This window comes from Pinirhizobacter sp., from assembly GCF_036499745.1.
Classification (GTDB): Bacteria; Pseudomonadota; Gammaproteobacteria; order Xanthomonadales; family Rhodanobacteraceae; genus Pinirhizobacter.
The window spans coordinates 1-57,671 of sequence record NZ_DASYDG010000056.1 but is presented as its reverse complement, the minus strand read 5'-3'; the positions used below and the strand labels follow the sequence as shown (position 1 = coordinate 57,671).

At 64.2% G+C, this 57,671-nt stretch carries 44 protein-coding genes (1 of these 44 running past the window's edge); 20 read left to right on the top strand and 24 right to left on the bottom strand.

The genetic code is table 11. The features are described from left to right. From VGM61_RS18215 to VGM61_RS18200, 4 genes are all read right to left on the bottom strand, one after another. Window positions 1-116, bottom strand: partial view of a glycosyltransferase family 2 protein gene (locus tag VGM61_RS18215; RefSeq protein ID WP_331524330.1) — the 5' portion only. Its footprint begins 1,015 nt before the window's first position; 116 of the gene's 1,131 nt are visible here — the first part of the coding sequence; its start codon is at window positions 114-116; the stop codon falls past the left edge of the window. A 30-nt stretch (window positions 117-146) separates the two neighbouring features. Continuing rightward, window positions 147-6,212 carry an amino acid adenylation domain-containing protein gene (locus VGM61_RS18210; RefSeq protein WP_331524329.1) on the bottom strand — a complete coding sequence of 2,022 codons (6,066 nt, stop codon included), beginning with the start codon at window positions 6,210-6,212 and terminating at the stop codon, window positions 147-149. After that, entirely contained in the window at window positions 6,209-13,342 is a 7,134-nt protein-coding gene (locus VGM61_RS18205) for an amino acid adenylation domain-containing protein (RefSeq protein ID WP_331524328.1), read from the bottom strand. Before VGM61_RS18205 ends, VGM61_RS18210 begins: the two co-directional genes overlap by 4 nt. 164 nt (window positions 13,343-13,506) lie before the next feature. Further along, complete coding sequence (locus VGM61_RS18200) at window positions 13,507-14,217, bottom strand: hypothetical protein (protein WP_331524327.1); 711 nt, start codon at window positions 14,215-14,217, stop codon at window positions 13,507-13,509. Between the two features lie 16 nt (window positions 14,218-14,233). Here VGM61_RS18200 and VGM61_RS18195 point away from each other — a divergent pair, with 16 nt between their 5' ends. Next, on the top strand, window positions 14,234-15,022 hold the full coding sequence (locus tag VGM61_RS18195) for a DnaJ domain-containing protein (protein ID WP_331524326.1): 789 nt from the start codon (window positions 14,234-14,236) through the stop codon (window positions 15,020-15,022). 7 nt (window positions 15,023-15,029) lie between these two features. Here the strand turns inward: VGM61_RS18195 and VGM61_RS18190 are convergent, their stop codons facing one another. From VGM61_RS18190 to VGM61_RS18160, 7 genes are all read right to left on the bottom strand, one after another. Next, window positions 15,030-16,430, bottom strand: coding sequence for a TIGR03013 family XrtA/PEP-CTERM system glycosyltransferase (locus VGM61_RS18190; protein WP_331524324.1), 1,401 nt, complete (start codon window positions 16,428-16,430; stop codon window positions 15,030-15,032). 63 nt (window positions 16,431-16,493) lie between these two features. Next, window positions 16,494-17,270: a 4'-phosphopantetheinyl transferase family protein gene (locus VGM61_RS18185; RefSeq protein ID WP_331524322.1), complete on the bottom strand. Its 777-nt coding sequence runs from the start codon at window positions 17,268-17,270 to the stop codon at window positions 16,494-16,496. A gap of 4 nt (window positions 17,271-17,274) precedes the next feature. Beyond that, a complete protein-coding gene (locus VGM61_RS18180; protein ID WP_331524321.1) occupies window positions 17,275-18,954 on the bottom strand; it encodes a GMC oxidoreductase in 1,680 nt (559 codons plus the stop codon). Window positions 18,955-18,973: 19 nt separating this feature from the next. After that, entirely contained in the window at window positions 18,974-19,984 is a 1,011-nt protein-coding gene (locus VGM61_RS18175) for an NAD-dependent epimerase (protein ID WP_331524320.1), read from the bottom strand. Window positions 19,985-20,006: 22 nt separating this feature from the next. Continuing rightward, on the bottom strand, window positions 20,007-21,284 hold the full coding sequence (tviB, locus tag VGM61_RS18170) for a Vi polysaccharide biosynthesis UDP-N-acetylglucosamine C-6 dehydrogenase TviB (RefSeq protein WP_331524319.1): 1,278 nt from the start codon (window positions 21,282-21,284) through the stop codon (window positions 20,007-20,009). 134 nt (window positions 21,285-21,418) lie between these two features. Further along, window positions 21,419-23,335 (bottom strand): M61 family peptidase, encoded by a 1,917-nt coding sequence (locus VGM61_RS18165; protein WP_331524318.1) that lies wholly within the window; start codon window positions 23,333-23,335, stop codon window positions 21,419-21,421. 216 nt (window positions 23,336-23,551) lie between these two features. Then, window positions 23,552-24,259 (bottom strand): hypothetical protein, encoded by a 708-nt coding sequence (locus VGM61_RS18160; protein WP_331524317.1) that lies wholly within the window; start codon window positions 24,257-24,259, stop codon window positions 23,552-23,554. A gap of 472 nt (window positions 24,260-24,731) precedes the next feature. Between VGM61_RS18160 and VGM61_RS18155 the strand changes: the two genes are divergently transcribed. After that, complete coding sequence (locus VGM61_RS18155) at window positions 24,732-26,213, top strand: FAD-dependent monooxygenase (RefSeq protein WP_331524316.1); 1,482 nt, start codon at window positions 24,732-24,734, stop codon at window positions 26,211-26,213. A gap of 49 nt (window positions 26,214-26,262) precedes the next feature. Next, a complete protein-coding gene (locus VGM61_RS18150; protein WP_331524315.1) occupies window positions 26,263-27,219 on the top strand; it encodes an AraC family transcriptional regulator in 957 nt (318 codons plus the stop codon). A 70-nt stretch (window positions 27,220-27,289) separates the two neighbouring features. Here VGM61_RS18150 and VGM61_RS18145 read toward each other — a convergent pair whose 3' ends face one another. Both VGM61_RS18145 and VGM61_RS18140 read right to left on the bottom strand, forming a co-directional pair. After that, window positions 27,290-27,826: a carboxymuconolactone decarboxylase family protein gene (locus VGM61_RS18145; RefSeq protein WP_331524314.1), complete on the bottom strand. Its 537-nt coding sequence runs from the start codon at window positions 27,824-27,826 to the stop codon at window positions 27,290-27,292. Window positions 27,827-27,985: 159 nt separating this feature from the next. Further along, on the bottom strand, window positions 27,986-28,486 hold the full coding sequence (locus VGM61_RS18140) for a lipocalin-like domain-containing protein (RefSeq protein WP_331524313.1): 501 nt from the start codon (window positions 28,484-28,486) through the stop codon (window positions 27,986-27,988). Between the two features lie 112 nt (window positions 28,487-28,598). Between VGM61_RS18140 and VGM61_RS18135 the strand changes: the two genes are divergently transcribed. Then, entirely contained in the window at window positions 28,599-29,456 is an 858-nt protein-coding gene (locus tag VGM61_RS18135) for a LysR family transcriptional regulator (protein WP_331524312.1), read from the top strand. Window positions 29,457-29,460: 4 nt separating this feature from the next. Here the strand turns inward: VGM61_RS18135 and VGM61_RS18130 are convergent, their stop codons facing one another. After that, the gene (locus tag VGM61_RS18130) at window positions 29,461-30,408 is read right to left on the bottom strand and encodes an alpha/beta hydrolase (protein WP_331524311.1); all 948 of its coding nucleotides are present in this window, start codon (window positions 30,406-30,408) and stop codon (window positions 29,461-29,463) included. Between the two features lie 137 nt (window positions 30,409-30,545). After that, entirely contained in the window at window positions 30,546-30,776 is a 231-nt protein-coding gene (locus VGM61_RS18125) for a 4-oxalocrotonate tautomerase (protein ID WP_331524310.1), read from the bottom strand. 812 nt (window positions 30,777-31,588) lie between these two features. Here VGM61_RS18125 and VGM61_RS18120 point away from each other — a divergent pair. After that, window positions 31,589-31,879, top strand: a complete 291-nt coding sequence (locus tag VGM61_RS18120) for a hypothetical protein (RefSeq protein WP_331524309.1) — start codon at window positions 31,589-31,591, stop codon at window positions 31,877-31,879. 99 nt (window positions 31,880-31,978) lie between these two features. Here VGM61_RS18120 and VGM61_RS18115 read toward each other — a convergent pair whose 3' ends face one another. The 5 genes from VGM61_RS18115 to cyoA form a co-directional block, all read right to left on the bottom strand. After that, window positions 31,979-32,749: an SURF1 family protein gene (locus tag VGM61_RS18115; protein WP_331524307.1), complete on the bottom strand. Its 771-nt coding sequence runs from the start codon at window positions 32,747-32,749 to the stop codon at window positions 31,979-31,981. A gap of 2 nt (window positions 32,750-32,751) precedes the next feature. Beyond that, complete coding sequence (cyoD, locus tag VGM61_RS18110) at window positions 32,752-33,141, bottom strand: cytochrome o ubiquinol oxidase subunit IV (RefSeq protein ID WP_331524306.1); 390 nt, start codon at window positions 33,139-33,141, stop codon at window positions 32,752-32,754. Continuing rightward, window positions 33,138-33,758 (bottom strand): cytochrome o ubiquinol oxidase subunit III, encoded by a 621-nt coding sequence (gene cyoC, locus VGM61_RS18105; protein ID WP_414694913.1) that lies wholly within the window; start codon window positions 33,756-33,758, stop codon window positions 33,138-33,140. Before cyoC ends, cyoD begins: the two co-directional genes overlap by 4 nt. A 10-nt stretch (window positions 33,759-33,768) precedes the next feature. Continuing rightward, a complete protein-coding gene (gene cyoB / locus VGM61_RS18100) occupies window positions 33,769-35,742 on the bottom strand; it encodes a cytochrome o ubiquinol oxidase subunit I (RefSeq protein ID WP_331524339.1) in 1,974 nt (657 codons plus the stop codon). Between the two features lie 66 nt (window positions 35,743-35,808). Further along, window positions 35,809-36,771: a ubiquinol oxidase subunit II gene (cyoA, locus tag VGM61_RS18095; protein ID WP_331524304.1), complete on the bottom strand. Its 963-nt coding sequence runs from the start codon at window positions 36,769-36,771 to the stop codon at window positions 35,809-35,811. A gap of 160 nt (window positions 36,772-36,931) precedes the next feature. Here cyoA and VGM61_RS18090 point away from each other — a divergent pair, with 160 nt between their 5' ends. Beyond that, entirely contained in the window at window positions 36,932-38,275 is a 1,344-nt protein-coding gene (locus VGM61_RS18090; RefSeq protein WP_331524303.1) for an MFS transporter, read from the top strand. A gap of 13 nt (window positions 38,276-38,288) precedes the next feature. Here the strand turns inward: VGM61_RS18090 and VGM61_RS18085 are convergent, their stop codons facing one another. Beyond that, window positions 38,289-38,747: a DUF4442 domain-containing protein gene (locus tag VGM61_RS18085; RefSeq protein WP_331524302.1), complete on the bottom strand. Its 459-nt coding sequence runs from the start codon at window positions 38,745-38,747 to the stop codon at window positions 38,289-38,291. After that, window positions 38,747-39,622 (bottom strand): thioredoxin, encoded by an 876-nt coding sequence (trxA, locus tag VGM61_RS18080; protein ID WP_331524301.1) that lies wholly within the window; start codon window positions 39,620-39,622, stop codon window positions 38,747-38,749. Before trxA ends, VGM61_RS18085 begins: the two co-directional genes overlap by 1 nt. 179 nt (window positions 39,623-39,801) lie before the next feature. On the opposite strand from trxA, the gene VGM61_RS18075 reads away from it, so the two are divergent. The 11 genes from VGM61_RS18075 to VGM61_RS18025 all read left to right on the top strand — a co-directional run bounded on the left by VGM61_RS18075 (window position 39,802) and on the right by VGM61_RS18025 (window position 49,736). Continuing rightward, window positions 39,802-40,413: a paraquat-inducible protein A gene (locus VGM61_RS18075; protein ID WP_331524300.1), complete on the top strand. Its 612-nt coding sequence runs from the start codon at window positions 39,802-39,804 to the stop codon at window positions 40,411-40,413. Beyond that, window positions 40,410-41,036 (top strand): paraquat-inducible protein A, encoded by a 627-nt coding sequence (locus VGM61_RS18070; RefSeq protein WP_331524299.1) that lies wholly within the window; start codon window positions 40,410-40,412, stop codon window positions 41,034-41,036. Before VGM61_RS18075 ends, VGM61_RS18070 begins: the two co-directional genes overlap by 4 nt. Further along, a complete protein-coding gene (locus VGM61_RS18065; RefSeq protein WP_331524298.1) occupies window positions 41,029-42,705 on the top strand; it encodes an intermembrane transport protein PqiB in 1,677 nt (558 codons plus the stop codon). Before VGM61_RS18070 ends, VGM61_RS18065 begins: the two co-directional genes overlap by 8 nt. Then, window positions 42,702-43,307, top strand: a complete 606-nt coding sequence (locus VGM61_RS18060; RefSeq protein ID WP_331524297.1) for a PqiC family protein — start codon at window positions 42,702-42,704, stop codon at window positions 43,305-43,307. The genes VGM61_RS18065 and VGM61_RS18060 overlap by 4 nt, the downstream gene beginning before the upstream one ends. An 84-nt stretch (window positions 43,308-43,391) precedes the next feature. Continuing rightward, window positions 43,392-46,025 carry a leucine--tRNA ligase gene (gene leuS / locus VGM61_RS18055; RefSeq protein ID WP_331524296.1) on the top strand — a complete coding sequence of 878 codons (2,634 nt, stop codon included), beginning with the start codon at window positions 43,392-43,394 and terminating at the stop codon, window positions 46,023-46,025. 5 nt (window positions 46,026-46,030) lie between these two features. Next, window positions 46,031-46,573: an LPS assembly lipoprotein LptE gene (gene lptE / locus VGM61_RS18050; protein WP_331524295.1), complete on the top strand. Its 543-nt coding sequence runs from the start codon at window positions 46,031-46,033 to the stop codon at window positions 46,571-46,573. Window positions 46,574-46,580: 7 nt separating this feature from the next. Further along, window positions 46,581-47,591, top strand: a complete 1,011-nt coding sequence (gene holA, locus VGM61_RS18045) for a DNA polymerase III subunit delta (RefSeq protein WP_331524294.1) — start codon at window positions 46,581-46,583, stop codon at window positions 47,589-47,591. 8 nt (window positions 47,592-47,599) lie between these two features. Beyond that, window positions 47,600-48,220: a nicotinate-nucleotide adenylyltransferase gene (gene nadD, locus VGM61_RS18040; RefSeq protein WP_331524292.1), complete on the top strand. Its 621-nt coding sequence runs from the start codon at window positions 47,600-47,602 to the stop codon at window positions 48,218-48,220. A gap of 114 nt (window positions 48,221-48,334) precedes the next feature. After that, window positions 48,335-48,682, top strand: coding sequence for a ribosome silencing factor (rsfS, locus tag VGM61_RS18035; RefSeq protein WP_250625906.1), 348 nt, complete (start codon window positions 48,335-48,337; stop codon window positions 48,680-48,682). A gap of 12 nt (window positions 48,683-48,694) precedes the next feature. Then, window positions 48,695-49,165, top strand: a complete 471-nt coding sequence (gene rlmH / locus VGM61_RS18030) for a 23S rRNA (pseudouridine(1915)-N(3))-methyltransferase RlmH (protein WP_331524291.1) — start codon at window positions 48,695-48,697, stop codon at window positions 49,163-49,165. A 1-nt stretch (window position 49,166) separates the two neighbouring features. Next, window positions 49,167-49,736: a Maf family protein gene (locus tag VGM61_RS18025; RefSeq protein ID WP_331524290.1), complete on the top strand. Its 570-nt coding sequence runs from the start codon at window positions 49,167-49,169 to the stop codon at window positions 49,734-49,736. On the opposite strand, the gene VGM61_RS18020 is transcribed toward VGM61_RS18025, so the two are convergent. After that, on the bottom strand, window positions 49,737-51,119 hold the full coding sequence (locus tag VGM61_RS18020; RefSeq protein WP_331524289.1) for a sensor histidine kinase: 1,383 nt from the start codon (window positions 51,117-51,119) through the stop codon (window positions 49,737-49,739). Further along, window positions 51,116-51,781 (bottom strand): response regulator transcription factor, encoded by a 666-nt coding sequence (locus VGM61_RS18015; RefSeq protein ID WP_331524287.1) that lies wholly within the window; start codon window positions 51,779-51,781, stop codon window positions 51,116-51,118. The genes VGM61_RS18020 and VGM61_RS18015 overlap by 4 nt, the downstream gene beginning before the upstream one ends. A gap of 109 nt (window positions 51,782-51,890) precedes the next feature. Here VGM61_RS18015 and rng point away from each other — a divergent pair, with 109 nt between their 5' ends. The 3 genes from rng to VGM61_RS18000 form a co-directional block, all read left to right on the top strand. After that, complete coding sequence (rng, locus tag VGM61_RS18010; RefSeq protein WP_331524286.1) at window positions 51,891-53,375, top strand: ribonuclease G; 1,485 nt, start codon at window positions 51,891-51,893, stop codon at window positions 53,373-53,375. A gap of 27 nt (window positions 53,376-53,402) precedes the next feature. Then, window positions 53,403-57,245 carry a YhdP family protein gene (locus VGM61_RS18005; protein ID WP_331524285.1) on the top strand — a complete coding sequence of 1,281 codons (3,843 nt, stop codon included), beginning with the start codon at window positions 53,403-53,405 and terminating at the stop codon, window positions 57,243-57,245. Between the two features lie 108 nt (window positions 57,246-57,353). After that, window positions 57,354-57,671, top strand: a 318-nt coding sequence (locus VGM61_RS18000; RefSeq protein ID WP_331524284.1) for a hypothetical protein, incomplete at its 3' end; no start/stop codon positions are given.

Below are 57,671 nucleotides of genomic sequence, written 5' to 3'. Positions count from 1 at the left end.
CGAACAGGTTGTGGATGCACACGGGCCTGCATCCATACCAGTAGCGGATAGCCGACGAAAATATGCGCCAGCAGGAAGAGGCTGCCCCAGCAGGCGAGCCAGGCAAGCGTTGTCATATGGGCGTCCCCCCGACGCGCGTTGTCATGTCAGCGAAGGCCAAGCAGGCCAAGCAGCCCGCCGCGCGACGATTTCGCGGGCTTCGCCGTCGGTGGCGGCGCCGCCGCGATCTCCGCGGCAAGCGTCCCCAACGTGCCATTGGCGATGTCCAGCAGGTTCAGCCGGACACCGGTTTCCTGCTGCACGCGCGTGGCCATGTCCACCGCGAGAAGCGAGTGGCCGCCAACATCGAAGAAGTTGTCGCCCGTACGCACGCTATCGAGCGATAGCAGGGACTTCCAGATTGCCGCCAGCTTTTCTTCGGCCGGGTTCATTGGCGCGCCCGGCGCCGCTGTGTTGATCGGTGCCCGCCACGCCTGTTCCTGCATCGGCCCGGTTACCTGAAGCTGACCGCCAGGCAGGCGCCGACCGCGGAAGCCGGTACGTACCAGCCCAGGCGGCGCCGGATGCGCGCTGCCGCGCTGGCCAAATGGCGTGCTGCGCAAGGTGCCACCGATGGCGACCTCACCCAGTGCTCCGGTGGGGCGTGGCAGATCGTCCGGACCGAGTACCTGGATGTTGGCATGGGCCAGTGGAAGGCCAGCGTGAGCACCATCGACCGGGTTCTCCACCTTGCCCGCGGCAGCCACAGGCGCGATGGCGGTGATACCGAAGAGCGTCCACAAGGCCTGGCAGCGCTCGCCTATCTGGCGCGCGATTTCCGGCGCCAGGCTGCCGCCGGTGCACACCGCGTTGAGATCGCCCTGGCCTTTCCAGCCTCCCGCCTGAAGCGCGGCCCAGGCCTGGGCCGGGGCGAAGAGGTAATCCGGACGCCGGCTGACGACCAATTGACGAAGGTCTTCGTTGTCCGTGGTGAGGATCAGCTCCGCGCCACTGGCCAACGGCAGCAGGTGCTGGGCGATGGCCTTCGGCGAAGAGGGCCGGGCCGTGACCAGGGCCCGGCTGGCCGGTGGCATGGCGAAGGTGGCGGCAAGGTCGCCCAGCATCTGGCCCAGCGCCCGCTGACTGATGCCCACCGCCTCTGGATAGGCATCGTGTCCATGAGGATAGCCCGCGATCGCGATGTCATCGGCCGCAGGTGCCGCGGCAGGCGCGTCGGCGCTGGCGGCCACCAGTTCAAGGTTGTCCACGTCGAACCACAGCGCGCGCTCGCGCGACCACTGCAGGGGCGCCTGGAGCGTACTGTCACCCACCAGTACCGTGACACCACTGTCAGCGATGCGGTCAGCCAGGGCGGCCAGGCCATCGGCCGGGTCCAGCAGCACGCAGGTGATGCCGGTCTTCAGGCAGGCGATCAACGCAGCGACGCGGTTGATCCCCGGTTCTACCGCCAGGCCCACCACCGTACGCGCGGTGCCGGCCCGCTTGCGCAGGCAATGGGCGATGCGGTTGGCGCGGCCATCGAGTTCGGCGTAGCCGATCGACCAGCTTTGGGAAGTGAGCGCGGTGGCATCGGGCGTCCGGTCCACGCGCGCCTGGAACATGGCGGCGAAGGTCGCCGCGGTGTCCTGCGTGCTGTCATTGGACGCAATGGCTTGCACGGCCGCATCGGCACCATTGAGCTGGGACAGCGTTTGCGTCGGGTCGTGGTCGACCCGCGACATCAGCTCAAGGTAGCGGTCGCGCAACATGCGCGCGGTGTCCCCCTGCAGGATGTCCGCGTTGTACGTGACGCCGCCTACCATGCCGCCGGCGCCTTCCAGGAACCAAAGCCCGAGATCCTCGGTGGCTCCGCTTTGGAACAGGAGGATCTGCTCGTGGGCCAGGCCGCCCCAGTCGATGTTGCGTCCACGGGCGTCCTGGAAGGAGAACAGTGCCTGGTAGAGCACGGCGGCCTGGCCGTTGCCCACTTTCAGTTCCCGCTGCAGGTATTCCAGTGGGACGTCGGGGTAGCCGAAACTATCGATCGCCACTTCACGTACATGGCGAACGAACTCCACGAAAGAGAGGTCCTCATCCACGTTCACGTGCAGGGGAAGCAGGTTGTTGAAATAACCCATCACCGATTCAACTTCAGTGTGGTTGCGGCCGCGCACCGGCGTGCCGATCACCAGTTCCCGCTGGCCCGTCATGCCCGACAGCAGCACGTAGTACAGCGCCAGCAGCGTCATGTTCAGCGTGGCATCGGCCTTGCGTGCCACTTCGTGCATGGCGTCGGTGGTCTGGCGCGTGATGCGGATCCACTCGGTACGGCCCAGGCCCGACATGCCTGGGCGGCGCGGGTAGTCGGTAGGCAGCGCAGTGATGCCCTGCATATTTGCAAGGCGATCTTTCCAGTAGGCAAGCTGCAACTTGAACTGCGGACCTTCCAGCCAGCGCGCATGCCACTGGGCGAAGTCGCCGTAGCTGATGGTGAGCGCCGGCAGTACCGGCTCGGTACCTTCGGCGAACGAGCGGTACAGGTGGGAAAGCTCGTTGTACATGATGTCGAACGACCAGCCGTCCCAGATAATGTGGTGCGGCATGAAGAAGAACACGTGTTCATCATTGGCCAGGCGGAACATGCTGGCGCTGAACAGCGGGCCCTGGCGCAGGTCGAAGGGGGTGTCGGTGAATTTCTGCAGGCGCTGCATCAGCACCTCTTCGCGCTCGTCGTCGGGTAGCCCGGAGAGATCCTCGGCGGGGAACAGTTTTATCTGCACCGTCCTTGCCACCACCTGCTCGACGGTATCGTCGATGCGGTGGAAAGACGTGCGCATCGACGACTGGCGTGCGATGAGCGCGGCAAAGGCGCGTTCGAAGGCTGCTTCGTCCAGCTTTCCGCGCAGACGGTGGGCGGAGGGCGCGTTGTAGGTCACCCGCCCCGGCTGCAGTTCCTCCAGTGCGTACAGGCGCTGCTGCATCAGCGATAGCGGCGCGCGATCTTGCTGGAGTTGGGCTACCAGCGGCTCGGCCGCCAGGGCCTGGCCACCGTCGCGCTGTTTGGCCACGGCCAGCGCCAGTTCGGCGATGGTCGGTGCATCGAACAGCGTACGGAACGACAGCGCCACGCTGAATTCGCGATTGAGGCGAGCCGTCAGCTGTGCGGCCAGCAGGGAATGGCCGCCCAACGCAAAGAAATTGTCGCGCACATCCAGCGAGGGAAGGGCAAGGATCGCCTCCATCGCCGCCGCCACGCGGCGTTCGTCCTCGTTGCGAGGCGCCAGCCGCTCGGTATCGGCGGCCACTGAGCGTACGGTGGGTGCCGGCAGGGCCTTGCGGTCGATCTTGCCGTTGGGCAGCAGGGGGATCGACGGCATGTCGATGATGTGCTGCGGCACCATGTAGTCGGGAAGGCGGGATTTCATCCGCGCCACCAGCGCTTCTTCATCGAAGGCGGCGCCGTCGCGGGTAACCACGTACGCTACCAGCCGCACGTCGCCCGGGCGGTCTTCGCGGGCGATCACCACCGCACGCGCCACGGCCGGCGCATCGGCCAGCACGTTCTCGATCTCGCCAGGCTCAATGCGATAACCGCGTACCTTCACCTGGAAATCCAGGCGGCCGAGGTGTTCGAGTTGCCCGTTGGCCAGCCACCGGCCACGGTCGCCCGTGCGGTACATCGTGGCGCCGGAATCGACACTGGAGGAATCGGGAATAAACCGATCGGCGGTGAGTTCGGGGCGATCGAGGTATCCCAGGGTGACACCGGCGCCGCCGATCACGATCTCACCTGGCACGCCCAGGGGACACGGCACGCCATGCGCATCGAGCACGTGCACCTGGGTGTTGGCGATTGGGGTGCCAATCCAGATGCCTTCGCGGGGCGCGGCAACCTTCCACCAGGTCGACCACACGGTGGTCTCGGTGGGGCCGTAGGCGTTGAACACCTGCCCGCAACGCGAAAGCAGCGCTTCGGCCAGGTCCAGTGCAAGCGGCTCACCGCCGGTGATGGCACGGAAGTCGAGGCTGCCGTGCCATCCGGCTTCGATCAGCACGCGCCAGCCCGCCGGCGTGGCCTGCATCAGGGTGGCCTGGGTATCTTCCACCAGTGCGCGCAACGCTGCGCCATCACGCACGTCCTCGGCACCGGCCAGCACCACCGTGGCGCCGACGCACAGCGGAAGCATCAGCTCCAGGAAAGCAATGTCGAAGGAAAGCGTGGTCACCGCCACCAGGCGGTCATCCGCCCCAATGCCGGTGAGTTCCTGCATCGAGGCCAGGAAATTCGACGTGGGCCGGTGTGGTACGCGCACGCCCTTGGGCCTGCCGGTGGAGCCGGAGGTGAAGATCACATACGCGATCGAATCCGGTGTCGCGGCAGACTGGTCGCGTGGCAGGCGCGTGCCATCGAGTGCTTCCAGGAGGGCAGCGTCGCGGGCGAGGGACAACACCCGGGCCTCCTCCAGGGCGATGCCCGCGGGGGGCGTGTCGTCGGCAATCAGTGCGGCAAGTTTTGCATCCTCGGCCATGAAACCCAGCCGCTCGGCGGGGAACAGCGGATCCATCGGCACGTAGCCGGCTCCGGATTTCATCACGCCAAGGAGGGCGGCAAGCATGTCCGGCCCGCGGCCAAGGCAGATACCTACCAGGTCGCCGCGGCCCACGCCGCGCTGGCGCAGCGCGCGCGCGATTCGGTTGGAGCGGGCTTCCAGTTCACCGTAGCGAAGCATCGTCTTGCCATGGCGCACGGCAACGCGATCAGGTGACTGGTCGACGGAAAGCTCGAAGTGCTCGTGGGCAAGGCGCTGGCGCGGGAACGGCGTGGCCGGAGGTTGCAGGGCGGCAATCGATTCGCGTGCGGCGGCGGAAAGCAGGTCCAGTGCGCCGGCAGGCGTAGTGGCATCGGCCACGGCGCTTCGCAGCAAGGTCTCGTACGCATCCAGCCAGCCACGGATGGTTTCCCCGCGAAACAGCTGGCTGTTGTACTGGCATTCCAGGCGCAGGCCGCCGTCAACCTGCACGGCGTTGATGAACAGCTCGAAATTCTCGAACGCGCGGGGAACGCCGGCAAATTCGAACGACAGGCCCGGGAAGGTCACCGTGGACTCATCCAGTGCCTGGTCCAGGTTGAACAGCACGCTCACCAGCGGCAGGCGCGAAGGATCGCGCGGCAGGGCCAGGTGGGCGAGCAGGCTACCCAGGGTGTATTGCTGGTGTTCGAAGGCATCGAGCAGGTCGCCGCGTACCTGCGCCAGGACACCCTCGAACGGCGTGGCCGGATCAGGCGAGCAGCTCAGTGGCAGCACGTTCACACAGTGACCCACCAGCGCATGGTGGCCACCCGCCGCCTGTCCGGCAGTTGGGATGCCGATCACTACGTCGTCCTGTCCGGCCAGCCGCTGCAGCAGGATGCCGAAACTGGCGAGCAGCGTGGCATAGAGGCTGGCACCGCGCTTCGCACCGAGCGCACGGATGGCCGATACAAGTTCGCGGTCGATGGCGTGGTCTTCCCGCAGCGAGGAAAAACCGCGCTGGCGCGGCCGCGCGCGGTCGGTGGGGAGGTCCAGCGAAGGCGCCCCGCTGGCGAACCGCTCCACCCAATAACGTTCATCGGCCGGATCGCCGCCCGATGCCTGGGCGCGGGCAAAATCGCTGAAGGCCTCGGCATCGCCGGGCGACGGCGCCTGGCCGGTGGCTTCGGCGTACAACGCGGCCAGGTCGTTCACCACCACGCCGAACGACCACCCATCGCAGATCACGTGATGGGCGGTAAGCACCAGCACATGCTCCTCGGTAGCCAGCCGCAGCAACTGCGCGCGCAGCAGAGGCCCATGTTCGAGGTCGAAGGGGACGGTGACCACGCGGGCCAGTACGGCCGTGACCTCCGCTTCCCGGGCGGCTTCGTCCAGATTCGAAAAATCATCGAGCGGACACGCCAGGCCAAGCGCATCGACGATGAGCATCTCCTGGCCGTCGGCGCTGATGGTGGCGCGGAACGACTCGTGGCGATCGACCAGGCGTTGCAGGGCAGCCTGCAGTGCGGCGACGTTCAGCGCGCCGCGCAGGCGCAATGATATCGCCTCGTTGTAGGCCAGCGATGCCTCAGGTTCCAGCGAGGCGGCCAGCCAGATCTCACGCTGTGGCGCAGTGGTGGGGGCAACCTTCGAAAGCGCTGCCTGGGCGAACGGGTCGTACTCGACCGCCGTGGTGGCGATGATGTCCTGCGCACTCATGCACTCACCCTCATGTACTTGCCCGGTGCCTCGGGGTTAGGCACGAACCAAGCGGGATTGCCCTTCTCATCCTTGCCCAGGCGGGCACCGGCGACGGGCGGGTTGTCAGCATCGAGCGAACGCACGTCGATGCGCCGCGGCAGGAATTCAGCCTCCTGCAGTTCCAGCACCGATTCGCGGAAGGCCGTGGCGATGGTGGCGAAGTCGCTGGCCGAATGCGCCGTGGTGAAAAAGCACGGGAAGTTGTCCAGCACGTGGATGCCACGGCTGCGCATCATGGCGAAGAGCAGATCCTGCAGCGGGTGCTCCTCCATGAAGTTCACCTTCCACACCGAGGCGAAATGGGTGAGCTTGATCGGCGCGCCAACCGCGGTGCAGAAGGCGTTGAGTTCGTCGATCATCGCCGTGGTGCGGCCGTTCAGGCCCTTTTGCAGCTCGCCACCTTCTTCGGCCAGGTGGGTGAGTACCGCGTGGGCGGCAGCCAGGGCCAGCGGGTGGCGGACGAAGGTGCCGGCGAAGTAGGTCACGCCGACCGTCGGAATCGAGGCATCGCCAAACTGCCAGCCACCGCCGTCCAGTGCGTCCATGAACTTGCGCTTGCCGGCAATCACGCCGATCGGGAAGCCGCCACCGACAACCTTGCCGTAGGATGCAAGGTCGGCATCGATACCCAACACGGATTGAGCACCACGCGGGTGCGAGCGGAAGCCCGTCACCACTTCGTCGAAGATCAACAGCGCGCCGGCATCGGCGGTGATGGCGCGCAGTTCCTGCAGGAATTCACGCGGCTGGAAATCGGGACGGCGGCTTTGCACCGGCTCTACCAATACCGCGGCGATGGAGGAGGCCCGTTCGCGGATGATCGCCAATGACTCGGGTGTGCCGTAGTCGAGCACCAGCACGTTTTCCGAAGTGTTCTTCAGGATGCCCGGCGCGGCCGGTACCGAGCGAAGCTTCTTGGTGCCGCGCACGATCACTTCGTCGAAGATGCCGTGGTAGGAACCGGTGAAGATCACCAGGGTGTCGCGGCCGGTGACAGTACGGGCGATGCGGACGGTGCCCATGACCGCTTCGGAACCGGTATTGCATAGTGCCGCGCGGTCGAAACCGGTGAGTTCGCACACCTGCTTGGCCACGACACCAGCCAGCGGGTGCTGCGGACCGATCTCGTAGCCTTCGTCCAGCTGCTTGCGCACCGCGTCGACCACGAAGTCCGGCTGCCAGCCGAACAGGTTCATGCCGAAGCCATTGAGGGCATCGACATATTCGTTGCCGTCCAGGTCCCATACCCGTGAGCCTTTGGATTTACCCACCACCACCTGGTAGATGATCTCCTTCAACAAGGGACGGAAGCCGTTGACCACGCGCGGGTCGGCCAGGTGATCGCGATGTTCCTGGGTGTACGCCTTGGATGCCTTGGTGCGTTCGATGTAGCGGCGGGTGAAGGCTTCCAGGCGCGCGCGCTGGCGCGCGGTGAGTTCGGTGTGGCCTGAGTGGATCCGGGCGATGGCGCCGAAGGCCTTCTTGACGTCGTAGCTTGTGTGGGCGAGCGCGGCCTCTTCGTCCTGGCCGTCGTTGGCGGCCGGGGCGGGGGTATTCAACATCGCAGCCGAAGCGGCACTCGCGGCGGGTGCCGCAGCGGCTTGTACGGGCGCGGTGGCCACCGGCGCCGCGGCTACGACCGCCGGGGCCGCCATCGGTGCACCGGCGAGCAGGGCCAATTGCTGCTGCATGATGGCCATCTGTTGGGCAATCACGTCCTGCACCAGGTTGCCGCTGGCTGCGGCTGGCATCGATGCCGCGGACATCGCCATCGCGGCGGCTGGCCCAGTGACGCTGGCGGTGGGCGCGGCGGCTGCCGCTGCGACGGCGGGCGCGGCTTCCGGTGGCAGCAGGCGGTCGATGTGCCTGGCCAGGCTGTCGAAGGTCGGGCACGACTCCATCAGTTCGCGGAAGGTGATCTTCAGCGCAAAGGTTTTCTGCAGTTGCAATGCCACCTGCGTCAGGGACAGTGAGTCCAGACCCAGTTCCATGAAGCTTGATGTCGGATCCACGTCGTCCATGTCGGCGCCGGAGACGTCCTCGAACAGGGCGGTGAGCTGGCCGATAAGGCGGCTGGCGCGACCGGGCGAGGTGTTCGGCTGCGAATTCTGGACAGACATGACGGGCTCCGGGAGGGCAATCGGGGCGGGAACGAGAATGGCGGCCGGGATGGACGCAGCCTCAAGGGAAGTGCGAAGCGCAGGGATGGCATCCACCCAGTGGCGCTTGCGTTCGAAGGGATAGGTGGGAAGACGGATGCGCTGTTTGCACGCGCGCGTATCAAGGCTGGCGATGTCCAGGAACACGCCGGCGGCCCATAGCGAGCCGGCAGCATCCAGCCACGCTGCCTGTTCGCCGGCGGGTGTGTCGCCAAGGCTGGCTACGACAACACGGCCCCGGGCAGCTTTCTGCATGCGCGTGAGTGAACCCAGGGTGCCGCGGGGACCTGCATCGACGAAGACGAGGCCCGGTTCCTCCAGCAGGCTTGCCACGGCGCTTGAGAAGCGCACCGTGCCGCGCAGGTGGCGCGTCCAGTAGTCGGCCGAGATTGCCTCCGCGTCGGTGAGGGTGTCGCCGGTCAGGGTGGAAACCATGCGGATCGATGGCGTCGCAAGGCGGATCGCCGCCACTTCGGCGGCGAAGGGACCGAGCGCCGGATCCATCATCGATGAGTGGAAAGCGTGGGAGGTATGCAGGGCGCGGCAAGCCACGCCGTCGGCCTCAAGCCGCGATTGCAGTTGGGCGATGGCATCGGCAGGTCCCGACACCACGCAAGCGGTGGGGGCATTTTCCGCTGCCAGCGACAGAGCCGGCGACAGCATCCGTTCGAGATCGGCCGCGGCCATCTTCACCGACAGCATGTTGCCGGCGGGTAGCGCTTGCATCATGCGGCCCCGGCGGGCTACCAGGCGTGCGCCGTCCTCCAGGCTCATCACCCCTGCCAGGACCGCGGCGGTGAATTCCCCGACGCTATGGCCGAGCATGGCCACAGGCTTGATGCCGCGCGCCATCCAGGCGCGGCCCAGGGCATATTCGATGGCGAAGGTTGCCGGCTGGGTCAGGCCCGTTTCCCGCAGCGCATCGACATCATCGGCGAACATGCGTTCGCGCAGGTCGAAGCCCAGTTCTTCCTGCAGCGCCTGTGCACAGGCATCGAGGGCGTCGCGGAAGGCGGCATCGGTGGCATGCAGGGCCCGGCCCATGCCCGCGTACTGCGAGCCCTGACCCGGGAACATGAGAACGATGCCTGGTTCCTGGGCCGCCGCTTTGCGGAACGTCGCCGCGGCAAGCCGCTCGACGGCTTCCGTGGCGTCGGCCGCCACCACGTGGGTACGGTGGGCGAACACTTTGCGTCCAACGGCCAGGGTATGCGCGGCATCGGCGAGATTTATCGCAGGATCCATCGCCAGATGGTCACCAAGGTTCAGCACGGCGGCCTGTAGCGCAGCCTCGCTTCGTGCTGAAAGCACCAGCAACTGCGGGCCTTCAGCCTGTGTAGAGGCCTCGCGGGCCGGCGCTTCCTCCAGGATGGCATGGGCGTTGGTACCGCCTACGCCGAAGGAACTGACACCTGCGCGGAGCACGCCATCGCAGGTCCATTCGCGCAGCGCACCGTTGACGACGAAAGGTGAGCCCTCAAGGCCCAGCCGCGGATTGTTCGCGGTAAAATGCAATGACGGCGGGAGCTGGCGCGTGGCTAGCGACAGTGCCGTCTTGATGACCCCGGCAGCACCGGCAGCCATCACCAGGTGGCCGACGTTGGATTTGAGCGATCCGATGGCGCAGAAAGCGGCGTCTTTCGTGTACCGGCGGTAAGCGCGCGACAAGCCTTCGATTTCTATCGGGTCGCCAAGCGGCGTGGCCGTGCCATGTGTCTCGACGTAGGAGATCGAGCGCGCATCGACGCCTGCGACGTCCAGCGCCCGCGTAATGACCGCGGCCTGGCCGGCGGCACTTGGTGCGGTGAAACTTGCCTTGATGCCGCCATCGTTGTTTACCGCGCCACCGCGCATCACCGCGATGATCGGATCGCCGTCACGCAGGGCGTCGGCCAGTCGCTTGAGCAGCACCACGGCCGATCCATCACTGAACACCGTGCCCTGGGCACCGATGTCGAAACTTCGCGTATGGCCGTCGGGCGAAAGCATGGAGCCTTCCTGCGCCACGTAGCCGCTGCGCGGAGGGCAGGCGATCGATGAGCCGCCGGCCAGCGCCATATCGCAATGGCCCAGGCGTAACGCATCAAACGCCTGGCAGATCGCCACCAGCGAGGTAGAGCAGGCGGTGTTCAGGCTCACCGCCGGGCCATTGAGGTTGAGCTTGTGCGCCACGCGCGTGGCGATGTAATCCTTCTCGTTGGCCAGCATCACCTGGAACGCGCCGAGCTTGTCGATGAGGTCCGGGCGATGGGCGAGGTGTTTCTGGAAATAAGTGGCATTGTGCATGCCGGCGAATACGCCGACCGTGCCGCCGGCGTTGTCGGGCACGTGGCCGGCGCGCTCCAGGCATTCCCAGCACAGCTCGAGGAAAACACGCTGCTGCGGGTCGGTGAGTTCGGCTTCGCGCGGCGACATGCCGAAGAAGCCGGCGTCGAAGTCTTCCACACCGTCAATGATGCCGCGCGCGGCCACGTAGCTCGGCTCGTTGATGTCGGCATCGCTGATGGCCGGATCCAGCTCACCGGGGCCGAAAAAGGTGATCGACTCGCGGCCTTCGCAGAGATTCTCCCAGAAGGCCTCGACATTGCGCGCGCCGGGGAAACGGCCGGCCATGGCGATGATGGCGATGGGCTCGGCAAGCGCTGCACCGGCACTGGTTACCGGTGGGATTGCTTGCGCCACCACGCCATCGATCAACGCTCCAAGGGCGGCTGGCGTGGGCTCACCGAAGAAGTCGACGATGCTCGGCCGGGTGGAAAGCTCTGCGTGGACCCGCGCCAGAGTCTTTACCGCCAGCAGGGAATTACCACCTAGGTCGAAGAAGTGGTCGTTGCGGCCAACGCTTTCGATGCCCAGGATTTCCGCGAAGATCGCGCAAAGCCTGGCTTCCGTCTGGCCATTGGCGGGCATGTAGTCGTCGGCAAGTTCCGGCCGGCCGGCATCGGGTGCGGGCAGGGCGCGGCGGTCGAGCTTGCCGTTGGCCGTGATCGGCAAGGCATCCAGCCGCATCCAGGCCGAGGGCAGCATGAAGTCGGGGAGGGTTTCGGCCAGCGAAGCGCGCAGGCTGCGCGCATCCGCGGACGGTTTCGATGCCACATAGTAGGCCACCAGGCGCTTCTGGCCGCGATCATCCATCGGCACCACGGCGCAGGCGCGAACGCCATCCAGGCGCAGCAACGCAGCTTCGATTTCGCCTACTTCGATGCGATAGCCACGGATCTTCACCTGGCCGTCGGCGCGGCCGATGAATTCGATGCTGCCATCGGCGAGCCAGCGCACCAGGTCGCCAGTCCGGTACAAGCGGCCGCTGCCCGGGCCCTGCGTATCGGGAACGAAACGCTCGGCGGTGAGCTCGGGCCTGGCCAGATAACCGCGGGCAACGCCTGCACCGCCGATATACAGTTCACCGATCGCACCCACCGGCAGCATCTGGCCACGCGCGCCAAGCACGTAGAGCGTGGTGTCGGCGATCGGCCGGCCGATGGGAATGGAGGCAACGGTATCGGCAAGATCACGCGGGATGCGCCAGGTGGTGGCGAAGGTGGTGCACTCGGTGGGGCCGTAGCCATTGATCAGCACGATCTCGTCGAGCGCGGCGTAGGCCTTGCGGATATGGTTCGGCGACAGCGCTTCGCCACCGGTCAGGAGTTGCCCCAGTCCGCGCAGGTGCGTGGGGTCTTCATCGACCACTGCGTTGAAGAGGGCTGCCGTCAGCCAGGCGATCCTGGCATCGTGATGGCGAATGGTGGCGGCCAGGCCCGCGCCGGTAGGAATCTTCTCCGGGTGCACGATCACTGTGCCTGCGTTCAGCAGTGCGCCCCAGATCTCCAGGGTCGAGGCATCGAAGCCGAGGGGCGCGGCGTGCAACATGCGCGGCGCCATGCCGAAGTCGACGTAATCCACGCCGCGTACCAGGCGGATGATCCCGCGATGGGGAATTTCCACGCCCTTGGGCGTTCCGGTGGAGCCTGAGGTGTACATCACATAAGCCAGCGCGTTGCCGAACACCACGGGTGTCGGCAGCAGTTCGCCTTCGAACAGGCCCGCCAGCGAAACCACTGGCGCGTCGGCCCCCGCCAGCGGCTCACTGCCCTCGGCACGCACGATCAACGCCGCTTTGGCATCGTTGGCGACGAAGGCAAGGCGGCCGGCGGGCTGCAGGGGGTCGAGTGGCAGGTAGGCGGCACCGGCCTTGAGTACGCCCAGCAATGCCACGATGGCATCGGCGGAGCGATCCATCAGCAGCGCCACACACTGCCCCACGCCCACACCGCGGGCGATGAGCGCGCCCGCCACGCGGTTGGCCTGGTCGTCAAGCTCGGCGTAGGTGATGGCGCGGTCGCTTTCCTCGATGGCGATGGACGCTGCGTGTTCGCGTGCTATCCGTGAGAACAGGCCGTGGACGGTATCGGTAACCTGGCGGGCCACGGTGGTCCGGTTCCACTGGCCCAGCATCAGGGCGCGCTCGGCCGGATCGACGATGTCCAACGCCTCCGGCGCAACATCGCTGGCGCTGAGTTCGCGCAAGGCGTGCACGGTGGCCCGTGCCATGATCAGTGCGGCCTCGTCGCCGAAGGGAGCGCGGTAGTCCACACGCAGCTGATCACCGTGAAGTGTCCATATGCTTGATGCATCACGGGTGGACTGGCCATCAGCTACCGACCAGGCTCCCGATGCGTCGTCGCCGGCTTCGCCCGAGGACAGGCCGTCGGCACCGGTGAGCGCGGCATCCACCGCCGCCAGGGCGCGACGGAGCTGCGTCGTGGCGGACCACCCGGGTCGGGCCGATGCGTCGTCGATGGCGGTGACCACGACCGGGTCGAGGGTGAGTTCAAGATGCGAGGGCGCTGCACCCAGGGCGGCGGGAGGCAGTACGTCGAACAGGGGCGACGTCAATTCGGTCGCTGGCGCGGTGGTTGTGGTTGGCACCTTGGTCATCCCCTCTCGCGCGTGCGGCATGCAGCCTAGTGTCGAGGGCGCGCACGCGGGCTTCCATATGCAGTTCAGTCGTCAAACGGCATGGCCGTAAGGAGTAGGTTGCGATGCCGGTAACGTTGCCGCGACGGCGCGGGACATCATCTAGGCCGTATGGGCTAGTGCGCGCGGGCTACCGAAGGCGGTGCGTCCGGCGTGCCCGGCAATGCCTGGAAGGCAATCAGCCAGAGAATGGCGCCCTGCACCGGCGCGCCGGTCCAGGTAACGCTGTAGGTGCCGGCGGTGTCCACGCTGCGCGAGGCCACGGCACACTGCACGCCGCTTTCGTCGGGAAGCTTCAGGAAACTGTCGACGATGGCGAAACCATCGCCAGGCTCGGCGGTCATGCGCTTGACCCCGCCGTCGCCCCACCAGAAGGCCACCAGCAAGGCAGGCCCGGTCGTGGTTACCTTGCCGCTGGTCAGCTGCAAGGCAGGTTCGGCGTAGGTCTGGGCGATGTCCTTCACCACGCCACCGCGGATTTCCATGAAGGGCACTGAAATTTCGCCTTTCGGTTCGCCGCGTTTGGCGAAGGTCACCTTGTGGCCCTGGCCGCCCTTGGCCCCAGTGACGATATAGCTGGACACATTGAACCGGTCGTAGCCGTTGCCGAAGGCGACGGCGCGCTGCAGTGATTTGAAACGATTTCCGTAATTGTCACTGGGTGTGTCTGCGTTGCTGGCATAGCCGCCGTTCATTACCAGCAGGGTGCTGCCCGGCTCGGTGTCGATCGGGTCGGTGGTGGTGGGGCTGGCACCCAGGCCTTCGCCGTGGGCGAGCAGGGTGTGTGCACCGAGTACGGGTGCGGCATGCAGCGGCGAGGCGATCATGGTGGAGCACCCCAGGATGAGAAAAGCCAGCAAACACCTTGCGCTGGCGTTGAGCATGCGCGACGCTAGCGCCCGCGGGCGGGGCATGGGCATGGACGCATGGACGTCGTGGCACCTGCCACCGGACCGCATGGGAGCTGGCTTGGCCGTCGAGACCGATTTCCTCGCGTTGTATCGCCAGCTTGGCTTGTCGCCGGGATGCAAGCTCGCCGACTTCAAACAGGCGTACCGCCGCCACGTTTCCGTCCTGCATCCGGATCGCAATGACGCGGCCGCACCGGAAGACCACGAACGCTTCGGTCGCCTGGTTATCCAGTACAACGCGGCCATGGATTTCCACCGCAGGCATGGCCGGCTGCCCGGCGCACCCGTTGGTGCGCGCTCGGCGTCGACCGACACCTCACCGGCAGAGCCTGTCGCACCCAGTCCGCTGCCGCCGCGCCGTGAGCGCGTCACGCATACGCCCCGCCCGATGTTGCTGGCGATCGTGGCGCTGGTGGTGATCGCACTGATCGCGTGGGGCGTGGGGCCGATCGATTCGACACCGGGGGGCGATACCAGGACGCCACCGCTAGCCGCGGCCGAGACGTCCGAGCCCGCCGTGCCGGCACCGCAGTTGGCGGTGGGCATGACACAGGAAGACGTACGCTCGATCGAGGGCGACCCCACCGCCGTACACGGTGATCGCTGGGAATATGGACCATCATGGGTGCGTTTCGAGCGGGACCAGCTGGTGGACTGGTACAGCTCGCCCTTCCATTCACTCAAGGCGGCCAGCACCCGGCCGCACGGTGAGCCCGACTGAGCCATCGTCAGCGCGCGCCGCGGCCGAACAGCACGATCTCGAACGTCTCTACCAGGATCACCAGGTCAAGGAACAAGTTGTGGTTCTTGACATAGAAAAGATCGTACTTGAGCTTTTCGGCGGCATCTTCTTCCGAGGCGCCGTACGGGTACGAAAGCTGCGCCCAACCGGCAAGTCCGGGCTTCAGCGAGTGCCGCAGACCGTAATAGCGGATCTTGATGGCGAGGTCGGCCACGAACTGCGGACGTTCCGGGCGTGGCCCGACAATGCTCATTTCACCCTTGAGCACGTTCCACAACTGCGGCAGTTCGTCGAAACGCAGCTTGCGGCAGACGCGCCCGACGCGGGTGACGCGGTCATCATTCTTGGTGGCCCAGCGCGCCACGCCGTCCATCTCGGCGTCCGTGCGCATGCTGCGGAACTTGTACAGCCAGAACGTGCGGCCGTGTTCGCCAACGCGTTCCTGCCGATAAAGAATGGGCTGTCCCTTGCCCGACTCCAGGCGGATGGCCAGGGCGGTAAGCAGCATCAACGGCCACAGTACAAGGATCATCCCGGTGGCCATCACCACATCGAAGCCGCGCTTGAGCAGCAGGTTCAGCGGCGTGGCGTTGAACCCGCCTGAAAACACCAGCCACGACGGGTCGAGCAGGTTCAGCTGCACGCGGCCGGATTCCCGTTCAACGAAGGTGGTGAGGTCGGTCACCGTCACGCCCGCCTGGCGGCAGTCAAGCAGGTCATCCATCGGCAGGTTGCCGCGGCGGTCGTCCACGCCCACCACGATCTCATCCACCTGCTGGCGTCGGCATAGCTCGCGCAGCGAACCAGTGCGATGCAGGATGTAGTCGTCGGGCACCACGCTTTCCTCATGACAGCCACGGATGTAGCCGACTACGAAAAACCCGCGGCGATCGGCGCGGCGGCGCATGCGGTTGTGGATCTGCCCGGCGCGCTGGCCGGCACCCAGGATCAGCACACGGCGCTTGAAGGCGTCCACTTCCACCAGACGCATGAACAGGGTGCGGAAAGCCGCCAGTAGTACGAAGCCGATCAGCAACGCCATGCCGAGTACACCGCGACCGAGGTAGGCCTGCGGTAGCAGGTAGAACACCACTACCAGCGCCAGGCCGCCCATGCCGAAGCCAAGTGCCTGGCGTGCGACCAGACCGATCCAGCTGCTGCGAAGGTGCGCGCGGTATTGGCCCAGCGCCGCCATGGTGACGAACACGACGCCGGCGAACAGGAGCGATCGCTGCGGCAGCGCCGTGGCGTAGGTCGCAAGATCGTCCGGGCTCAGGAAGAAGCGCAGGTAGGTGGCCAGGTTCAACGCGGCCGCCAGCAGGAGGAATTCGCTGACACCCAGGAGCAGGAGCCAACGTACGAATTGCTGTCGCAGGAAACGAAGCATGCGGAAGTCCCCAGGGGATGCCGCGGGAAGGGCTTTTCGAACCCGCCGGCAGTGTGGAGAAAACTACGCGTGCGAGCTGCCCGGCGCTATTGGCTGGACGTAAGAGCGGGATAGGCCATCCGGGGTGATAGACATGGCCAGTACCCTGGCCAAGGGCAAGGTGGTTACCGTGTCCACCTGCACGGGGGCGGCAAGCGCCCCCTTAAGACCCGGCCCTGTATCGAGCGCATGGATACGCAGCGTGGCATGGCTGGCGCGGGCGAGATCCATCTCTACATCCGCATCGATGGTGGCAGGATCCAGGCGCAAGCCCGTGCCGTAGGCTTTCAACAGCGCTTCCTTGCGCGTCCACAGGGCGAGCAGGGCGCCTTCGCGCGCATCGGCGGGTAGTGCCATCACTACTGCGTGCTCGCGCGGCGTGCAGATCGACGGAGCCAGCGCGTGCAGCTGCATTCGCGGTGGATCGCGCTCGATGTCCACGCCAACGGTATCGGCTTGGGTCAAGGCGATGGCGATGAAGCGGCCCGTATGGCTGAGGCTGGTGGCCATCCCCGTGCCCGGCAGCACCGGTTGCCCGGCCTCGGTAAAGACCAGTGGAGGGCGCTGCATGCCAAGCACCAGGCACAACGCGCTGCGCCACAGTGCATGGGCCAGGATATAAGTATCGGCATCACGGGCGAAGCGGAAACGTCCGGCGCGCGAATGCTCAGCGTCGTCAAGCGCCATGCGCGCCTGGTCGAAGTCCCCGGCAAAGTCCGTTGAGGACGCCAGCAGCACCAGGGCTTCGCCGGCCCGGGGCCTGGCGAGGCCAGCCTCGCGCAAAGTGTTGACGGCGAACATCGGACTAGACGATGGCCGTTACGCTGCAATCGGCAAGCAAGACCTGCAGCTGTGCGGCCAGGCGCAGGCTCAGGGCGACGATCGTGAACGTGGGAAAGGCCCATCCCCCGGTGGGGAATACCGAACTTCCAGCCACGTGCAGGTTGCTCATGCCGTGGACACGGCAGTCGCGGTCTACCACACCTTCTTCGGCCCGCGTTGCCATGCGCGTGGTACCCAGGTGGTGCGCCGTGCCGTGCACCGGCAGCGGCGCGTCGTCTTCGGCATGAACCCAGGGTTCGGGTTCGAAACGGCCGTTGCAGGCGCGCGCCAGTTGCTCGCCAAACAGGCGCGCTGCAGTGCGGATGGTATGTCGGTCGATGGCCGAGAGTTGCCAGTCCACGCTCACCTTGCGCAAGCCCAGGGCGTCGGTGTCGCTGCCCAGCATGATGCGGCTGTCGCTGTTGGGTGCCTGCTCGAAATAGCCGATCAGCTCCACATGGTTGCTGCGCACGGTTGGGCGATCAGCGAGCTTCTTGGCGAACGCACGCACGATGTCTCCGGTGCCCAACCCCACGCGTAACGCCAGCATGCCAAGGTTCGGTGTGCCCGCAGGCGTGGCCGTGGCCAGCATCGGACCGTTGCGCATGATTTCGCACATGCGTATCTCCAGGCGTTCGGCCTCGTCGCGCACGGGTGGTTTCAAGGCGGCACGGAATTCGCGCAAGGCACGCACGCCGAAAGGTATTTTTCCTTCGATCGGGAAGGGGTGCACGCGGCCGGCGAGCATCCGGTGGTCGCGCTGGGCCTGGGCCGACAGGGCAATCTCGGAAGATACCGGCGCCGGGTCCTTGCCTATGTGGCGCTCGTAGGGGCGGGTGAGGGCGTCGGGATCGTCGGTGGCGACCACACCCAGCTTGCCGCTGGGGTGATCCATGAAATAACGGCCAACCAGACCATGCGCATTGCCAAGCCCGTCCGGGGAAACGGAATCGGAGAGCAGCAGCAGTCGTGCATTCTCGATACCGCCGGCAGCCAGTACATACTGGCGCGCAGTGACGCGGCCACGGCGTCCGTCCATGCTGCCGATACGGGCGTGGTCCACCGAGGCACCATCGGGCGTGGCCTCGAGCGACATCAGGTTGGCATGCAGCACCACCATGATGTTTTCCGCGGCATCCAGTTGCGCGCGGTAGTGCTCGCCGAAGAACATCGGGCTGCGCGCGAACACCGGGTTCACCAACGTGTCTTCGTCGAAGCTGCAGGGCGTGCGCGCAGGGGGCGTCAGGAAGCTGCCGTCGGTGAAATCGTGCGCATCGATGCCCAGGTAGTTGCGGGCTTGCCCGTACCAGGGCTCCAGTTCATCGTAATCGAGCGGCCAGCCGGAGTCGGGAACCCAGTCGCGCGGCTCAAGGTCGTGCCGTGAGAATGTGATACATCCGCCACCCCACAACTTACAGCTGCCGCCGAACACACGCATGCGGGAACTTGAAGTATCAAAGGGTGTGGAGCCGATTGATTCACCGTTGTACAGTGACTGGCTGCGTTCCTCGCCCGCGATGCCACCACCCTCCACCAAGCATACGCGGATGGTGGTGCCGATGAAGCTACGGGCGATAGCGATCCCTGCTGCGCCTGCGCCTACGATGCACAGGTCGGCTTCGACGTCGTCGGGCGACGTCGAGTCGAGGTAATCGATGATCACGAACGCTGGCCTTTGGCGATCAAACGCCGTAGTAATCCCGGTACCAGCGTACGAAGTTAGCCACGCCTTCGGCTACGGGGACCTTAGGCGTATATCCAACGGCCTGCATCAGGTCCCGGACGTCGGCCTCGGTGTCGGGAACGTCGCCCGGCTGCAGGGGAAGCATCTGCATGGTCGCTTTCTTGCCAAGACACGTTTCGAGGACTTCGATGTAGCGCAGCAGTTCCACCGGTTCAGCATTGCCGATGTTGTAGATGCGGTAGGGCGCCACGCCGCTGGAGGCGGGATCAGGCTTCACGCCATCCCATTCAGGATTCACCCCCGGCACCGTGTCGAGCGTGCGGATCACCCCTTCGACCACGTCATCGACGTAGGTAAAGCTGCGCTTGTGCTTGCCATGGTTGAACACCGGGATGGGTTCATCGGCCAGGATCGCCTTGGTGAACATGAACAGCGCCATGTCCGGTCGGCCCCAGGGGCCATAGACGGTAAAGAAGCGCAGGCCGGTGCACGGGAAGCGGTACAGATGCGCATAGGCGTGCGCCATCTGCTCGTTGGCCTTCTTGGTGGCAGCGTAAAGGGTGAGCGGGTGCTCGGTGCCCTGGTGCTCGGAAAACGGCATGGCGAGGTCCGCGCCGTACACCGAGCTGGTGGAAGCAAACACCAGGTGTTCCACGCCATGCTGGCGGCAGCCTTCAAGGATGTGCAGGAATCCGGTGACGTTGCTGGCCACGTACACGTGGGGATTCTGCGCGGCATAACGCACGCCGGCCTGCGCGGCCAGGTTCACCACGCGCTGCGGCCTGTGTTCGGCGAAGGCGGCTTCCACCGCCGTGCGATCGGCGAGGTCGGCCTGGATGTGGGTGTAACGCGCATGGTCGATGAAGCGCGCCAGGCGCGCCTTCTTCAGCGTGACGTCGTAGTAGTCGTTCAGGTTGTCGAAGCCGATCACCTCGTCGCCGCGCTCGAGCAGGCGCATCGCGACGTGCGAACCGATGAAGCCGGCAGTGCCGGTAACCAGGACTTTCATGGGACAGCCTTATCGGGCAGTGCTACAGGCGCCCATCGACCGCGGCGCGCGGAAGCACGTATTTTACATCGTAAAGCACACTCTGGCCCTTGCCGAAGGCACGGATGCCTTCAGCGCCCATGGCGACGAATTCCTTATGGCCCACGGCCACGATCACCGCGTCGTAGCTGCCGTTTTCAGGATTTTCGATCGGCGTAAGGCCATATTCGTGCTTCGCCTCCGCGCCGTTCACCCAGGGATCGTGCACATCGACATGCGCGTTGTAGCCACGCAGCGCGCCCACGATGTCCACCACGCGGGTGTTGCGAAGGTCCGGGCAGTTTTCCTTGAAGGCCAGGCCCAGCACCAGCACGCGAGCATTCACCGGGTTGATGCCCTTGCGTACCATAAGCCGGATCACCTCCGACGCCACGTAGGGGCCCATCGAGTCGTTGGTGCGGCGCCCGGCAAGGATCACATCGGGGTGGTGGCCCACTTCCTGTGCCTTGTGGGTGAGGTAGTACGGATCCACCCCGATGCAATGCCCGCCCACCAGGCCCGGCCGGAACGGCAGGAAATTCCATTTGGTGCCGGCGGCCTGCAGTACTTCCAGGGTGTCGATGCCCAGTTTGTTGAAGAGGATGGCCAGGTCGTTCACCAGCGCGATGTTGAGGTCGCGCTGGGTGTTCTCGATCACCTTGGCGGCTTCGGCCACCTTCAGCGAGCTCGCCTTGTGGGTGCCGGCGGTGATCACCGAGCCATACAGTGCATCGACGAAATCGGCGGTCTCCGGCGTGGAGCCCGAGGTCACCTTCAGGATGCTGGTCACCCGGTGCTGCTTGTCGCCGGGGTTGATCCGCTCCGGGCTGTAACCTGCGAAGAAATCCTGGTTGAACTTCAATCCCGAGACACGCTCGAGGATCGGCACGCATACCTCCTCGGTGCAGCCGGGGTAGACGGTGCTTTCGTAGATGACGATATCGCCATGGGCCAGTACTTTGCCCAGCGTCTCGCTGGCCTTGACCAGGGGGGTCAGGTCCGGGCGCTTGGCCTGGTCGATGGGAGTGGGCACCGTCACGATGTAGACATTGCAATCGGCGATGTCAGCCAGGTCGCTGGAATAGCCAAGGCGCCCGGCATCGGCCAGTTCCGCCGCGTCGAGCTCCAGCGTATTGTCCACGCCGCGCCGCAGTTCATCGATGCGTACGCGGTTGATGTCGAACCCGGTGGTGTCGTACTTCTTGCCGAATTCCACCGCCAGCGGCAGTCCTACGTACCCCAGGCCGACAATGGCCAGCCTGGTACCCTGCAGATTCCCCATGGTCTAGCGTCCCGGTAAGTAACGAGTTCCGGACGGAAGATAGCAGGCGCGGGGAATTCCGGCTGCTAGGGCGAATGGTTGGTTGGTCGAAAGACAGAGGCAGCCGGCGTTCGCGGCCGGCTGCCCCATCGGGGCTACTTCACCGGTGCGGTGATATCGCTGATCAGGTCCTTGCCGGTGGAGCGCTCCAGATGGGCGTATTTGAGGCCCTCGTGGTAGTCCACCTTCACTGTGCTGAACTCATCGACATTCTTCACCAGCAGTTCGATCGGCGCGGAACCACCCTTGGCGTTCTTGATGGCATCCTTCAGGGCATCGGCTGAGTAGTCCTTGCCGTTCACGGCAACCAGCGTCAGGCCAGGCACCAGGCCCGCCTTCGAGGCAGCGCTGCCCCACTGCACGTCGCTGATATCGCCCTTGCCGGAAATGGCGATGCCCAGCGAATACGACAGGTTCACGCCGTGGCGGATCTTCTCCGCGCCCTTGTCGAATTCGGTGGGCTGGTCGGTGTACACCACCTTCCAGCCGCCGCCTTCGATGCCTTTCTCCGGCAGCGTGTTGCCGACGTAGTCCAGGCGGTCGCGCAGGAACTTGGCCCAGTCATAGGCTTGCACGCCGTTGAGCGTGGAGACGATATCGTCGAAGGTGTAGGTCTTGGTGACGTAGCTGCCATTTTCCATGCCGTAGAAGGCCTTGGCAAAGTCGTCGAGGGAGTGCTTGCCCCTGGAAAGGTCGCGGATCTTGGTATCCACATCCAGCCACAGCAGCTGGCCTTCGGGATAGAAGTCGGTGCCACGGCGGTAGTTGGCCCAGCCGCCACGGCCGTAGTAGGTGAGGGGGGCGGCATCGGCGGTGTCCTGCAACGAACGCCAGGCGCGGCCGGTACGATGGCTCATGGCGCCGACGATCCCGGCAATGGAATCGCGGTACTGGGCTGGGGTCCAGATGCCCGAACGCGCCGTCAGCACGCCGCACCAGTAGTCGGTCAGGCCTTCGTACACCCATAGCAGGTCGTCCTGCATCGGCTCCATGAAGGTCGGTGTCCACAGGTCCGCCGGGCGGCGGAACTTACCGTTCCACGAGTGCACGTACTCGTGCGGCATCAGGCTGCCGGCCAACTTGTTCATTTGCGCATCGGTGAAGAATTCCGCTGGCAGGCGGTCGTCGCTGGACTGATGATGTTCCAGGCCGAAGTGGCCGGTGTGGTCACTCAATGTCAGAAGGAAGTCGTAATGCCCGTAATGGTGAGCGCCGAACAGCTTGTTCGTCTGCACCACCACCGCGCGCTGGTCGGCCAGCTGCTTGTCGGTGAGTTTTACGTCTTCGGCTGAATCGCCCACCACGTTCAGGTGCACCGGGGTCTTGGCGCCGGGGGCCAGGTCCACCCGGTTGAAATACTTGCCGGCAATGATCGGCGAGTCCACCAGATTGTTGAAGGTGATCGGCTTGAACTTCGTGGTATCGCCCGACTGGCTGGCTATTTCCATCGCCGTGCCGAATTTCCAGCCGGCGGGGAGGGTAACCGTCGGCTCGATGGTGATCTGGCGTGTGAAGTGCCCAGCCGGATAGAAGGCCACCTGGTTCAGCTCAAGGTCCACCAGCGACGGGGTGGACGAGGCCGAGGCGCCAAACGAACCACCGCCGCCTGGGGAGAGGAATTCGAACGATACGTCGACAGACGACACGCCCTGCGGCACATCCACATGCAGTGCGAACATTTCCTTCAGGTCGCGGCGCCAGGCAAGCTGCTTGCCACCGGCGGTGATGGTGACACCGGCCACGTTTTCGATCGGGCCAGACGGTGAATGCTCGCCCGGGATCCACTTCGGGTAGTACAGGATATTTGCGCCCGCGGTTACGGGAATCGTTTCCTTGACGTGGAAGATCCGCTGCGGGGCCTGGGATAGGTCCACGTTGAGCGTGAGGTTGCCGTTGTAAGGCGTGTCGGCCGCCGCGGGCAACTCGTCGGCCAGGGCAGCGCCAGCGGGAACAGCAAGCGCGGCTACGACGGCCGCGGACAAAAGACGATGGCGCAACGTGGAAACGATCAAGGTATGGCTCCTGCGAAGGCTCGCCGGGCGGCCCCAAACGGCACCGGCGATCAATGGGCTCCCCCGCGCGGCGAAGACGTCGCGGGCATCCCTTCGGGGAGCGGTATCGCCCGATGGTAGGTGGCCGGTTTACGGGGGGCGTATGCCAGAGGTCACGGGGTGGCGGGGCAGGTTCTTGCGGAGGATCTTTTATAGGAACTAAGCAACCCACATCCGTCAGCTTCGATCGATAGCATCGTCGGTTAAACCACGCGTCAATGAAGGTCGGTTGCGAATGACCTGATGCACCGTAGCGTGACTTCGTAACCAGTCGGCAGTCGTTACAGACCGGTATCGAACTACGTCAACTATTTCTTTAAATTTTTGCGTTGCATTCTCGTCAAGGATGGACTCGTGGTGCGCGATCCTATTCCTTAGCCTGTTGATTCGACTGACGGTCCGCTGGAAATCTGCACGTCGAGGGAGTGCCGCATTGGGCAGAAGGGCTTGCATGCCGGCTTGCCATAGCGGGCGGTCGTACTCTGGTCTGAAGAGATTCGACCAAAAGTCAAAAGTTAGATGGGCCACGACGTCATCCTTGGAGGCGGTACGACGTTTTGTGGTTCGATCAATGGCCTTCTGGAGCGACGCCAAACTTGGGGGTGTCAACAACGAACGAAACTCAGCGCTGACGGGCCATCGCGTTGTGAACCTGGATGACAGGATGTCGTCGACCGCGTTGCGAAGCACCACCTCCACGACATGCAAAGGAAAGAGAAATGATTTTGCGAGCCGCGCGTTGTAGAGGTACAACTGAAAGGCAATATCCGGGCGAAAACCAGCGCGGCGCATATACGGTTCACAGCGTCTTTTCGACAGGCCGTGAACGAGATGCGTGACGACATCTTCGGTGTAGTGAAACGTTGCTTGACATTCGGCCATCATGGCGTAACCATCCAATCCCTAGCAGCTGACGGACCCTCTGATCGTTCTGATCACGCGCCCCAGCACTAGACTAGAGCCCCGGGACAGGCAAAGCCTCTCCCGGGGTTTCGTTTTTTGGGCTTCGGGTGTGCATGGCAACGACGATAAGTCGTAGTCGATCATCAATGCCATCAGATTTCGTCCACTCTAAGAATCAAAGATTCCATGGTCGGTTGTCGGAAACGATCCGATCTCCTGGCGGAAGAATCGGTTGGTTTTTCGAAACGTAAGATGGAAGCCCAGATATCGCGTAAGAACGCTGCGTTGCGCCGCGTTGCAAGCCAATGTTCGCCAGAATGGACGAAAAACGAGGATGAAGAATCCACCTCTCCCCGTTTCAATATCTTATCAAACCGGGGGCTTGCGGCAAGGCCCCCGTCGTAGTGCCCAATCTCCGGCCTAAGCACCAGGTGTGCGGCGTGGGAGAGGCAATATGGCTGAGCATGCAGTAGTCATTGCCGGAGGCGGCCCGACAGGGATGATCCTGGCGGCAGAGTTGACGTTGGCGGGTATCGACGTTGTCATTATTGAACGACGTGCCAGCCAGGATCTGCACGGATCGCGAGCCGGGGGCCTTCATTCGCGCACCATCGAGATGCTTGACCAGCGTGGCATCGCTGAACGGTTCATCTCGGCGGGGCAGGTGCATAAGACTCTGGGGCACACACTGGTCCCGCTGGACTTCAACGGCTTTCCCACCCGACATAATTATGTGCTCGCACTATGGCAACGCCATTTCGAGCGCATCCTGGCTGGCTGGGTCGATGAACTTGGCATTCGGGTTCATCGTGGGTGCGAGGTGGAGGGCTTTGCCCAGGACGATACAGGCGTTGAAGTCGAGCTATCTGGCGGTCGTTCTCTTCGAGCGGAATATCTGGTTGGCTGCGACGGTGGACGCAGCCTGATCCGCAAGACGGCGGGTATCGACTTCATTGGTTCGGACCCATCGACCAGCTGGTTGATCGCCGAGGTCGAGATGGACGAGGAACCCGAGTTCGGCATGCGTCGTGACAGCCTTGGCACCCATGGCATGAACCGAATGAAGGATGGGGGACCGATTCGGGTTGTACTGACAGAAAAGCAGCTTGGACGCGGAAACGATCCCTGCATGGACGAGCTTCGCGAAGCCCTCGTGGCGGTATACGGGACTGATTATGGCCTTCGCAGTGCCAGCTGGCTTTCCAGATTCACCGACATGACGCGTCAAGCAGTGTCCTACCGCAGTGGCCGTGTACTGCTGGCCGGCGACGCCGCGCACGTGCATCCCCCGCAGGGTGGCCAGGGCCTCAACACCGGCGTGCAGGACGCGATGAACCTGGGATGGAAGCTGGCCCAGGTGGTCAAAAAGACATCACCGGAGAGCCTCCTGGATACCTATCACGCCGAACGGCATCCGGTGGGTGCCCGCGTATTGCGGAACGCCGTAGCGCAAGTAGTGCTGAGTATCCCTGACGACAGGCACCGGGCCCTGCGCGAGACCATGATCGAACTGCTCGGAACGGACGAGCCACGCACGCGCTTCGCCGCGATGATCTCCGGTCTGGATATCCACTACGATCTTGGCGAGGGGCACCCGCTGCTTGGCTGGCGCATGCCCGACCTCGACTTACACACGGCCGACGGCCCCACGCGTGTGTTCACTCTTTTGCACGATGCCAGGCACGTACTCCTCAACCTCGGCGAACCCGGCGGTTTCGATATTTCTCCCTGGGCCGATCGTATCCGGTTGACCGACGCCAGTTACGACGGTGTATGGGACCTTCCCGTCCTTGGGAAAATCGCACCGCCAGTCGCCGTATTGATCAGACCCGACGGATATGTTGCGTGGGTAGGGAACGGTACGGATTCGGGGCTCGCCGATGCGCTAACCGCGTGGTTCGATAAGCACTTTACGTCGCGCGCGCGAGCCTGTTAATGTTGAAAATGATCATTTTCATGTTAATTAAGCTCAACGGAGTGCTCAGATGTCCCCGCCGCTGGACTGGCTAAGTCGCCTGCTGGAAATGACGCCCGTTCGCGGACAACTGGACCTGCGCTGTTATTACGGCGCGCCCTGGCGTATCGACGAAAAGGCCTCCCCCGATGGGGAGATTCCATATCACATCGTGCTAAGCGGATCGGCCATGGTGGAGGACCCTGCCGGCGGGGCAGCGCAGCGCCTTGCCCCGGGCGACATTCTTCTGCTCGCCGACGGTGGAGCCCATTCGTTGCACGATGGCAGTGGCGCGCGCCCCAAACCTGCCCGCGCGCGCGCGGCAGCGAATCTGGTCTTCAGCGAAAACACCGGCACAGGTGACCGGCTGGATATGTTGTGCGGTCGATTCGTGTTTACGGCCGCTCATGCGCGTTTATTGCGCAGTTATTTGCCGACGCGGTTGATCGTGCGGTCGTCCGATAAAAGTGATGCTGGGGCTGAGTCCGGAACAGGCGCGGACGTGGCCGGCTTGCTGGCACTGATGCGCAAGGAATCCGGTGTCGACAGTCTTGGCGGTCGCGCCATGCTCAACGCATTGTCGACAGCCCTGTTTGCACTGACTTTGCGCTTTGCCAGTGAATCGGACGAGGCGCCGGCCGGCATGCTCGCACTTGCCGGCTATCCGCGGCTGGCGCCCGCGCTGGAAGCGATGTTCCACAACCCGGGTGGGCCATGGACGCTTCCTTCGCTGGCGAGTCTCTGCAACATGTCGCGGGCAACATTCATGCGCTTGTTCCAGGAAAAACTGGGACGTTCGGCCAGCGATTTGTTGACCGATATCCGCATGACCATGGCCTCCAACGAACTTCGTAAAACCTCTGCCTCCACGGGCGCCGTGGCCGACATGGTCGGCTATCAATCGGAGGCGGCGTTCCAACGTGCTTTCAAGCTACATGTCGGGGTAACGCCAGCGCGCTGGCGTCGCATGACGGACCTCGACAAGTAAGCAAGTTCGCATGTCCAACGAAGTGCTCACTTGCAAAGGCGCCGCCATGGTGGCGCCGATGAGCCCGGCTTTACTTCACCGGCGGGAAGTCGATGGCGGTGTCGTTGATACGGTTGAAGACGTTGGTAAACACCGTCAGGGCGATGGCCAGGCTGATGTCCACCAGCTGCGTGTCGGTATAGCCAGCTGCCTTGATCTCGTTGAACGCACTGTCGCTTATCGTGCCGCTGGTATTGACCAGGTTGCGTACGAAGCGAACCAGCACATCCCGTTTCTCATCGCCGGTGGGTTCGCCTGCGCGGATTTGCCTGAGCGCGTCGGGCTTCAAACCCGTCATTTTCCCGAGCAGACTGTGGGCGGCCACACAGTAGTCGCAACCTGCGACTTCGCTGACGGCGAGTTTGATGGTCTCCTGGTCCTGTTTACTCAGCGCGCCAGCAGCAAGGACGCCATCGGCTTGCAGAATGGCTTTCAGCGCGGAAGGGTCAAGTGCACCAATCGATGCGTATGTATTGGGAACACTTCCAGCGGCCTTTCGAATCTGGTCGTAGATTTCGGCAGTGGGGCCGGTAGCGGAGTCGACAGGCGGGGTAGGGATGCGAGACATAAGATCACTCCTTCGTTGAGATGAGCGTCTACTTTACGAAGGCGATGTGATCTTTTTAATGCTAAATTATCTCTTAGATATGCCTATTAGTATCACGCTACCCTGATCCCGGGCGGACGTCGATGGCCCGCCCTGCGTCAGATACCAGCTGCGTATGGGTTAGTCGACGGCCCGGCGCCAGACGGAATAAGCAATCGTTCCATTACCCGAGGCGCTTGCCGGAACGGCGTAGGTGAGCAGCCCATCCTTGAAGGTGTAGTCGCGCTCCTGGGTCTTGCCCTCCCAATTGGGGAAGGACGCGGCCTCGACGGTGAAAACCAGCTTGTGCTTCGCCTTGTCTATCGTGACGGTTCCGAAGTGGGTGCTCGACCCGACGACGGCCACCCGGTATTCATCCGGCGTGCCACGCGTCTTGACGCCGCTGGCAAAGACCTGTCGATCCGGCTTGAAGATCTGCATGTCGTAACGACCGGCGGCGTCGACCATCAGCAGGCCCTTCGGGTGCTCACCGTAGTTGGTGGTTCGGGTCCCGTCGGCATGCATTTCATAGGCTGAATCCATCACCCAGGTCCCGCGGAGTGAGGTCAACTCCTGGCCGTCGGTCGCCATGGCAGAGGAAAGGGGAAGGCCGATGGCAGCGCATATCAGGTACCACTTCATGGTGATGTCTCCCGGTGAGGAAAGCCGCTCCAGTGGCGGCCTGACAGAAGCGTACGCGCTGGCCATCATGATGAAAATGCCTTATAAGAGCTTTCTATCATTTCGATCATAAATGATGAAAACGCTCGATCTCGATGCCGTGCGGGCCTTCGTCCTGACGGCGGACCTGCAAAGTTTCACCCGTGCCGCCGATGCGCTGGAAACTACCCAGTCGGCGGTCAGCCTTAAGTTGCGACGCCTTGAAACCCAGTTGGGTCGAAGGTTGTTGGAACGAACGCCCCGGCAGGTCCGGTTGTCGGCGGAAGGTGGGGCATTCATCGAGGCCGCACGTCAATTGATCCAGGCGCACGAGAACGCTGTCACGTCATTCGAGGTCAAGCAGCATCGTCTGGTTCTTGGCATCAGCCATCAACTCGTCGGCAGCACACTGCCTGCCTTGCTGGGACGGATGAACGAGCATGATCCAAACCTGCATATCGAGATGCAGGTCGCCGGCTCGCGCGAGCTGATCGAGCACTACGACGATGGCAAACTCGATGCCGCCATCATCCTTCAGCCACAAGGTAACCGCCGCAACGGTGAGTTCCTTTTCGCCGAATCCTTTGCCTGGATTGCTTCGGCGGACTTCCGGCCACGGGCCGGTCGTCCTCTGCCGTTATCGACCCAGGGTGAGCTGTGTAGCATTCGCGCCGCCGCGGTCACGGCTCTCGACGGCGCGGGTATTCCCTGGACCGAGGTTTTTGTTGGCAAGGGCGCTGCGGTGGTCGGGGCGGCGGCCGCCGTCGGTTTGGCAGTTGCGGTCATGGCCAGGCGCACCGCGCCGGCCGGCAGCATGGACGTCGGCGAACTCCTCGGTCTTCCACCATTACCTACCCATGAGGTAGTGCTCTATTGCGCGCTCACCGATCGTCGTTCGCGTGAGGCACTGCGCACGCTCTCGACAGCGTTCAAGAGCCTGGCTAAGGCTTAATTGTCTATGGACCGGCTGCGGGGATCATCCCAATGCTGCTCATCCATGTCTCGGCCAGGGCAGGCCAGTGTGTGATCGGATTTGACGTTGGCCTTAGCCCGAAAGCGTGTCCGCCGTGTGGATACAGATGCATCTCTACGGGTACGTCGGCGTTCTTCAGGGCAGCGTAATAAACCTGTGCCTGGTTCACGCCATCCACATGATCGTCTTCTGCCTGAAGCACGAATGTCGGTGGCGTTTCATGGGAGACCGGGACATTGGGATTCAACGTGTCGTCATCGGTTGCTATGTGTCCCGGATAGATCGCCAGGGCAAAGTCCGGACGGCTGCTTTCCTTGTCGGCTGGGTCCACCGGCGCATAGGTTCGGCGTTTGAAGTTCGTGCTTACCTCAGCTACCAGGTAGCCACCTGCGGAAAATCCGAGCACGCCCACCTTGTGGGGATCGATGTGCCATTCAGCGGCGCGGGAGCGTACCAAGCGGATCGTTCTCTGCGCGTCCTGCAACGACGGCATCGACAACTGCAGATTGTGGGGCCGGCAATCGCATTGCCATTCATAAGGGATGCCCGGCACGCGATATTTCAACAGGATGCAGGTAACGCCCTTTGTCGTTAGCCAGTCGCAGACATCGGTGCCTTCCAGATCCATAGCCAGGCCCTGGAAGCCGCCTCCTGGAAATACGACGATCGCGGCCCCCGTATTCTCCCCGGTGGGAGCGTAGAGCGTCATCGTGGGCTTCGACACGTTATATACGCCCGTGATGGTCTTGCCGCCGATGGTCGTGGTACCGGTGCGTGCGTATTCGGAACCAGGCAAGGACTTCGGATCAGGCGGCGTCCCGGGCCATATGGGTACTTGCGTATGCCCGGCTGCAGGTTCCCAAAGGGTCGTCTTCGCATGCACGCCTGCGCATGCAACCAGCAGACACATCGCCATTACCCACGGCTTCATGACATTCCTTCCTTTTTGACGTTCGGCCACTACGACCCCTCCGTGGATATTGGCCGTTGCGTCGGGCCTGCCGCGGCCACCTATGTGGAATTCTCCGGGCAGTCCTGCGCCAGGCGTGGTGTCATGAAGATGGCGATTTACCCTTCTGAGCGGAGCTTGCCTCCCTTGGCCCACGCATCGCGTGATATCTCGGTAATCACGATCTCGACGCTTTCCAGGGGACATTGCAGGGTGTCCACGGTGACGCGAGTTGCTTCCTGCACGAAGGCACGCTTTTGCTCCAGCGTGCGGCCGGGATGCATTTCCAGACGAAGGACGGGCATGTTGACGCTCTCATTGACGCCCCGGAGGTGGGGTGGTGGCGGCATGATGCGCGCGGGCGTGTCGTGGATAAACGTGCCACGATTTTGTTCACGGCCAACCTATAGGTTTCTAATTAACTAACTCGCCAGGATCCGGTGCAACCCAGAGAAGCCGGGTTTCGATCAACTCATCGCAATACCACAGGTGACACGACGTCCGGCAATATGACGAAGCCATTGTCTCGAAACGTCATGGTTCACCCCTGGGTTGGCCGCTTTGAGATGCGGACTCAAGCGATAGGTTATCGCATGCGATTGGCCGCGGCCAAAAGAACCAAGATTCCTTCGATCGAAATTCGTGCTCAACTTTGAGACGCTTCTGATAGACGGGCAGAGGTGGACTGGCGAAAATGCACAGGTTGTCGGTACATCGGCAACCGGGTGTAGCAGCCCACTACAAACCTCGGGTGTCGCGGCCTGGCCGCGGCATTCGACTTCCCCTCTTTTGGCGGGTGGCCAGGCGGACTTCGGTCCGGCCGGTTGGTTTGTGCGGTCTGCTACCCTGGCTCGCCCGCCACTCCTCTACCGAGCTTTACGGTGCGGCGCGCGAGTCTTGTGAGACGGCATGGACGCATCGGGCAGGTGACAATGCCCGGGCTGCTGATCGGGAGTGTCAGAACGACCGACTTTGCTTCATCGGCGTAAGCCGGAGGCGTCCATTCCGTCCCAACCGTTTCGGGGCGTGGCGCCTGGGGCATGACTCCACCTGAACGGAAAGGAACTATTCCCTGCCGGCCGTTTATCCCGCCGCAAGGAATTGCAAGGCACACTCGAGCTGGCAATGATCCCGGCCTCGTGCCTTGTACGGAGATAGACCCATGCGCAAGTCCACCCTGCTACTGGCCACTTCCCTTGGCCTTGTCCTGGCCTCGCACGCCTTTGCTTCCGACCGGCCCGACCCGGGCAAGCTCACCACCCGCTGCCTGGATGCCGCAGCGAAGAAATTCGACGTCAAGAACGATTACATCCAGTTAAAGCCGGTGGAGTCCGCCGATGCCGGCTACTCGATCGCCGGTGTGGCCGATGCAGGCATGGACGGCAAGAAGAATTTCACTTGCCAGTTCAAAAAGAACGGCAAGTTGGCCAACCTCGTACCCGAGGGCAAGTAAACCCGGTCCGCGCCATGCGCAGGGCGTGGCGCGGATCACTTGGCCCATCAACCCTTGGCGGACGAACTGGCCCTGGCCACCCTGGGCTTGAGCGTGATATCAAACCCGGCGCTTCTTCCGCTCGTCCTTCCAGACGATCCAGCCACCGAACACGGTCATCAGCGCCAGGCCGAACCAGGTGATGGCGTACATCAGGTGGTTGTCGGGGAAGGAAATCACCGTCAGACCCCCGACGGGGCCGTCGATGCCTTCGCGGCTGGGGGAGGAGATGGCATCGGCATCCACGAAATAGGGAGCGACGTCGGCCAGCCCTTCGGCCGTGGCGATGGCAGCGACATCCCGTGAATACCAGCGATCATGCGTCGGGTCGTTCGCCTGCAGGAAGGCGCCTTTCGGTTCGCTGATGCGCAGCAGGCCCGATACGTTCGAATCACCCGCGGGATTGACCGGGCACGAAGCCTTGCCGCCGCACCATCGCGTAGCAACGAAACCTCGATTCACGATCACATAGTTGCCATCGCGCGTGCGCATGGGCGTCAGTAGCCATGAACCCATGCCGAGCTCCGTGCTGGCACGCACCCGCACGCTTTTGTCCGGCAGGAAGGTGCCGGTGAGTTTCACTCGACGGTACTCGTCGTTCGCTGCATTCACCCCCGGCCATTGGCCGCGGCCGGGCGCCGCCACCGGCTCCGCGTGCACCCGCGCATCCACCCGCGCGACCAACGCATGCTTCCACGCCCGACGATGCACCTGCCATATTCCCAGCGCGATGAATCCTGCGAACATCACCAGGCCAAACACGGCCAGCAGGCCCAAAATGAAAACGCCGCGCGGTCGGCGCGGCGTTTTCGTTTCGTGTACCGCTTTCATGCTCAAGGCAGGCTCTTGGCCTGCTGCTCGGTCATGTCATGGGACATGCCCGGCATCATGTTCGAATTGAGGTGGTACATCACCCAGATCGAACCGCTCAAGGTGATCACCACCAGGATCGCCGTGAACATCAGCGCGAGCATGTTCCAGCCGCCTTCCGAGTGCGCGTTCATATGCAGGAAGTAGATCATGTGCACCACGATCTGCACGGCCGCGAAAACCAGGACAATCACCGCCAGGGTCTGCGCGTTGGGAATCACCTTGCCCATGACCAGCCAGAAAGGCACCGCGGTGAGGAATATGGCGAGGAAGAACCCCAGCATGTAGCCTTTCAAGGTGCTGTGGGGCGCGCCGTCATCGGGGTGATCGTGTGATTCGGTGTGGGTGCTCACGGCAGCACTCCCATCAGGTAAACGAAGGTAAAGACGCCGACCCAGACCACGTCCAGGAAGTGCCAGAACATCGAAAGGCACAGGATGCGGCGCTTGTTCGCTGGCGTAAGGCCAAAGCGGCCCACCTGGAACAGCAGGGTGATCAGCCAGACGATGCCGAAGGTCACATGCAGGCCGTGGGTGCCCACCAGGGTAAAGAACGACGACAGGAACGCGCTGCGCTGCGGGCCTGCGCCCCGGTGGATGAGCTCGGCAAACTCGTACATCTCGATGCCAAGGAAGCCCAGGCCGAACAGTCCCGTGACCACCAGCCAGGCCATCATCGTGCCGCGGCGGTTCTTCTGCATCTCCAGCACGGCGAGGCCGTAGGTGATCGAAGAGAGCAGCAGCAGGCTGGTATTGACCGCCACCAGCGACAGGTCGAAGAGCTCGGCGCCTGTCGGGCCGCCGGCATAGCTGCGTCCGAGCACGCCATAGGTGGCGAACAGGCAGGCGAAGATGAGGCAATCGCTCATCAGGTAGATCCAGAACCCGAGCAACGTACCGTTGGCCGGGTGGTGGTCTTCCTTCATCCAGAACTCAACATCCTGGTTGTTGGCGACGGCGGTGGAAGGCATGGCGTTGATATCAGACATGGGCGGCGAGCTCTTCCGTGCGGGCGGCCTCGGTACGGGCCACTTCGTCGGCGGGGATGTTGAAATCGCGCTTGTAGTTGAACGTGTGGCCGATGGCTGTCACCAGCAGGCCAAGGAAGGCCAGGCCCGCGATCAGGAACATGTGCCAGATCATGGCGAAACCGACCACAAAGGCAAAGGCGGCGAGGTAAATACCCGCGCTGGTGTTCTTTGGCATGTGGATCGGCAGGTAGCCCTCGAGGCGACGCGTCTGGTTGCGCTCCTTCATGTCCCACCAGGCATCGGCCTCGTGGATGATCGGGGTGAACGCGAAGTTGTAGGCCGGCGGCGGCGAGGAGGTGGACCACTCCAGGGTGCGGCCGTGCCAGGGATCGCCGGTGACATCGCGCAGTTCCTCGCGGCGCTTGTAGCTTACCCACAGCTGGATCAGGAATGCGCCGATACCCAGTGCGATCAGCACCGCACCGAAAGCGGCGATCTGGAACCAGATCTGCAGCGATGGATCCTCGAAATGGTTCATGCGGCGGGTCACGCCCATGAAGCCCAGCACGTACAGCGGCATGAAGGCCAGCCAGAAACCCACCAGCCAGAACCAGAACGAACACTTGCCCCAGAACGGATCGAGCTTGTAGCCGAAGGCCTTGGGGAACCAGTAGTTGATGCCGGCGAACAGGCCGAAGATCACGCCGCCGATGATGACGTTATGGAAATGCGCCACCAGGAACAGGCTGTTGTGCAGCAGAAAGTCGGCCGGCGGGATCGCCAGCATCACGCCCGTCATGCCGCCGATCACGAAGGTGAACATGAAACCCATGGTCCACAGCATCGGTACTTCGAACTGGATACGGCCGCGGTACATGGTGAACAGCCAGTTGAACATCTTCGCTCCCGTGGGAATCGAGATGATCATCGTGGTGATGCCGAAGAACGAATTGACGCTGGCGCCGGATCCCATGGTGAAGAAGTGGTGCAGCCACACCAGGTACGACAGTACGGTGATCACCACCGTGGCGTACACCATGGATGCGTAACCGAACAGTCGCTTCCGGCTGAAAGTAGAGACAACCTCGGAGAACACGCCGAACACCGGCAGTATCAGGATGTACACCTCGGGGTGGCCCCAGATCCAGATCAGGTTCACGTACATCATCGGGTTGCCACCCATGCCGTTCGTGAAGAAATTGGTGCCCACGTAGCGGTCGAGCGACAGCAGCACCAGCACGGCGGTGAGCACGGGGAACGCGGCCACGATCAGCACGTTGGTGCACAGCGCCGTCCAGGTGAAAATGGGCATCTTCATCATGCTCATGCCCGGTGCGCGCATCTTCACGATGGTGGCGATCAGGTTGATGCCCGAAAGGGTGGTTCCGACACCAGCCACCTGGAGCGACCATATGTAGTAGTCCACCCCGACATCTGGACTGGCCTCCAGCCCCGAAAGAGGTGGATACGCCAGCCAGCCGGTCTTGGCGAATTCACCGATGAACAGCGACACCATCACCAGGATGCCGCCGGCGACCGTCATCCAGAAACTGAAGTTGTTGAGGAACGGGAAGGCGACGTCACGCGCGCCGATCTGTAGCGGCATGATGTAGTTCATCAGCCCCGTGACCAGCGGCATTGCCACGAAGAAGATCATGATCACGCCGTGGGCGGTGAAGATCTGGTCGTAGTGGTGCGGCGGCAGGAAGCCCGGGTTGCCGTTGAAGGCCACGGCCTGCTGGGCGCGCATCATCAGCGCGTCGGCGAAGCCGCGCAGCAGCATGACGACGCCGAACACCATGTACATGATGCCGATCTTCTTGTGATCGATGCTGGTGAACCACTCGTTCCAGAGGTAACCCCAGAGTTTGTGTTTGGTAATGAGGCCCAGCAACACCGCGCCAATGACGAGCACGCCGGCGAAGGTGGCCACCAGGATGGGCTCGTGGTACGGAATCGCCTCAAGGGTGAGGCGTCCGAAGATCAGTTTTCCTGCATCGGGCATGTTCATTACCGGACTCGCTAAGGCTTCAATCGAAAGAGGCTGCCGCTATGGGTGCGTGTGCCCGGCGGGCGCCATACCAGCCATGCCAGCCATACCCTGTTCACTGTGCTGCTCGTGTTTTGCCATGTCGCTCATGCACATCTGGCCTGCCGCGACGCACTGGTTGAGGATGGCGTTGTAGAGGCCAGGATCCACCGTGCCGAAATATTGGACAGGTTCCTTCTCGCTCGGCTTGACGAGCTTGAGGTAATCCTCGCGGGTGAGGTGGCCGCCGCCAGCCTTTGCCTTGGCCACCCACGCATCGAAATCGGCATCGGACACGCTATGCAGCACGAAGCGCATATCGGAGAAGCCGGCGCCGCTGTAGTTGGCCGAAATGCCTTCGAAATTGCCGGTTTTGTTCATGACGCCGTGGAGCTTGGTCTCCATGCCGGGCATGGCATAGATCATGCCGGCCATGGAAGGGACGAAGAAGGCGTTCATCACGGTTGACGCGGTGATGTGGAATTCGATCGGGCGATCCAGCGGAGCGGCCATCTCGTTGACCGTGGCGATGCCCTGTTCCGGATAGAAGAACAGCCATTTCCAGTCGAGCGCCACCACCTCGACCACCAGGGGTTTGGTATCCGGCGCAACGGCGCGGACGTGGTCCACCCGATCCAGCGGCCGGTACGGGTCGAGCTTGTGGGTGCTGGTCCAGGTGACGGCGCCCAGCGCGATGATGATCAGCAGCGGAGCCGCCCAGATAAGCAGTTCCAGCACCGTGGAGTGATTCCAGTCCGGATCGTACTCGTGGTGCGCGGCCTTGTTCGATTCGCGGTATTTCCAGGCGAAAACGAAGGTCATCACGATCACCGGGATGATGATGATGAGCATCAGGACGACCGAAATGGCGATCAGGTCGCGCTGCTGCCTGGCGACGTCGCCGGCAGGGCTGATCAACACGGCATCGCAGCCTGACAGAAGCAGGGCAAGGGCGAGGACCGGCAATCCGCGCAACGTCTTCATGAACATTCGCATGGTGGATGTGGTTACCCTTCGGACCGGTGAAAGTTACGCCAATTGGACGTCTGGGGCGATAGGACACTTTGTCCCATGGCGTTAATGCGTCTTCGGGTCCATCCTTGGCTATGCTTTAAAACAACACCTCCCCGATCGGGTGATTAAGATGTCGAGCACTTCACAAGTCCATCACGGTGCCGAAGAGGCGGAAGACGACGTTCGCCGTCAGCACCAGACCAGCCATGCCGCCGTGGCTCCCGGGGAAATTGCCGTGGGGGTGGTCATTGGCCGCGCCTCAGAATACTTCGACTTCTTTACCTACGGCATCGCCTCTGTACTGGTATTCCCGGCGGTGTTCTTCCCCTTCTTAAGCCGTGTTGACGGTGTGTTGCTGGCTTTTGCCATCTTCTCGCTGGCCTTCATCGCGCGCCCGATTGGCACCACCGTGTTCATGGCGATCCAGCGCCACTGGAGCCGCGGTACCAAACTGACCGCTGCACTATTCCTGTTGGGCACTTCCACGGTCTGCATCGCGTTTTTGCCAGCGAACACCTCCAATGGCTATGGCGTCATTGTGATTCTCTGCGCCCTGCGCTTCCTGCAGGGCATTGCCCTGGGTGGATCGTGGGACGGCCTGCCATCGCTGCTCTCGCTCAATGCGCCGAAGGCCCGCCGTGGCTGGTATTCGATGCTCGGCCAGCTTGGTGCCCCCACCGGCTTCCTGATCGCCGCGTCGCTATTCCTGTTCCTTCACACGCAACTGTCGAACGAGGATTTCCTGGGTTGGGGATGGCGCTATCCGTTCTTCGTGGCCTTCGCGATCAACGTGGTGGCCTTGTTCGCCCGCCTGCGCCTGGTGGTGACCGAGGAATACACCCAGCTGATGGAAGAAGGCCAGCTCGAGCCGATAGGTACCCTGGAGATGCTGCAGGCGCAGGGCTATAACCTTTTCATCGGCGCCTTTGCCGCGCTGGCCAGCTATGCGCTGTTTCACATCGTGACGATCTTTCCGCTGTCGTGGATCACATTGAACCATTCTCAGGGGATCAACGACGTCCTGATCGTGCAGATCATCGGCGCCTTCGTTGCCATCGTGGCGACGGTGGCTTCGGGTGTCCTCGCCGACAGGTTCGGCCGCCGCAACATGCTCGGCGGCATGGCGGTACTGATCGGCCTGTTCGCCATTGCCTCGCCCTGGCTGCTTGGCGGTGGAAGGGCGGCGCAGGATGCCTTCCTGCTGATCGGCTTCGCGCTGCTGGGACTTTCGTATGGCCAGGCGGCGGGCACGGTGACGTCGAATTTCGCCAAACGCTTCCGCTACACCGGTGCCGCCCTGACATCCGACTTCGCCTGGTTGATCGGCGCGGCCTTTGCGCCGCTGGTGGCGCTGAGTCTGTCGATGCGGTTCGGCCTGGGTGCGGTCAGCGTCTACCTGCTTTCGGGCGTGGCCTGCACCTTGCTGGCGCTGCGCATCAACCGGGCCCTAGAGACCGATCGCAACAAGGCCTGACGGGCCGCGTCGCTTACGTGGGCCGCACCCTCGGCTTCTGCCGCACGTAAAGCTGCTTGCGTACCTTCGCCACCAGATCGCCCTGCGCGGTGGTGATGTCCACCTCGAACCAGCGGAGCACCTTGGCGCCGCTGGCAGCCGCGGCACGCAACTCATCCACGGCCTCGTCGGTCATCACGAAGTGGGCGTAGACGTCTTCCTTGCCCGGCGCGATGAATTCGATCTCGCCGGCCTTGTCCCACACATAGTAGTCGTCGCCCAGGCGATGCATGCCCATCAGCATGAAGAACGGGTCGGCCATGGCGAAGAGGTTGCCGCCGAACTGGGTGCGCACGAAGTTCTTGTTCCAGGGACGCAGCCGCAGGCGGACGCGAACTTCCGACCAGTCCCCGGCGATGTCGGTGACAGCGATGCTGTTGAAGAGGAAGGGCGGCCACAGGTTCATCAGCCGCCTGAAAGTGCCAGGTGTCATCAGAACAACAGGCTTGCCATCTTGCGGCGATAACGGCCCACGAGTTCGGCATCTTCCACGGTGGTGAAGGCGGCCAGCAGGCGTTTCTTCGCCGCGCCGTCATTCCAGTCACGCTGGGTCTTGAGCAGTTCCAGCCACTGGTCCATGCCGGCGGCGGGGTCGCCTTCGAGCAACAGGCGCACGCCGAGCTGGTCGCGCGCCTCGGCATCGGCCGGATCGGCCTCGATGCGGGCACGCAACTGCGCTGCCGATGGCGCGTCGGCGAGGGCTTTGGACAGCTCCAGTTCGCTGCGCAGCCGTACGGCGCGGGAGTCCACCGAAAGATTGGCGGGCAGGGCGTCCAGTTCCGCCGCGGCGGCATCGGTACGGCCGGCCTGCATCAGGGCCACGGCGAGGTCGAGCTTCAGGCCCGGAACGTCGGGCTGGGCGGCGATGGCCTGCTGCAGGCGGTTGATGGCGCCTTCGGGCGTTTCGGCCTCGACGTCGGCGGCCGGTTCGGCGACCTCACCTTCATCGGCGGCAAGCGGCTGCAGGTGGCGGCCGAGGAATTCCCGCAGCTCACCTTCGGGCAGGGCGCCGGCGAAGCCGTCGAGCACCTGGCCATCCTTGACCAGCATCACGGTGGGGATGCTGCGGATGCCGAACATGGCAGCGATCTGCTGCTCGGCGTCCACGTCCACCTTGGCCAGTGCGAAGGCGCCGTTGTATTCGGCGGCCAGCTTGTCCAGGAGCGGACTGAGCGCTTTGCAGGGCTCGCACCAGGTGGCCCAGAAATCCACCAGGATGGGCGTGGTCAGCGACGCCTTGATCACGGCGTCCTCGAAATTGGCCGTGGTGACATCGAAGACGTAGGTTTTCTCGCTGGCCTGGCTCACTGGAAACTCCGGAAAACGCTTGTGGAATGCCCGCATACGTCGGGCAAGCGGGCAAGGATATCAAGTGGCTTGCCTTTCCGGGGAGGGTTCAGGCAACCTCCCGCACCCTTCCTCGCGCCATCTCCACGTTAATTTGCGACCATAGGCGGGAAAAGGAAAGGCGACCCCAAGGACATGCAATGACACCCGGGCAACCGTTGATGGTCTGTGAGCACTGCGACGCGGTCTATCGGCGCCGTAACCTTGCGCGTCGCGAGGTCGCCCGTTGCATGCGTTGCGGGGCTATCCTGGAACGCCACCAGTGGCTGAGCCTGGACAAACAGTTCGCCTTGATCGTGGCCGCGGGCATCGTCTTCATCATCGCCAACGTCGAGCCGATCGTGCAGGTGAGCCTGGGCAGCAGCCATGCCACCACCACCCTGTGGGGCGCCGCCATTGCCATGTGGAACGATCAGTCGCAGGTAGTGGCGGTGCTGGCGGCCCTTACCCTGTTTTTCTTTCCCCTGACGCAGATCCTGATCTTCGGCTGGCTGCTGGCCTTCGCCCGGCATGGCGAGCGTGCGCCGGGATTCCGCCAGGCCATGGTGATGCTGCACTACGTGCGTCCCTGGAGCATGATCGAGGTGTTCATGCTTGGCAGCCTGGTGGCGGTGGTGAAGGCCTCCAGTTACTTCACGGTGGTGCCGGGCGCGGGGATCTGGTCATTCGGCGTACTTACCTTGATGATCACCGTCTTCGCCAGCCACGATCCCCGCCAGCTTTGGCACAAGACCGCAGGGAACGACGCATGACGGATGTTGTAACGGCCCGCGAACTGGGCGTGGTGGGATGCCATGTGTGTGGCCTGGTAAGCCGCGCCGAACACGTTCCGCCCGGCGCAACCTGCCCGCGATGCCATGTGCCGCTGCACCGGCGCAAGACCAACTCCCTGGCGCGCACGTGGGCGCTGTTGCTTGCCGCGGCCGTGTTGTACCTGCCGGCTAACCTGTTGCCGATCATGCGTACCGTGAGCCTGGGCGACGTCGACGACAATACGATCCTGACCGGCGTGATCGAATTGTGGCGCAACGGCTCGGCGGACCTGGCCATCATCGTGTTCGTGGCCAGCATCGTGGTGCCGATGACAAAGTTCATCGTGCTGGGCACCCTGCTGGTGTCGGCGCAAAGGAAAAGCGGTTGGGCGCTGAAGCAGCGCGCGCGCTTCTACCGGTTGGTGGAACTGGTGGGCTACTGGTCGATGCTCGATGTCTTCGTGGTGGCGCTGCTGTCGGCGCTGGTGCATTTCCAGGTATTGAGCCGGGTGGAGCCCAAGCCTGGCGTGATCTACTTCGGCCTGGTCGTCGTGCTGACGATGCTGGCCTCGATGAGCTTCGACCCCCGGCTGATCTGGGATCGCAAGGAAACCGATGACTGAGCCTGAACAACCGCGCGACGGGCGCGAGGACCTTCCCGAACCCGTGGTGCACAAGCGCCGCGTGGGCATATCGCTGATCTGGCTGGTGCCGCTGGTGGCGGCCATCGTCGGCGCTTCGTTGCTGGTGCACGGCTGGCTGGGGCAGGGCCCCAGCATCATCGTGACATTCCAGACCGCCGAGGGCCTTGAGGCCAACAAGACCCAGGTGAAGTACAAGAATGTGGTGATCGGTAAGGTCACGCAGATTGCGCTGAACCACGATCGCAGCCGGGTAAGGGTGAAGATCGACCTGGAAAAGAACGCCGAGAGTTTCGCCACGAAAGACACCCGCTTCTGGGTGGTCAGGCCACGCGTGGGCATCGGCGGCGTCTCGGGTGTCGATACCTTGTTCTCCGGTGCCTTCATCGGTGCCGACACCGGCGACTCCGCCGACGAACAGGATGAATTCAAGGGCCTGGAAACGCCACCACCGGTGCTGCACGGCCAGCCCGGCAAGCGCTTCACCCTGCACAGCGGCGACCTGGGTTCGCTGGATATCGGTTCACCGGTGTATTTCCGCCGGGTGCAGGTGGGCCACGTGGTGTCCCACGCGCTGGACGAGAGCGGCAAGGGCGTGAGCCTGCAGGTATTCATCGATGCGCCCAACGACAGGTACGTGTCGAAGTCCTCCCGCTTCTGGAACGCCAGCGGCGTGGATGTGTCCCTCGGGGCCGACGGCCTGAAACTCAACACGCAGTCCATCGCCACGGTGCTGGCCGGCGGCGTAGCTTTCCAGTCGCCCAACGGCCCGCATGACGACACCCCGGCAGAGGAGAACGCCAGCTTCAGCCTCTTCAACGATCAAAGCACGGCGATGGCGCCACCCGATGGTGAGCCGCGTTATATCCGCATGCGCTTTGACCATCCGGTGCGCGGCCTGCGTGCGGATTCGCCGGTGGAATTCCTCGGCGTCAACGTGGGCAAGGTGGTATCGGTAAACCTCGACTACGACGTCAAGACCCAACGCTTCCCGGTGATCGTGGGGGCAGTGGTGTACCCCGAACGCCTGGGCAAGGCCCATCAGAAGTTGATGGCGGCGGCGGTCGACAAGGGTGACACCGACTGGTCGCAGATGGTCGGCCGCCTGGTCGACCACGGCCTGCGAGCGCAGGCACGCAGCGCCAACCTGCTTACCGGGCAGCTGTACATTGCCATCGACTTCGATCCGAAGGCCAAGCCCGTCACCTTCGACCCGGCGGCCAAGCCGCTGGAACTGCCTACCACCTCCGGTGACTTCGACAAGATCCAGGAGCAGCTGGCCAGCATCGTCGACAAGGTCCAGAAGATCCCCTTCGACACCATTGGCAAGAACCTGGATGAAAGCCTGAAGCAGTTGTCCGGCACCTTGAAGCAGGTGAACGAGAACCTGGCGCCGGAGGCCACCAAGACCTTCAAGCAGGCGCAGCAGACGCTTGGCGCGGCCAACAATGCCTTGTCGGACGATTCCCCGCTCCAGCAGAACCTCGGCCAAACCCTGCAGGAACTGCAGCGCACCGCGCGTTCGCTGCGAGTGCTCACTGATTACCTGTCCCGCCATCCGGAGTCGTTGATCCGCGGCAAGGGCAAGGATGCGCCGCCGCCGGCTGCGCCGGCCACGTCCACGAACCCGTCGCAAGGGAGCAAGCCATGATTCGTCGGTTGCCGTTGTTAGCCATCGTGATGCTGGCCGGCTGCGCCTCGGCTCCCACGCAGTACCACACGCTCGTGCCGCGGGCCGTGGCGCCCACCGCGCCACCGGCAGCCTTTGTGGTGGAAATACTCCCGGTGAGCGTGCCGCCCCAGGTGGACCAGCCGCAACTGGTGCTGCGCTCGGGCGCCTCCGACGTGCAAGTACTGGAAAACCAGCGCTGGCTGGCGCCGTTGGGTGATGAAGTCCGGGGTGCGCTATCCGCGGATATCACCTCGGCGCTGAACACCCACGATATTTACGGCCTCGCCAGGCCGCCAGGGAGCATCGACATCCGTATCAAGGTCGACATCCGCCGCTTCGATTCCGAGCTCGGCGGCAGCGCCACCATCCAGGCCGGCTGGACACTGCGCAAGCTGGACGGTCCGGAAGGTGCGGGCCTTGCCTGCGCCACGCGGGTGAGCGAGCCTGCTGGCGGCGATTACGCCAGCCTGGTGCAGGCGCACCAGCAGGCCTTGGGCAGGCTCTCAGGCGTCATTGCCCAGGCGGCGCGCGCACTGGCCACGGGTTCGGCGACCGGCTGCCCCATGGTGGAAGGGGGCTGAAAAGCGCCCTGGCCATGGCGAAGCAGGCCGGGCTTGGGCTAACCTGTCGCGTTGACCCACCCCGCTTTACCGGTACGGATATCCATGCAGCACGACACTGACCAGGCGCCCCGCGAAGCGGCAAGCTATCACCCGGCCGCCGTGGAAGAAGGCGCGCAACGCTTCTGGAACGAGCAGCGCGCCTACGAGGTGAAGGAAGACCCTTCCCGCGAGAAATATTATTGCCTTTCCATGCTGCCGTACCCATCCGGTGCGCTGCACATGGGTCACGTGCGCAACTACACCATCTCCGACGTGATCAGCCGCTACCAGCGCATGCTGGGCAAGAACGTGCTGCAGCCGATGGGCTGGGACGCCTTCGGTCTTCCCGCCGAAAACGCCGCCATCAAGAACAAGACGGCACCGGCGAAGTGGACGTACCAGAACATCGACCACATGCGCGAGCAGTTGAAGCGCCTGGGCTTCGCCTACGACTGGACCCGCGAATTCGCCACCTGCGATCCGGACTACTACCGCTGGGAACAGTTGATGTTCACCCGGTTGATGAAGAAGGGCATTGCCTATCGCCGCAACGCGGTGGTGAACTGGGATCCGGTCGACCACACGGTGCTGGCCAACGAGCAGGTGATCGACGGCCGCGGCTGGCGTTCGGGCGCACTGGTGGAAAAGCGCGAGATTCCGCAGTGGTTCCTGCGCATCACCGACTACGCACAGCAGTTGCTCGATGGCCTGGATACCTTGCCCGGCTGGCCGGACGCGGTGAAGACCATGCAGCGCAACTGGATCGGCCGCAGCGAGGGCCTGGATATCCAGTTCCCGGTGCCGGGCGAAGCGGAGCCGCTCACCGTGTTCACCACCCGCCCCGATACGCTGATGGGCGCGACCTTCGTTTCCATCGCCGGCGAGCACCCTCTCGCGCAGAAGGCCGCGCAGTCGAACCCTGTTCTTGCCGCATTCCTGGCGGACATGCGCCAGGGCGGCGTGTCCGAGGCGGAGCTTGAAACCCAGGAAAAGCGCGGCATGGATACCGGCGTAAAGGCCGTACATCCGGTAACGGGCGATGAAATACCCGTTTGGGTGGCCAACTTCGTGCTGATGGGCTACGGCACCGGTGCCGTGATGGCGGTGCCAGGCCACGACGAGCGCGATTTTGAATTCGCCAACAAGTACGGCCTGCCGATCCGCCAGGTGATCGCGGTAGAAGGGGAAACCTTCGATCCGAAGCAATGGCATGACTGGTACAGCGATAAAACGCGCAGCGACATGCGCGTGGTGAACTCCGGCGATCTGGACGGCAAGACCAACCGCGAAGCATTCGAATTCCTTGCCGCCAGGCTCGAAGCCTCGCACCTGGGCCAGCGCCGCGTGAACTGGCGCCTGCGCGACTGGGGCGTGAGCCGCCAGCGCTACTGGGGCTGCCCGATCCCTGTGATCCACTGTCCCGCGTGCGGCGATGTACCCGTGCCCGAAGACCAGCTGCCCGTGGTATTGCCCCAGGATGTCGCCTTCAGCGGCGTGGTGTCGCCGATCAAGGCCGACCCGGAATGGCGCAAAACCACGTGCCCAGCCTGCGGCGGCCCGGCCGAGCGCGAAACCGATACCTTCGATACCTTCATGGAATCGAGTTGGTACGTGGCGCGCTATACCAGCCCCGGTGCTCAAGCCATGGTGGATGACCGCGTCAATTACTGGATGCCGGCCGATCAATACGTCGGTGGTATCGAGCACGCGATCCTGCATCTTCTGTATTTCCGCTTCTATCACCGCCTCATGCGCGATGAGGGCATGGTCAAGAGTGATGAGCCGGTGACCAACCTGCTCACGCAGGGCATGGTGGTGGCCGAAACCTTCTGTCGCGACGAAGCCAACGGCGGCAAGCACTGGTACAACCCGATCGACGTCGACGTTCTGCGCGACGAGCGCGGCCGCATCACCGGCGCAACCCTGCGCGAAGACGGCGCGCCGGTACACATCGGCGGTATCGAGAAGATGTCCAAGTCGAAGAACAACGGCGTGGATCCGCAATCGATGGTGGGCAAGTACGGCGCCGACACCGTGCGCCTGTTCTCGATGTTCGCAGCGCCCCCGGACCAGTCGCTGGAATGGAACGAGGCCGGCGTGGAAGGCATGAGCCGCTTCCTGCGCCGCTTGTGGCGCGAAATGCAGGCCCATGCCGATGTCGGCGACGCGCCCGCGCTTGATGTTGCCGCGCTCGACGGCGCGCAGAAAACCATGCGCCGGCAGCTTCACGAGACCATCGCCAAGGTCGGCGACGACATTGGCCGCCGGCAATCGTTCAATACGGCCATCGCCGCGCTGATGGAACTGATGAACGCCCTGGCCAAATTCGACGACTCGACACCGCAGGGCCGCGCCGTGCGCCAGGAAACGCTCACCGCCGTGGTGCTTCTGATCAACCCGTTCACCCCGCATGCCAGCCATGCCCTGTGGCAGCTGCTGGGTCACGCGGAAACCCTGCTGGAAGACCAAACCTGGCCGGTGGCCGACCCGGCCGCCATGGTCCGCGACTCGCTGACCCTGGCCGTACAGGTCAATGGCAAGCTTCGCGGTACCATCGAAGTGCCGGCGGCGGCTTCGAAGGAAGACGCCGAGGCCGCGGCGAAGGCCGACCCGGCCGTGGCCAAACAGCTCGAGGGGCTCACCATCCGCAAGGTGATCGTGGTCCCGGGCAAGATCGTCAACATCGTCGCAGGATGATTTCCATGCCCCGCATGCTCCGCCTCCCGCTGTTGCTCGTCGCCCTGGCCGCCCTGTCGGCCTGCGGTTTTCATCTGCGCCGAAGTGCGGCGTTGCCCGAATCGATGAAGCAGGTGCACCTGACGGTAAACGGTGGTGGCAAGCTGGAACGCAGCTTGAGCCGCGCCCTGGAACTGGCCGGCTCCACCGTGCTCGATCACGGCGGCACCGGCATCGCGGAACTGAAGGTGCCCACGGCCGCCTTCAGCACACAGACGCTCACCGTCGGCGGCTCGGCCCGTGTCACTGAATATTCAGTGCGCTACCACGTCGACTTCAGCCTTTCCGATGGCCAGGGCAACGTGGTGATCCCGCAGCGGGGCATCGATATGTCGCGCGACTTCAGCTACGACGCGCTCAATACCATCGGTACGGCTGCGCAGACCGAACAGCTGCAGAACAGCCTGGTGGACGACATGGTGCAGTCGATGCTGTTCCGCCTGGAAGCCGCGGCGAAACACCCGGAGGTGATCCAGCCGGCCACCACGCCGGCACCCAAGGCCGACTGACGCCACCATGCCGCTCAGCCCGGGCCAGTGGCAAAAGCAGCTAGCGAGCAGCGAGCTGGCTCCGGTGTACCTGCTGGCCGGCGAGGAACTGCTGGTACTCGAGGCCGCCGACGCCCTGCGAGCCCAGGCCCGGCGCCTGGGGTATGACGAGCGCGAGGTGCTGGAAGCCGACGCGCGTTTCGATTGGGACGACCTGGCCCGGGCCGGCGCCGGCATGTCGCTGTTTGCCACGCGCCGTTTGATCGACCTGCGGCTTCCCAGCGGTCGTGCCGGCAAAGAAGGCGGGGCGGCGATCACCGCCTTTTGCGCTGCGCCGCCGGCCGATACCACCTTGCTGGTCACCGCCACCGAATGGAGCAGCAAGCATGAAAGCGCCTGGAGCAAGGCGATGGATGCTGCCGGCGTGCAGGTGGTGTTCAATGCGCCGCGGCCGAACGAGTGGGCCTCCTGGATCGGCGCACGCCTGGCCTCGCGAGGGGTAAAGGCCACACCAGGCGCCGCGGCTGTGCTGGCCGAACGGGTGGAAGGCAACCTGCTGGCCGCCGCCCAGGAAATCGACAAGCTGGTGGTGCTGGCAGGTGACGCACGCGTGGACGAAGCCGCGATGGAAGGCTACGTGGCCGACAGTGCCCGTTTTGACGCCTTCAAGCTTACCGACGCCGCCTTTGCCGGTGACGGTGGCCGCGCCTTGCGCATCCTGGCGGGCCTCAAAGCCGAAGGCGAAGACCTCATCCCCCTGATGGGCTGGCTGGTGAACCAGTTGCAGCTGGCCATGCGCCTGGCCAACGCCCGCGACTTCGCCTCGCAGGCGAAAGCCGAGCGCCTTTGGCAAGCCCGCGAACAGCTTTTCCGTCAGGCCTTGCGCCGCGCCCCGCGCGAACACTGGCTGGCGTGCCTGGCCCGTGCCGCCGCCATCGACCGCATGGCCAAGGGTCGCGAGCAGGGCGATCCGTGGCGTGCCGCCGAGCGACTGGTGGCGGCGATCGCCGAGCCGCGCGCAGCGGCGGCCCTGGCCTGAGCCTGCCGATGCGACCGCTGGCGATCCTGGGCGGCACCTTTGATCCGGTCCACCTGGGGCACCTCTGCGTGGCCTGGGAAGCGGCCGAGGCGCTCGACGCGGAGATCGCGCTGGTGCCGGCACACGTGCCGCCCCACCGCCCTCCGCCGCGCGCAACGGCGGCGGAGCGGGTGGCCCTGCTCGCCGCGGCGCTTGCCGGCCAGGACGTACTGCGCCTCGATACGCGCGAACTGGAGCGGGACGGCCCGTCCTATTCGGTGGACACGCTTACCGAGATCCGTAGCGAAATCGGTCCGGACCGGCCCCTGGTGCTGCTGGTGGGCGCCGATGCCTTCGCCGGCCTGCCGCGCTGGAGCCGTTGGCGTGAAATCTTCGGCCTGGCCCACGTCGGCGTGCTTACCCGGCCGGGCGAACATCCGGTGCTCGAAGACGAGCTGGCCGACGAAATCGCGCCCAGGCGCACGCGAATGCTGGCCGGGCCGGCGGGGCAGGTGATCCCCATCGAGGTGACCGCGCTGGACATCTCGGCCACTGCCATCCGTGACCAGCTATCGGCCGGGCGCATGCCGCGTTACCTCTTGCCGGCCGGGGTGATGGACCGGCCCGGCCTGCTGGCGCCCTACATGTAAAGCCTTATAGGCCTTTCGCCGGCGCCGCTCGCCGGGGCTATAATCGGCCCACCTACCCCGAGGTCCGCCCTTTTGAGCCAAAAGTCCAACCGCAAACCGTCCGACGCCCCCAACATCAACGAGACCCTGCGCAAGCGAGTGATCGATGCGCTAGAGGAACTGAAGGCCAAGGACGTCCGCGAGCTGGACGTGCGGGGCAAAACCTCGATCGCCGATACCCTGGTGATTGCCTCGGGCACCTCCGCCCGGCACGTCAAATCCATCGCCGACGAAGTAATCAAGTTCGCCAAGGAGGCGGGCGTGATGCCGCTGGGCGTGGAAGGCCAGGTCGAAGCCGAATGGGTCCTGGTGGACCTGGGCGACATCATCGTCCACATCATGTTGCCGCGTATCCGCGAGTTCTACGGCCTTGAGCGGCTGTGGACGCTTGGCGACGATGGCGCTGAAGCTGCCAACGACTAACGCGGTCCACTGATGCGGGCGCGTCTGATCGCCGTTGGCGAACGCATGCCCGCATGGGTGGCCGAAGGTTTCGGTGAGTACCGCAAGCGCCTGGCACACGACCTCCCACTGGAGCTCGTCGAGCTGAAACCTGGCTTGCGTGGCAAGGGACGCGACGATGCCCGCGCGATGGCCGACGAAGGCGTGGCCATCCTGGCCGCGCTGCCGCGTGATACCCACGTTGTGGCCCTGGACGGACGCGGCAAGACGTGGTCGAGCGAAGAGCTCGCAGCGCAACTGGCCTCATGGCGCATGTCCGGGCGCGATCTCGCCTTCCTGATCGGCGGCCCCGATGGCCACGCAGCCGAGGTGCTGGCCCGCGCCGACCAGCGCTGGTCGCTCGGTCCGCTTACCCTTCCACACATGCTCGTGCGCCTTGTGCTGGCCGAGCAACTGTACCGTGCCACGACTCTGTTGGCCGGCCATCCCTACCACCGGGCCTGACATGCTCTACCTTGCATCGCAATCGCCGCGCCGCCGGCAGCTACTGGCACAGATCGGCTTCGATTTCGAACCGTTGGACCTGGATATCCCCGAAGCCCGTGCGCTACACGAAACACCGCTGGGGTACGTTACGCGCGTATCGGGCGAGAAAGCCGTGGCCGGTCGTGGCAAGGTGTCGTCGATGGACTTCGTGCTGGCTGCCGATACCGAAGTGGTGCTGGATGACGAAGTCTTCGGCAAGCCGGTCGACGACGATGACGCCGCCGGCATGCTGGGGCGCCTGTCCGGCCGCACGCACGAGGTGATCTCCACCGTATGGCTGGTGGGGCCGGAATTCGCCCGCTCGGTAACATCGACCTCGCAGGTGCGCATGATGGCGCTCGATGGCGACACCATCGCCGGCTATCTTGCTACCGGTGAGCATCGCGGCAAGGCCGGTGCCTATGCCATCCAGGGCCACGCCGGTGCCTTCATCGAACATCTCTCCGGCAGCTTCACCGGCGTCATGGGATTGCCGTTGCACGAAACGTATCTGCTGCTGCACGCCGCCGGCATCCGCCGCGCGGCGTAGCTAGCGCACCCGGGCATGCAAGCGGTGCGCTTCGTCCAGTTCGAAGCTTAAATTCCGGCCCAGTGCGTGCGCGGCCGCAGCCGCCAGGGACACTCCGAGGCCTGCATGCCCCGCCTCGCCGGTGCGTTTGCGCCAGAAGCGGTGGCCGAGCTGGCCGATGTCGGCCTGGCTGAGCTCGGGCGCATCGTTGGCCACGTCCATCGCTGCGCCCTGGCGGGACAGCAACACGCGGCTGCCTTCCGGCGCGTGGCTTACCGCGTTGGCGATCAGGTTGCCCATCAGCATGTCCAGCAAGGCCGGGTCGGTGATCATCGTGTCGCCCGGTTCGAAACCTTCAATGTCCAGTGCCAGCCTGCGACGGTCGATGGTGGCCTCGTGCAAGGCCAGCGTGCGCGCCAGCCATGCACCGACGTCCAACGGCTCGCGGCGCGCCGGCTCGAAGCCGGCCTCCAGCCGGGTCAGTTCCAGTAGGGCGGTGACCGTGGCCTCGAGCTCCGCGCCGATCGCGCCGACTTCGGCCATGACCTCCCGCGGACTTCTTTCGCTGGGAAAGCGCATCTCCACGTCTACCAGGCTGCGCAGCTCTGCCAGGCGGGTGCGTGTCTCATGGGCCAGCCCGCTGGCGAACTGCCGTTCGCGGGCGAGCACCTCGTCCATCCGGACCAGCACTTCGTTGAAGCGGACCACCAGGGGCTCCAGTTCCATCACGCCGGCTTCGGGCAGGCGGCTGGCCGGCGCCTGCGGCCCAATGCCGCGCATCCGCTCGGCCAGCGAGCGCACGGGGGCGAGCCGCCGCCGCACCAGCCACGGCACCACCAGCAGCACGGCCAGGGACGCGACCACCGGCCCCAGGGCCAGGATCCAGTCCATGGTCAACAGGAGCTGGTCAATGTCTTGCCGGGGACGGCTGACCAGCAGCCTGCAGGCCCGGACGGCTTGCGACATGGCGTCCGGACGCACCCCGCGGTTCTCCCGGGCCGGGGCGTTGAAACGGAACATCACTGTCTGCGTGCCGTCGGCGGCGTCCAGTTCGTCGAATCGCGGCGTGGTGGTGGCCTGCTCAGGCCATCCCGGTGGCGCCGGTGGCGCCGGTTCGCTGCGCGTGGGGGCAAGTCCCTCACAGCGCAGCTCATAGGAAATGGGCGCATCGCCGCCCAGCAGTGACGGTTGGGTGCCGCCGGAATACGCCACCAGACCGCCTTCCTCGACCTCCACTACCGTCGTCAACGCCCGGGCCTGGGTCAGCAGCGAGTCGCGGAAGCGCGCTTCGAGCTCACCATCGACCCGCTGATCCATGAACAGGGCCACCGCGCCCATGGCCAGCAATACCGCCAGCGCCAGCGGCACGGTCAGTCGCCATGCCAGTGACGCGGGCCTCTTCACGGAATGATGTACCCGGCGCCGCGGCGGGTTTCGATCAAGGCGGGAAGGCCTGACTCGGCGAGCTTGCGGCGCAGGCCAAATATCATCACCTCCACGCTGCGGTCGGATGCGCCGGTGTCGCTGCCGGCGGTGCGCTCGAGGATCTCCACCCGGCTGAAGGCGCGTCCGCGGTGCCGCAGCAGCAGTGAGAGGATGCCGAACTCGCGCGGGGTCAGGGCCAGCACCTGGCCGTCGACACGGGCTTCACGGGCCCGCGGATCGACGCTGAGCCCCTCCAGGGTCAGCGTGGCTGGCTGGGCCTCGCGGGGACGCCGGGCCAGCGCATGCAGGCGGGCCAGCAGTTCATCGAAGGAAAATGGCTTCACCAGATAGTCATCGGCGCCGGCGTCCAGGGCCTGGATGCGGTCGCCCACGGTGTCGCGGGCGGACAGGACGATCACTCCCGGCCGCTGGCCGCTCCGGGGCAGCTCCCTGAGCACGCCCAGGCCATCCAGGCGAGGCAGCATGAGGTCCAGCACGATGAGTTCATATTCGTAGGCGGCAAGGAACGACAACGCCTCCACGCCGTCCGCGGCGATGTCCACGGTGAACCCGGCGGACGCCAGGCCCCGCGACAAGGTGCCGCGCAGGCGGTCTGAATCCTCGACCAGAAGAAGTTTCATGGGCGCCGACAATAACCGATGTGCGTCCTTTCGCAGCACAGGCTGGATTACTGCATCGACAGGTTCTTGATCCAGCAGCTATAAAGATGGATCAAAGAAGGATCCAGCGGTGAGTGAAGAAATCCTGATCAACGTCACCCCCCGCGAAACCCGCGTGGCCGTGGTCGAAAACGGCATGCTGCAGGAGGTCCACGTCGAACGCGCCCTCAAGCGCGGCTATGTGGGCAACGTGTACAAGGGCCGGGTGCAACGGGTCATGCCGGGCATGCAAGCGGTGTTCGTGGAGATCGGCCTGGACCGGGCCGCATTCCTGCACGCCTCGGACATCGTACGGCCGCCACCGCCCGGTGGCGAAGGCGAAGCCGCCGGCAATGGCAACGGCGGTTCCACGCCCAGCATCAGCGAGCTGGTGCACGAGGGGCAGGAGATCGTGGTCCAGGTGGTCAAGGATCCGATCGGCACCAAGGGCGCGCGCCTGTCCACGCACCTTTCCATTCCCTCGCGCTACCTGGTGCTGCTGCCGCAGGCCCGTACCCTGGGCGTGTCGGTGCGCATCGAGGATGAATCCGAACGCCAGCGCCTGAAGGATGTCCTTACTCCCCTGCTGGGGGAAAAACCGCTCGGCTACATCGTGCGCACCAACGCGGAGGGTCAATCGGAAGAATCGCTTGCTTTCGATGTCACCTACCTTGGCAAGGTCTGGCGTGTGGTGCAGGAAAACATCCTCAAGGCCAAGGTTGGCGAGCGCGTCTACGAGGAACTCTCCCTGCCGCTTCGCGCATTGCGCGATTCACTCAACGACGGCATCGAGAAAGTGCGGGTGGATTCGCGCGAGACCTTCGAGAAAGTCGCAAGGTTCGTGCACAAGTTCATGCCGGTGCTCGACGACCGCATCGAGCACTACGCCGGTGAAAGGCCCATCTTCGACCTCTATGGCGTCGAGGATGAAATCCAGCGCGCCCTGCGCAAGGAGGTGCCGCTCAAATCCGGTGGGTACCTGATCGTCGACCAGACCGAGGCGATGACCACCGTCGACGTCAACACCGGTGGGTATGTCGGCAGCCGCAACCTGGAAGAAACCGTCTACCGTACGAATCTTGAGGCCGCGCAGGCGGCCTCGCGGCAGCTGCGGCTGCGCAACCTCGGCGGCATCATCATCATCGACTTCATCGACATGATCGATGAGGAACACAAGCGCCAGGTGCTGCGCATGCTCGAGAAAGGCCTCGCCCGCGACCACGCCAAGACCACCGTGTACCCCATGTCGGCGCTGGGACTGGTGGAAATGACCCGCAAGCGCACCACCGAAAGCCTCGAACGCCAACTGTGCGAAGCGTGCCCTACCTGCAGCGGCAGGGGCACGCTGAAGACGGCCGAAACCGTTACCTATGAAATTTTCCGGGAAATTACCCGGGCCGTTCGCCAGTTCAACGCTGAAAAGCTGCTGGTGATGGCCAGCCCCAAGGTGGTGGGCCGGATCCTCGAGGAAGAGTCCGCCGCGGTGGCCGAACTGGAGGAGTTCATCTCCAAAAGCATACGCTTCCAGGCCGAAGAGCATTATTCCCAGGAACAGTTCGATGTGGTTCTACTCTGATCGACCGCGCCCCGTGGCGTGCCGTCGGTGACACACCCCTGGCAGCATCGCTGGCGGCAGCTGCGCTTCGCCTTCATCGGGATTGTCGCCGGTGTATTGATCCTTGCCGCCGCGGCGATGGCATTAGGGCAATTGTTGCTGCCGCTGGCTGCGCGGTATCCCGAACGCGTGGCGACGATCCTTAGCGAGAGGCTGCACCGGCAGATCCGCTTTGCAAGCCTGGAAGGGCATTGGCAGCCATCCGGGCCGGTGCTGCTGGCACATCAGGTCACCTTGCAGGGCGCCGATGGCGCCCCACCGCTGATCTTGCCGTCCGCTGAATTCAAGCTCGACTTCGGTGCGCTGTTCATGCATTCGCGCAACTGGCTGAACCTGCGGTTGGGCGGCGTGCGCCTGCAGTTGCGTCGTGACACCGCGGGCGTGTGGCATGTCGACGGTTTCGGCGCCGGCGGTGGACGGCAGGCTTCGCTGGGTAATTTCTCGGCCGACCTGTGGGTAAGTGATTTCGGCCTGTCGTTGCTCGATGAAACTACCGGCCATCGTTTTGAATTGCGCAGTCCGCAGGCGCACCTGCGCAAGCGTGGCGGCAGCCTGCATTTCGCCGGCGACCTGATGCGCGTGGGTAGCCCCGGCCGCTTGCATGCGGTGGGCCTGTTCGCCGACGACGGCAGCTTCGGGCGAGTCTACGCGCGTGGCGACAACGTCGACCTCAAGGCCATGGTCGGCGACCTGGACATCGATGGCTACGGCGTCAGCGCAGGCACCGGCAGTTTCCAGGCCTGGAACGACTGGCGCCACGGCGTGGTGGTGCGCAGCGTTGCGCGCCTGGACCTGGCCAACCTTGCCATGCATGGGCCTACCCAGGCGGTGACCACCAGCGGACTGCACGGCCTTGTCGATTTCCAGCGCCGCACCGATGGCGATCATGTGCTTTGGGCTGCCGACGACAAGGGCGTGCTGGCGCTCACCATCGGCGTGCACGGCAATCTTGATGTGGCAGCCCACGAGGTGGATCTTGCGCCGCTGCTGCCCTGGGCCGCCTTGTTGCCTTCCACCCCGCCTGGCGTGGCGGCGTGGCTGGCCAGGGGCCGGCCACGAGGCAAACTCATCACCGCCACCGCGCATTGGGGCGACGACGTCGACGCGCGCTCGGTGGCCGCCAGCTTCCACGGCCTTGGCATCGATGCGGTGGGCAATCTTCCCGGCATCGACCGCCTCGATGGCGACGTACGCGGCGATGGCAGCGCGATGGCGTTGCAGCTGCCGAGCCAGGCGGTCACGCTTTCTTTTCCCAACGCCTTTCGCAAGCCCTTCGTGATGTCGGCCATCGATGGCGACATCGCTGCCTGGCATGACGACGGCAACTGGCACCTGGGCGTGGATACGCTCGATTTCACCGGCGAGCAGTTCTCGGGGCAGGCGCGAGGCGAGATTCTTTTCCCCGATGCCGGCGGCCGGCCGTTCCTGGATATCTACGCAAGCATCACAGGTGGGCAGGTTCTCGCCGCCAAGCTGTTCTGGCCCTACCGGTCGATGCCCGAAGGCACCATCCGCTGGCTCGACCGCGCGTTGGTCTCAGGCCACATTGAATCGGCCGCGGCGCTGGTGCGGGGGAGTCTGGCCGACTGGCCCTTCAAAGGGAATGAAGGTCGTTTCGAGGGCCGCGCCGTGCTTCGCGACCTCAACCTCAACTACAGCGACAGCTGGCCTGCAGCCGAACACGTCAACGCCGTGGCGAGCTTCGTCGACAACGGCATGCAGGTGGATGTGACATCCGGCCAGGCACGCCAGGTGCGTACGGAGAAGGCGCAGGCCACCATCGCCGACTTCGCCGATTCGGTGCTCGATCTGAGCGCTTCCGGAAGCAGTTCAGCGGCATCGTTACTGGATTTCGTCCGCAACAGTCCGGTGGGACGCAATAGCGCCGACACACTGGACAAGCTCAAGCTCGGCGGCGACGCCAGTTTCGGTTTCCGTCTGTTGATGCCGCTGAAGAAAGGCGAGGATTTCAACCTGCAGGGCACCGCCGCGCTCAAGGGCGCCGACCTCGTGGCCGATGCCTGGGGATTCAGGCTCGGCAAACTCACCGGCCCCCTCGTCTTCGACGGCAAGGGCATGAAGGCCGGTCCACTGCAGACGACCTACCGCGACCGCCCGGCCACCCTTACCCTGGGCGTGGCCGATGGCACGAACGATCCGGACAAGATCTTCAACGCACGCCTGCAAGGTGATTTTTCCGTCACCGAACTCGTCGCCGGTTACGACAACATCAAGTGGCTCGGCGACCTGGCCAATGGTCGCGCCAGCTTCAACGTCGGCTTCGATGTGTCGCGGGCAGGCAACGACAAGACCACGCAGGCACTACACGTAAGCTCGGACCTTCGCGGCATCGAGCTGAAGCTGCCGGCACCTGCGAAGAAGAAGGCCGACACGGCGTTGCCGATCAGCGTGGACCTGCGCCTGCCGACCGACGGCGCTGAACTCCAACTGGCGTTGGGTGATGCGGTGCGCGCACGCATGCGCCTTGGTGCGGACAAGGGTCCGCCGTTCGCCGCCACCTTCAACCTGGGCACCACCATGCCCACCACGCTGCCGGGCAGGGGCATGCGCTTTACCGGCCACGGCGACGTGGTGGATGTTTCCGGATGGGTGCAATATGCCACCGGCTTCAGCGGTGGCGGTCAGGGCCCAGGGCTGGATGGCATCGACGTCAACGCCGATCACGCGCTGGTATTCGGCCAGGACTTCGGTCAGATGCACCTGGTGGCTACTCCCGGCACCGATGCGCTGAAGATCACCGTGGACAGCCCGAACCTCGCCGGCAGCTTCGACGTGCCATCGAGCGACCTCACCCGTCGCGGCGTGACCGCACGCCTGCCGCGCGTCTACTGGCCACGCGACGATACCGCTACCGCCAGGGGCAAGTCCGGGGCCAAGGCACCCGCGCCATCGGTAGCGTCACCAGCCGACGCTTCAGGCGCTACAGCGGCCGCGCCGCCGGTGCCCAAGCCCGTCGAGCCCGGCATCGCGCCCGCCAGCGTGCCGCCGCTGCATCTTTTTATCGGTGACCTGCGGCTGGGCGATGCCAAGCTCGGCGAAGCCCGCCTGGAAACCTGGCCCACCGACAAAGGCATGCACATCGACCAGTTGCGCAGCCAGTCGAACAGCATCCAGGTCACCGCCAGCGGCGATTGGGATGGCAACGCCACGGCCAGCCGCACGCACCTGGCGATGGATTTCGCCGCCGAGAATCTTGGCGGCATGCTCGACGCCCTGGGTTTCGGCGGCCTGTTCGAAGGCGGACGCACCCAGGCGCGGCTCGACGCCAGCTGGGACGGTGGCCCGTCGGCGCTGACGCTTGCCAACATGAACGGCCAACTCCGGGTGAACGTGGCCAAGGGGCGAATACCCGAGGTGCAGCCGGGTGTGGGACGTCTGTTCGGTCTGGTGTCGCTGTCGGAGCTTCCGCGGCGGCTGTCGCTGGATTTCGGTGACGTGCTAGGTAAAGGCCTGTCGTTCGATTCGATAAAGGGCGATTTCAACCTGGCCGATGGCAACGCCTCCACCAACAACCTGCAGATTCGTGGCCCGGCCGCGGATATCACCATCACCGGCCGTACCGGACTGCGTACTCGAGACTATGACCAGCAGGTGCTGGTAGTACCCCATCTGGGGAACAGCCTGCCGGTGGTAGGTGCCCTGGCTGCCGGACCGGTCGGGGCGGCGGCAGGCTTCGCCGTGCAGGGATTGCTTGGGCGTGGCCTGAACAAGGCCTCAGGCAAGCGTTACACGGTGAAGGGCGGTTGGGACAAGCCGGTTTTCACTCCGATGGACAAGAACGAAAACGGCCCGTCGAAGACCTACGAATAATTACGACTTGCAGGCCTACAAAGCCTCATGGCAGCTTAGGTCCCTTAGGGCCTTCGCTGGGATTCTTGGAAGATTTCTCCGACAGTGGCCGTCAGCCGGAAAGGCAGCATGTATTCCAGGAAGGAAATCGTCAGCCTAGGTATTGCCACGGGATTCTGCCTGGCCTGGGTGTTGGTGCTCTTTGGCGGCCTCGTGGCCACGGGTGACATGTCTCCGCGCGGGCTTCTTGCCGAATTCGGGCAGGGACCGGTGCTAGGTGCGTGTATCTCGGTAGTGGTCATGCTGGCCGGCCTGCTGGTGGTGTACCTGCATGCACTGGTCTACGACGCGGCCGTGAGCGACGAGCGCAAGCGCTTGTGGGCGGTGTTGCTGGTGGTGGCCCATGTGTTCGCGATGGCGGCCTTCTGGACCATCCACATGTACGTG

Coding starts and splice junctions, on each gene's coding strand:
- VGM61_RS18210 (WP_331524329.1), bottom strand. CDS start 6,212: ATGAGTGCGCAGGACATCATCGCCACCACGGCGGTCGAGTACGACCCG.
- VGM61_RS18200 (WP_331524327.1), bottom strand. CDS start 14,217: ATGATCGCCTCGCCGCTGCATGCCGCACCCGTACTCGGTGCACACACC.
- VGM61_RS18195 (WP_331524326.1), top strand. CDS start 14,234: ATGAGAAAAGCCAGCAAACACCTTGCGCTGGCGTTGAGCATGCGCGAC.
- VGM61_RS18190 (WP_331524324.1), bottom strand. CDS start 16,430: ATGCTTCGTTTCCTGCGACAGCAATTCGTACGTTGGCTCCTGCTCCTG.
- VGM61_RS18185 (WP_331524322.1), bottom strand. CDS start 17,270: ATGTTCGCCGTCAACACTTTGCGCGAGGCTGGCCTCGCCAGGCCCCGG.
- VGM61_RS18175 (WP_331524320.1), bottom strand. CDS start 19,984: ATGAAAGTCCTGGTTACCGGCACTGCCGGCTTCATCGGTTCGCACGTC.
- tviB (WP_331524319.1), bottom strand. CDS start 21,284: ATGGGGAATCTGCAGGGTACCAGGCTGGCCATTGTCGGCCTGGGGTAC.
- VGM61_RS18160 (WP_331524317.1), bottom strand. CDS start 24,259: ATGATGGCCGAATGTCAAGCAACGTTTCACTACACCGAAGATGTCGTC.
- VGM61_RS18155 (WP_331524316.1), top strand. CDS start 24,732: ATGGCTGAGCATGCAGTAGTCATTGCCGGAGGCGGCCCGACAGGGATG.
- VGM61_RS18150 (WP_331524315.1), top strand. CDS start 26,263: ATGTCCCCGCCGCTGGACTGGCTAAGTCGCCTGCTGGAAATGACGCCC.
- VGM61_RS18145 (WP_331524314.1), bottom strand. CDS start 27,826: ATGTCTCGCATCCCTACCCCGCCTGTCGACTCCGCTACCGGCCCCACT.
- VGM61_RS18140 (WP_331524313.1), bottom strand. CDS start 28,486: ATGAAGTGGTACCTGATATGCGCTGCCATCGGCCTTCCCCTTTCCTCT.
- VGM61_RS18135 (WP_331524312.1), top strand. CDS start 28,599: ATGATGAAAACGCTCGATCTCGATGCCGTGCGGGCCTTCGTCCTGACG.
- VGM61_RS18130 (WP_331524311.1), bottom strand. CDS start 30,408: ATGAAGCCGTGGGTAATGGCGATGTGTCTGCTGGTTGCATGCGCAGGC.
- VGM61_RS18125 (WP_331524310.1), bottom strand. CDS start 30,776: ATGCCGCCACCACCCCACCTCCGGGGCGTCAATGAGAGCGTCAACATG.
- VGM61_RS18120 (WP_331524309.1), top strand. CDS start 31,589: ATGCGCAAGTCCACCCTGCTACTGGCCACTTCCCTTGGCCTTGTCCTG.
- VGM61_RS18115 (WP_331524307.1), bottom strand. CDS start 32,749: ATGAAAGCGGTACACGAAACGAAAACGCCGCGCCGACCGCGCGGCGTT.
- cyoC (WP_414694913.1), bottom strand. CDS start 33,758: ATGCCTTCCACCGCCGTCGCCAACAACCAGGATGTTGAGTTCTGGATG.
- cyoA (WP_331524304.1), bottom strand. CDS start 36,771: ATGAAGACGTTGCGCGGATTGCCGGTCCTCGCCCTTGCCCTGCTTCTG.
- VGM61_RS18090 (WP_331524303.1), top strand. CDS start 36,932: ATGTCGAGCACTTCACAAGTCCATCACGGTGCCGAAGAGGCGGAAGAC.
- VGM61_RS18085 (WP_331524302.1), bottom strand. CDS start 38,747: ATGACACCTGGCACTTTCAGGCGGCTGATGAACCTGTGGCCGCCCTTC.
- VGM61_RS18075 (WP_331524300.1), top strand. CDS start 39,802: ATGACACCCGGGCAACCGTTGATGGTCTGTGAGCACTGCGACGCGGTC.
- VGM61_RS18070 (WP_331524299.1), top strand. CDS start 40,410: ATGACGGATGTTGTAACGGCCCGCGAACTGGGCGTGGTGGGATGCCAT.
- VGM61_RS18065 (WP_331524298.1), top strand. CDS start 41,029: ATGACTGAGCCTGAACAACCGCGCGACGGGCGCGAGGACCTTCCCGAA.
- VGM61_RS18060 (WP_331524297.1), top strand. CDS start 42,702: ATGATTCGTCGGTTGCCGTTGTTAGCCATCGTGATGCTGGCCGGCTGC.
- leuS (WP_331524296.1), top strand. CDS start 43,392: ATGCAGCACGACACTGACCAGGCGCCCCGCGAAGCGGCAAGCTATCAC.
- lptE (WP_331524295.1), top strand. CDS start 46,031: ATGCCCCGCATGCTCCGCCTCCCGCTGTTGCTCGTCGCCCTGGCCGCC.
- holA (WP_331524294.1), top strand. CDS start 46,581: ATGCCGCTCAGCCCGGGCCAGTGGCAAAAGCAGCTAGCGAGCAGCGAG.
- nadD (WP_331524292.1), top strand. CDS start 47,600: ATGCGACCGCTGGCGATCCTGGGCGGCACCTTTGATCCGGTCCACCTG.
- rlmH (WP_331524291.1), top strand. CDS start 48,695: ATGCGGGCGCGTCTGATCGCCGTTGGCGAACGCATGCCCGCATGGGTG.
- VGM61_RS18025 (WP_331524290.1), top strand. CDS start 49,167: ATGCTCTACCTTGCATCGCAATCGCCGCGCCGCCGGCAGCTACTGGCA.
- VGM61_RS18015 (WP_331524287.1), bottom strand. CDS start 51,781: ATGAAACTTCTTCTGGTCGAGGATTCAGACCGCCTGCGCGGCACCTTG.